This window comes from Mycobacterium simulans (assembly GCF_900232995.1).
GTDB lineage: Bacteria > Actinomycetota > Actinomycetes > Mycobacteriales > Mycobacteriaceae > Mycobacterium > Mycobacterium simulans.
The window spans coordinates 430,859-481,185 of the sequence record NZ_OCVX01000003.1 but is presented as its reverse complement, the minus strand read 5'-3'; the positions used below and the strand labels follow the sequence as shown (position 1 = coordinate 481,185).

Annotated in this window: 46 protein-coding genes and 1 pseudogene (1 of these 47 cut by a window edge); 18 read left to right on the top strand and 29 right to left on the bottom strand. The window is 64.9% G+C overall.

The window, feature by feature from the left end; all coding sequences use genetic code 11:
• Positions 1 to 541, bottom strand: a 541-nt coding sequence (locus MSIMFI_RS27720) for a PE family protein (protein ID WP_224770047.1), incomplete at its 3' end; no start/stop codon positions are given.
• Positions 542 to 731: 190 nt separating this feature from the next.
• Here MSIMFI_RS27720 and MSIMFI_RS02980 point away from each other — a divergent pair.
• The gene (locus MSIMFI_RS02980; RefSeq protein WP_224770224.1) at positions 732 to 1,388 is read left to right on the top strand and encodes a PAS and ANTAR domain-containing protein; all 657 of its coding nucleotides are present in this window, start codon (positions 732 to 734) and stop codon (positions 1,386 to 1,388) included.
• 13 nt (positions 1,389 to 1,401) lie between these two features.
• Here MSIMFI_RS02980 and MSIMFI_RS02975 read toward each other — a convergent pair whose 3' ends face one another.
• From MSIMFI_RS02975 to MSIMFI_RS02950, 6 genes are all read right to left on the bottom strand, one after another.
• On the bottom strand, positions 1,402 to 1,677 hold the full coding sequence (locus MSIMFI_RS02975) for a hypothetical protein (RefSeq protein ID WP_186245545.1): 276 nt from the start codon (positions 1,675 to 1,677) through the stop codon (positions 1,402 to 1,404).
• 49 nt (positions 1,678 to 1,726) lie between these two features.
• Entirely contained in the window at positions 1,727 to 6,316 is a 4,590-nt protein-coding gene (locus MSIMFI_RS29945) for a cation-translocating P-type ATPase (RefSeq protein WP_224770046.1), read from the bottom strand.
• 51 nt (positions 6,317 to 6,367) lie between these two features.
• Positions 6,368 to 6,817, bottom strand: a complete 450-nt coding sequence (locus MSIMFI_RS02965; protein WP_186241452.1) for a hypothetical protein — start codon at positions 6,815 to 6,817, stop codon at positions 6,368 to 6,370.
• A gap of 158 nt (positions 6,818 to 6,975) precedes the next feature.
• Positions 6,976 to 7,818 carry an exodeoxyribonuclease III gene (locus MSIMFI_RS02960; RefSeq protein ID WP_191496064.1) on the bottom strand — a complete coding sequence of 281 codons (843 nt, stop codon included), beginning with the start codon at positions 7,816 to 7,818 and terminating at the stop codon, positions 6,976 to 6,978.
• 9 nt (positions 7,819 to 7,827) lie between these two features.
• Positions 7,828 to 8,610, bottom strand: coding sequence for a GNAT family N-acetyltransferase, cg3035/Rv0428c family (locus MSIMFI_RS02955; protein ID WP_191496063.1), 783 nt, complete (start codon positions 8,608 to 8,610; stop codon positions 7,828 to 7,830).
• Positions 8,610 to 9,203 (bottom strand): peptide deformylase, encoded by a 594-nt coding sequence (locus MSIMFI_RS02950; protein WP_191496062.1) that lies wholly within the window; start codon positions 9,201 to 9,203, stop codon positions 8,610 to 8,612. The genes MSIMFI_RS02955 and MSIMFI_RS02950 overlap by 1 nt, the downstream gene beginning before the upstream one ends.
• Before the next feature lie 316 nt (positions 9,204 to 9,519).
• Between MSIMFI_RS02950 and MSIMFI_RS02945 the strand changes: the two genes are divergently transcribed.
• From MSIMFI_RS02945 to MSIMFI_RS02925, 5 genes are read left to right on the top strand one after another with little or no spacing between them, the layout of a single operon-like run.
• Positions 9,520 to 9,828 (top strand): DUF3263 domain-containing protein, encoded by a 309-nt coding sequence (locus MSIMFI_RS02945; RefSeq protein ID WP_085248213.1) that lies wholly within the window; start codon positions 9,520 to 9,522, stop codon positions 9,826 to 9,828.
• Between the two features lie 52 nt (positions 9,829 to 9,880).
• Positions 9,881 to 10,351, top strand: coding sequence for a LytR C-terminal domain-containing protein (locus MSIMFI_RS02940; protein WP_186241455.1), 471 nt, complete (start codon positions 9,881 to 9,883; stop codon positions 10,349 to 10,351).
• Positions 10,352 to 10,360: 9 nt separating this feature from the next.
• Positions 10,361 to 11,047 carry a superoxide dismutase[Cu-Zn] gene (gene sodC, locus MSIMFI_RS02935; protein WP_191496061.1) on the top strand — a complete coding sequence of 229 codons (687 nt, stop codon included), beginning with the start codon at positions 10,361 to 10,363 and terminating at the stop codon, positions 11,045 to 11,047.
• A complete protein-coding gene (locus MSIMFI_RS02930; protein ID WP_186245547.1) occupies positions 11,028 to 12,179 on the top strand; it encodes a glutamate--cysteine ligase in 1,152 nt (383 codons plus the stop codon). The genes sodC and MSIMFI_RS02930 overlap by 20 nt, the downstream gene beginning before the upstream one ends.
• 44 nt (positions 12,180 to 12,223) lie before the next feature.
• Positions 12,224 to 12,865 (top strand): LON peptidase substrate-binding domain-containing protein, encoded by a 642-nt coding sequence (locus MSIMFI_RS02925; protein WP_191496060.1) that lies wholly within the window; start codon positions 12,224 to 12,226, stop codon positions 12,863 to 12,865.
• Here the strand turns inward: MSIMFI_RS02925 and MSIMFI_RS02920 are convergent.
• Entirely contained in the window at positions 12,763 to 13,239 is a 477-nt protein-coding gene (locus MSIMFI_RS02920) for a DUF2867 domain-containing protein (protein WP_224770045.1), read from the bottom strand. The genes MSIMFI_RS02925 and MSIMFI_RS02920 overlap by 103 nt on opposite strands.
• Before the next feature lie 21 nt (positions 13,240 to 13,260).
• On the opposite strand from MSIMFI_RS02920, the gene MSIMFI_RS02915 reads away from it, so the two are divergent.
• Positions 13,261 to 13,845, top strand: a complete 585-nt coding sequence (locus MSIMFI_RS02915; RefSeq protein ID WP_191496059.1) for a TetR/AcrR family transcriptional regulator — start codon at positions 13,261 to 13,263, stop codon at positions 13,843 to 13,845.
• Here MSIMFI_RS02915 and MSIMFI_RS02910 read toward each other — a convergent pair.
• Genes MSIMFI_RS02910 through MSIMFI_RS02900 form a run of 3 tightly spaced genes read right to left on the bottom strand, consistent with a single transcriptional unit; the run spans position 13,842 to position 17,567 of the window.
• Positions 13,842 to 16,001 carry an AAA family ATPase gene (locus MSIMFI_RS02910; RefSeq protein ID WP_191496058.1) on the bottom strand — a complete coding sequence of 720 codons (2,160 nt, stop codon included), beginning with the start codon at positions 15,999 to 16,001 and terminating at the stop codon, positions 13,842 to 13,844. The two genes, MSIMFI_RS02915 and MSIMFI_RS02910, sit on opposite strands and share 4 nt — an antisense overlap.
• Before the next feature lies 1 nt (position 16,002).
• Positions 16,003 to 16,863, bottom strand: coding sequence for a CDP-diacylglycerol--serine O-phosphatidyltransferase (pssA, locus tag MSIMFI_RS02905; protein WP_191496057.1), 861 nt, complete (start codon positions 16,861 to 16,863; stop codon positions 16,003 to 16,005).
• Complete coding sequence (locus MSIMFI_RS02900; protein ID WP_191496056.1) at positions 16,860 to 17,567, bottom strand: phosphatidylserine decarboxylase; 708 nt, start codon at positions 17,565 to 17,567, stop codon at positions 16,860 to 16,862. Before MSIMFI_RS02900 ends, pssA begins: the two co-directional genes overlap by 4 nt.
• A 110-nt stretch (positions 17,568 to 17,677) precedes the next feature.
• Between MSIMFI_RS02900 and MSIMFI_RS02895 the strand changes: the two genes are divergently transcribed.
• The gene (locus MSIMFI_RS02895) at positions 17,678 to 18,877 is read left to right on the top strand and encodes an MFS transporter (RefSeq protein WP_191496055.1); all 1,200 of its coding nucleotides are present in this window, start codon (positions 17,678 to 17,680) and stop codon (positions 18,875 to 18,877) included.
• On the opposite strand, the gene moeA is transcribed toward MSIMFI_RS02895, so the two are convergent.
• A complete protein-coding gene (moeA, locus tag MSIMFI_RS02890; RefSeq protein ID WP_191496054.1) occupies positions 18,874 to 20,088 on the bottom strand; it encodes a molybdopterin molybdotransferase MoeA in 1,215 nt (404 codons plus the stop codon). The genes MSIMFI_RS02895 and moeA overlap by 4 nt on opposite strands.
• Before the next feature lie 2 nt (positions 20,089 to 20,090).
• The gene (locus tag MSIMFI_RS02885) at positions 20,091 to 21,041 is read right to left on the bottom strand and encodes an SDR family NAD(P)-dependent oxidoreductase (protein WP_191496053.1); all 951 of its coding nucleotides are present in this window, start codon (positions 21,039 to 21,041) and stop codon (positions 20,091 to 20,093) included.
• Positions 21,042 to 21,110: 69 nt separating this feature from the next.
• On the opposite strand from MSIMFI_RS02885, the gene MSIMFI_RS02880 reads away from it, so the two are divergent.
• The 3 genes from MSIMFI_RS02880 (at position 21,111) to groL (ending at position 24,956) form a co-directional block, all read left to right on the top strand.
• A complete protein-coding gene (locus MSIMFI_RS02880) occupies positions 21,111 to 21,584 on the top strand; it encodes a VOC family protein (RefSeq protein WP_191496052.1) in 474 nt (157 codons plus the stop codon).
• Positions 21,575 to 23,011: a flavin-containing monooxygenase gene (locus MSIMFI_RS02875; RefSeq protein ID WP_191496051.1), complete on the top strand. Its 1,437-nt coding sequence runs from the start codon at positions 21,575 to 21,577 to the stop codon at positions 23,009 to 23,011. The genes MSIMFI_RS02880 and MSIMFI_RS02875 overlap by 10 nt, the downstream gene beginning before the upstream one ends.
• Before the next feature lie 319 nt (positions 23,012 to 23,330).
• A complete protein-coding gene (groL, locus tag MSIMFI_RS02870) occupies positions 23,331 to 24,956 on the top strand; it encodes a chaperonin GroEL (RefSeq protein WP_186241463.1) in 1,626 nt (541 codons plus the stop codon).
• A gap of 48 nt (positions 24,957 to 25,004) precedes the next feature.
• On the opposite strand, the gene MSIMFI_RS02865 is transcribed toward groL, so the two are convergent.
• From MSIMFI_RS02865 to MSIMFI_RS02855, 3 genes are all read right to left on the bottom strand, one after another.
• Positions 25,005 to 25,406 carry a pyridoxamine 5'-phosphate oxidase family protein gene (locus MSIMFI_RS02865; protein ID WP_186241464.1) on the bottom strand — a complete coding sequence of 134 codons (402 nt, stop codon included), beginning with the start codon at positions 25,404 to 25,406 and terminating at the stop codon, positions 25,005 to 25,007.
• A 21-nt stretch (positions 25,407 to 25,427) separates the two neighbouring features.
• Positions 25,428 to 26,858 (bottom strand): PPE family protein, encoded by a 1,431-nt coding sequence (locus MSIMFI_RS02860; protein WP_191496050.1) that lies wholly within the window; start codon positions 26,856 to 26,858, stop codon positions 25,428 to 25,430.
• A gap of 85 nt (positions 26,859 to 26,943) precedes the next feature.
• The gene (locus MSIMFI_RS02855) at positions 26,944 to 28,683 is read right to left on the bottom strand and encodes an N-acyl-D-amino-acid deacylase family protein (RefSeq protein WP_191496049.1); all 1,740 of its coding nucleotides are present in this window, start codon (positions 28,681 to 28,683) and stop codon (positions 26,944 to 26,946) included.
• A gap of 17 nt (positions 28,684 to 28,700) precedes the next feature.
• On the opposite strand from MSIMFI_RS02855, the gene MSIMFI_RS02850 reads away from it, so the two are divergent.
• The 3 genes from MSIMFI_RS02850 to MSIMFI_RS02840 are packed head-to-tail and all read left to right on the top strand — an operon-like array spanning position 28,701 to position 30,456.
• A complete protein-coding gene (locus MSIMFI_RS02850; RefSeq protein WP_191496048.1) occupies positions 28,701 to 29,075 on the top strand; it encodes a VOC family protein in 375 nt (124 codons plus the stop codon).
• A gap of 10 nt (positions 29,076 to 29,085) precedes the next feature.
• Complete coding sequence (locus MSIMFI_RS02845) at positions 29,086 to 29,598, top strand: mycothiol transferase (RefSeq protein ID WP_191496047.1); 513 nt, start codon at positions 29,086 to 29,088, stop codon at positions 29,596 to 29,598.
• A 9-nt stretch (positions 29,599 to 29,607) separates the two neighbouring features.
• Entirely contained in the window at positions 29,608 to 30,456 is an 849-nt protein-coding gene (locus MSIMFI_RS02840) for a hypothetical protein (protein WP_191496046.1), read from the top strand.
• On the opposite strand, the gene MSIMFI_RS02835 is transcribed toward MSIMFI_RS02840, so the two are convergent.
• The 8 genes from MSIMFI_RS02835 to MSIMFI_RS02800 form a co-directional block, all read right to left on the bottom strand.
• Complete coding sequence (locus tag MSIMFI_RS02835; RefSeq protein WP_191496045.1) at positions 30,453 to 31,157, bottom strand: anti-sigma factor; 705 nt, start codon at positions 31,155 to 31,157, stop codon at positions 30,453 to 30,455. The two genes, MSIMFI_RS02840 and MSIMFI_RS02835, sit on opposite strands and share 4 nt — an antisense overlap.
• 48 nt (positions 31,158 to 31,205) lie before the next feature.
• A complete protein-coding gene (locus MSIMFI_RS02830; RefSeq protein WP_191496044.1) occupies positions 31,206 to 31,769 on the bottom strand; it encodes a sigma-70 family RNA polymerase sigma factor in 564 nt (187 codons plus the stop codon).
• Between the two features lie 48 nt (positions 31,770 to 31,817).
• Positions 31,818 to 32,531, bottom strand: a complete 714-nt coding sequence (locus MSIMFI_RS02825; RefSeq protein WP_396820127.1) for a DUF1295 domain-containing protein — start codon at positions 32,529 to 32,531, stop codon at positions 31,818 to 31,820.
• 74 nt (positions 32,532 to 32,605) lie between these two features.
• Positions 32,606 to 33,868, bottom strand: coding sequence for a class I SAM-dependent methyltransferase (locus tag MSIMFI_RS02820; RefSeq protein ID WP_191496043.1), 1,263 nt, complete (start codon positions 33,866 to 33,868; stop codon positions 32,606 to 32,608).
• Positions 33,865 to 34,575, bottom strand: coding sequence for a DUF1365 domain-containing protein (locus tag MSIMFI_RS02815; RefSeq protein ID WP_191496042.1), 711 nt, complete (start codon positions 34,573 to 34,575; stop codon positions 33,865 to 33,867). Before MSIMFI_RS02815 ends, MSIMFI_RS02820 begins: the two co-directional genes overlap by 4 nt.
• Positions 34,569 to 35,891, bottom strand: coding sequence for an NAD(P)/FAD-dependent oxidoreductase (locus MSIMFI_RS02810; RefSeq protein ID WP_191496041.1), 1,323 nt, complete (start codon positions 35,889 to 35,891; stop codon positions 34,569 to 34,571). Before MSIMFI_RS02810 ends, MSIMFI_RS02815 begins: the two co-directional genes overlap by 7 nt.
• 55 nt (positions 35,892 to 35,946) lie before the next feature.
• Positions 35,947 to 38,841 carry an MMPL/RND family transporter gene (locus tag MSIMFI_RS02805; RefSeq protein WP_191496040.1) on the bottom strand — a complete coding sequence of 965 codons (2,895 nt, stop codon included), beginning with the start codon at positions 38,839 to 38,841 and terminating at the stop codon, positions 35,947 to 35,949.
• Positions 38,838 to 39,260 carry an MmpS family protein gene (locus tag MSIMFI_RS02800; protein ID WP_191496039.1) on the bottom strand — a complete coding sequence of 141 codons (423 nt, stop codon included), beginning with the start codon at positions 39,258 to 39,260 and terminating at the stop codon, positions 38,838 to 38,840. Before MSIMFI_RS02800 ends, MSIMFI_RS02805 begins: the two co-directional genes overlap by 4 nt.
• 278 nt (positions 39,261 to 39,538) lie before the next feature.
• Between MSIMFI_RS02800 and MSIMFI_RS02795 the strand changes: the two genes are divergently transcribed.
• From MSIMFI_RS02795 to MSIMFI_RS02785, 3 genes are all read left to right on the top strand, one after another.
• Positions 39,539 to 40,225, top strand: a complete 687-nt coding sequence (locus tag MSIMFI_RS02795) for a TetR/AcrR family transcriptional regulator (protein ID WP_191496038.1) — start codon at positions 39,539 to 39,541, stop codon at positions 40,223 to 40,225.
• A gap of 186 nt (positions 40,226 to 40,411) precedes the next feature.
• Positions 40,412 to 40,858 carry an MmpS family transport accessory protein gene (locus MSIMFI_RS02790; protein WP_191496037.1) on the top strand — a complete coding sequence of 149 codons (447 nt, stop codon included), beginning with the start codon at positions 40,412 to 40,414 and terminating at the stop codon, positions 40,856 to 40,858.
• Positions 40,855 to 43,791 carry an MMPL/RND family transporter gene (locus MSIMFI_RS02785; RefSeq protein ID WP_191496036.1) on the top strand — a complete coding sequence of 979 codons (2,937 nt, stop codon included), beginning with the start codon at positions 40,855 to 40,857 and terminating at the stop codon, positions 43,789 to 43,791. The genes MSIMFI_RS02790 and MSIMFI_RS02785 overlap by 4 nt, the downstream gene beginning before the upstream one ends.
• Before the next feature lie 7 nt (positions 43,792 to 43,798).
• Here MSIMFI_RS02785 and MSIMFI_RS02780 read toward each other — a convergent pair whose 3' ends face one another.
• The 5 genes and pseudogenes from MSIMFI_RS02780 to MSIMFI_RS02760 form a co-directional block, all read right to left on the bottom strand.
• Positions 43,799 to 44,122 (bottom strand): hypothetical protein, encoded by a 324-nt coding sequence (locus MSIMFI_RS02780; protein ID WP_191496035.1) that lies wholly within the window; start codon positions 44,120 to 44,122, stop codon positions 43,799 to 43,801.
• A gap of 343 nt (positions 44,123 to 44,465) precedes the next feature.
• Positions 44,466 to 44,833 (bottom strand): annotated as a pseudogene (locus MSIMFI_RS02775) (DUF5078 domain-containing protein).
• Positions 44,834 to 44,898: 65 nt separating this feature from the next.
• Positions 44,899 to 45,813 carry a crotonase/enoyl-CoA hydratase family protein gene (locus MSIMFI_RS02770; RefSeq protein WP_191496034.1) on the bottom strand — a complete coding sequence of 305 codons (915 nt, stop codon included), beginning with the start codon at positions 45,811 to 45,813 and terminating at the stop codon, positions 44,899 to 44,901.
• 21 nt (positions 45,814 to 45,834) lie between these two features.
• Positions 45,835 to 46,863 (bottom strand): YncE family protein, encoded by a 1,029-nt coding sequence (locus tag MSIMFI_RS02765; RefSeq protein WP_191496033.1) that lies wholly within the window; start codon positions 46,861 to 46,863, stop codon positions 45,835 to 45,837.
• The gene (locus tag MSIMFI_RS02760) at positions 46,860 to 49,058 is read right to left on the bottom strand and encodes a prolyl oligopeptidase family serine peptidase (RefSeq protein WP_191496032.1); all 2,199 of its coding nucleotides are present in this window, start codon (positions 49,056 to 49,058) and stop codon (positions 46,860 to 46,862) included. The genes MSIMFI_RS02765 and MSIMFI_RS02760 overlap by 4 nt, the downstream gene beginning before the upstream one ends.
• A 65-nt stretch (positions 49,059 to 49,123) precedes the next feature.
• Here MSIMFI_RS02760 and exaC point away from each other — a divergent pair, with 65 nt between their 5' ends.
• A protein-coding gene (gene exaC / locus MSIMFI_RS02755) for an acetaldehyde dehydrogenase ExaC (RefSeq protein ID WP_191496031.1) crosses the window boundary here: on the top strand, positions 49,124 to 50,327 show its 5' portion. It continues 320 nt past the right edge of the window; only the first 1,204 of its 1,524 coding nucleotides appear in the window; the start codon lies at positions 49,124 to 49,126; its stop codon lies off the right edge, out of view.

The following is a 50,327-nucleotide window of genomic DNA, read 5'->3' as shown; positions in this document are numbered from 1 at the left end:
CACCTACCCCGGGCGTCTCGCGGGCCGCGTCAGTTGGGTATAAGACCCACCCGCCCTCCCCGATTATCCCGCCTCCCCCCCCCCCCCCGCCGGCCTGGCCCTCCGCCCCCGCTGCACCGTCACCGCCATTGCCCCACAGGATGCCGCCCGCGCCGCCGCTGCCGCCGGGCGTGGTCGCGTTGGCGCCGTCGCCGATCAGCGGGCGGCCCAACAGCGTCTGAGTGGGCGCGTTGATCGCGTCCAGCAGAGCCTGCTGGACGTTGGCGGCTTCGGCGCTGGCATACGATCCTGCACCTGCGTTCAAGGTCTGCACAAGCTGTTCATGAAACGCCGACGCCTGGGCGCTCAGCAGCTGATAGGACTGGGCATGGGCGTCGAACAGAGCCGCGACCGCCGCCGACACCTGATCGGCGCCCGCGGCGAGCACGCCCGTCGTCGGAGCCGCCACCGCCAGATTTGCCGCGCTGATCGTGGACCCAATATTGGCCAGATCCGTTGCCGCGGCGGCCACCGCCGCTGGCGACGTGATCACAAACGACATCCCCTACCTCCGACCAGCTCATAACGACCAGAGGTGGAGCCTATCGTCGTTGCCCAGCGAATTCGTCGGATTCACGCCGATCGCGGCAGAGTGCACAAAGTAGCAGTCGCAACTGTCGAGTGGGATGATGCAAAACGTGCACCAACCCATCCAGAAATGCACACCGACACCCGGTAGCCAAGACCAGTCGATGGGCGCCGCGGCCGGCAAGTACTTGAACGTGGGCAGTTTCCGCTTCTGGTTCGCCGGTCAACATTGGGAGTGGTCTGACGAGGTAGCGCGGATGCACGGATATGAACCCGGATCGGTGGTGCCAACGACGAAACTGCTGTTGTCCCACAAGCATCCGGACGACCGTGCGGCCGTCCAGGACATGCTTGATTACGCATTGCGGTCGGGAGAGTCGTTTTCGAGTCGGCACCGGTTCGTCGACACCACGGGCAAGGTGCACGACGCGATCGTTGTGGCTGATCGCATGCTCGACGAGGCGGGTGCGGTGGTAGGTACCGCCGGTCATTACATCGACCTCACCGACACCTTGGATGAAACCCGACACGAGACGAGGCAGGAGGTGCTCGACGACGCTCTTCCGGGCTTATTTGAGAATCGGGCGGCCATCGAGCAGGCCAAGGGCGTGCTGATGTTTGTGTATCGGGTCAGTGCCGATCAGGCATTCCGCGTCTTGCAGTGGCGGTCGCAAGAGACAAACACCAAGTTGCGCGCGCTGGCGACGCAACTGCTTGCCGAAGTCGCCATGCTGACAGCACCGTCGGCTACTGCCCAAAACCAGTTCGACCATCTATTGCTGACGGTGCACGAGCGCATCCCTGCCGACTCCGCCCGGTAGCCATTCGAGCCGGTCAGGCCTCTTCCAGCGCCTCGCCAAATTCTTCCAGCAGCCGGTTGTGGTGGTTACTGGCCAATACGTGTCCGGTAGCGATGACCAGAGCGACCGGCCAGTCGATAAGTTCGAAGGCGGCCAGGGCGGCCAGACCGCCGTAGTAGGCCAGCTGTTCGGGGCGTGGAATGGCCACTTGCCCCACCACCGGCAGGTTCACCGCAAAGGTCTCGGCTTCACGAATCTTCTTCACAGCGTCACGCTGGGAGGTTTCCCGGCGAGCCTTCTTTTCGGCCATCATTTGCCTTTCAGTAACTAAGGGTTTGCCGCTAGGCAGGACGGTGCGGTCACCGTCTGACGTATGACGAGGACCGACGCTCAGTCCGATCCGCTGGTTTCGTCGATTGCCGTGTTGCTGACCGTGCCGTTGCGGGAGCTTTACGCGGTGCTGTGGCGCGTTGGGGTTGTCGAGGTTCGCGAGACGGACCCCGCGAAGCGCCGCCCGGCGGGGAATCTTGCGGCGCCCGGGGGTTTTCAGGGTCGGATTTGTCCCGACCCGTCAGCACACGACTCAGGATGGCCACTGCGATGGTCGCAGCAGTCGCGGCTCCTAGGGCCTGTGCCCAGCCGAGCGGTCCGAGCGGGGTGCAGCCGAGCAGTTGGCTGACGCCCGGAATGCTGATCAGGATTCCCACCAGCGCGAGTGAGCCCAGCGCGGTCAGCATCACCATCGGGGCCTGCGACTCGAGCAACGTCTGGCCCAATTCGGCTGCCACCAGCGCGACCAGCGCCACGGTGGACGCGCGTTGCGGCAGCCCCGTGAACCCAGCCATCGCCCACGCGGCCGTCGCCGCCGCCGCCGTGGTGACGCCGCGGATGGCGACGGCGTTCCACAACGCGGCCTGATCTGCGCCGCGTAGGTTGGGGTCCACTTGGCTGCGGGGCTTGCTGACGGCAAGGGCCGCAGCCGGCAGCGCGTCGGTCAACGTGTTCACCAGCAGCAGTTGGCGGGTATTTAGGGGCGAAGTCCCGGTGATCGCACTGCCGATGATCGCGAAGATCACTTCACCGGCATTACCGCCGAGCAGCACTGCCACGGCGGCCTGCACCCGCCGCCACAGCTGGCGTCCTTCTTCGATGGCCTCCAACAGCGCATCGATTCGGCCGTCGACCAACACAACGTCGGCCACAGTGTGAGCCGGATCGCTGCCGCGCGCGACCACCCCGATACCGACCGTGGCCGCTCGGATAGCGGCGGCGTCGTTGGCTCCGTCACCGACCATCGCCGTGCGCACGCCGGCATTCTCGAGCGTCTGGACAACCTGGACTTTGTTCTCCGGTGTCATCCGGGCGAATATCACCCGCTCGGTGACGACGCGCTCTTGGTCCTTGCGTGACAACGAGTCCCATTCGGGACCGCTGATGACCTGATCCGCAGTCACCGGGAGGCCAAGTTCCTCGGCGATGGCCTTCGCGGTAATCGGATGATCGCCGGTGATCAGCAATATGCCCACCCCTTGCTGGCGCAGATTCGCGATCAGGCCAGCGGACTCGGCACGCGGAGTGTCGGACAATCCGAGGAATCCTGCCAGGGTCAACCCATCCGAGCAGAATTCGGCGATGTTATCGGGGCTTTCCTGGATCGCCCGAGCTTGTTGTGGGGTCAGCCGGCGCTGCGCCACGGCGATCACCCGCAACCCCTGTGCCGCCAGCGCGGCGACGGTGCTGTCCATCGACGTGACGTCCCCGCACGCGGCCAGCACCACCTCGGGTGCACCCTTGACGGTCAACTCGGTACCCGTCGCCGAGGCCGAAAATGACCGGCCGGAGCGAAACGGTAGGTGCGCGGTAGGAGTGGAGCCGCCATTGTGGAGGTCACCGACGGAGGCATCCGCTGCTGCGGCGGCCTCGACAATGGCAACGTCGGTCGCGTGCACCTGCGGACCGCCATTGGTCACCGGCGCGGCGTGCGCCGCGCAGCGCAGCACCTCCTCACCCGAATAGCCCGGTGCGGGTTGGACCCGCGAGACCCGCAGCCGGTTCTCGCTAAGCGTTCCGGTCTTGTCGAAGCAGACCACCTCGATGCGGCCGAGAGCCTCGACCGAACGCGGAACACGAACCAGCGCACCGAATTTCGTCAATCGTCGTGCCGACGCAGCTTGCGCCAGGGTTGCCACCAAGGGCATCCCTTCGGGAACCGCTGCGACCGCGATGGCTATGCCGCTGGCCACCGCGTGCCGCAACCCGGTGCGGCGCAACAACCCGAGCGCTCCAACCAGCGCACCGCCGGTCACGCTGACGGGGAGTGCCCGATTGGTGAGCTGGCCGAGCTGATGTTGCAGGCCGATTTCCGATGACAACTCGCCGGATACCAGATCGGCGGCGCGTCGCTGCTGGGTGTCGGCGCCCACCGCGGTCACCAGCGCGACCGCGGTGCCTGCGACCACGGTGGTGCCGGCGAACAGCATGCAGCGACGCTCAGCGAGGGGGACACCGGGTGTCGCCTCGACCTGCTTCTGCACCGACAACGACTCGCCGGTGAGCATTGACTCGTCGACCTCGACGTCGACCTCCTCGATGACCCGGGCGTCGGCCGGCACCACCTCGTGGGTGCGGACTTCGATGACGTCGCCGGGCCGCAGGAGCGCCGCGTCGACGTGGACGTATGCCCGCTCACCGTGCGCAGCGGCGACTACTGTGCGGGCCGGTGGAATTTGTTGAGCCAGTAAGTGATGCAACCGTTTCTCGGCTCGTAACCGCTGGGCCGCCGCCAGTATCGAGTTTCCCGTCAGTACCGTCCCAACCAGTACCGCATCGACTGGCGAACCGAGCACCGCACTGGCTGCCGAACCGAGCGCCATCACCGGGGTCAGCGGGTCGGATAATTCGGCGCGGACGGCCTTGATGAGCTGCCAGATGGCTTGCGCGGGTGTTTCGGCCAGCTGCGCGACTCGTTGGGCCGCTTCGAGGCCGCCGGCGAGCGCCCCGGTACGCCCCTCGTCGGATTCCGCGGGCGGCTCCGGCGGGGGCAATGTTTTACGGACTTGTTCGACCGACATTGCGTGCCATTCGTGGCTGGCGGCCGGGCGCGGGCGTTCTGCGCCGATGACGCCGCGCGCCATCAGATATCCCGAGAGCATACCGGCGGCGGCGCCGGCGGTGACTGGGCCGGTCCCAATGCCGCGGACACCGGGAATGAGAAATAGCGAGCCCATCGCTGTTGCGCCAGCGGATATTCCGACGCCTCGCTGGGTTGCCGACTTGGCTGCCGGCAGCGCGTGCAGGACTCGCCAGGCAGCTGCAAGGTCGGGCAACAAGAGGTCGGCATCCCAGGGCGGTGGACCCTGCCGTGGCATTACGCCCAGTGCCAAGTCGGCAGAAGAAATCGCTTGCGCGCCAGACGATGACAACACGGCTACCGTTCGGCCCGCCTTCTGCAGGTCAGTAACCGCGCGGGCTAGGGCCTTGTCGACGGCGTCGTCCGGGGATCCATTCGCGGCGCTCTTCGGGGGTCGGATGTCGTCGAACGCGGGCCGCAGCTCATCCAGCGAGTCGGTCTCCACAGTGACGAGTTCCGCCCCGGTGCGGTGTGCCTCGGCAACGACGGCGGAGGCCAGCGGGTCGTGCGTGGGAAGCAACAGCGCCTCGACTTTGGTATCCGGCTGATCGGCCGAAATGCCGGGCACCGGCCGCCAACCCGGGCGCAGACCGTTTCGCTCCAGCATGAGTTGGGCACGGTTCCAGGCCACCGACAGCTCGGCCTCGTCGGCGCCTCGGATCCGCGCGACCCGCATGCTGTCGGTACACAACACTCGCGGATCGATGACAATCGCGTCGACGCGGTCTAACCGGCGCAGACTCTTTGGCCGCAACGCCAATACCCCGTGTTGATTGGCCAATCCGTGTCCAAGCGCCGCAGCAAATGCCTCGGGTGTGGTCCGGTTGGCCTTGGGGGCGGTCACCAGGGCGGCGGTGGCGGCCACATTCACGTCGCGGGTGCCGGCGCCGATCAGCCCGGCGCTGAGCGCCTGCAGGAGCGCGAAACGTGCGGCGTTGCGCTCGCCGGGTCCGGAGGTCGGCGGTGGCCGCTTCGCGCTCGAGGCCGGTTGATCGGCGTGGCGCGCCAACTCGGGTTCATGCTGTTGCCACGCACGTGCCTGGGCACGGCACTCGGCGGTTTTAAGCGACTGCATCAGCAAACCCACCGACAATGACGCCGGTGATTGGGTGACGGTTTCCGCTGCCGCCGTCGCCAATGTCATCAGCGTGTCCGTCGCGGGTCTACCGATCCCGCCCTCAAGCAGACGGCGCAGCAGGGGCTGGTAGTCCACCGCCACCACGCCCGCGAGGACACCGATCGGCAATCGCGGCCAGCGCAGCAATCGGCCGGTGAGCGCTAAGCCCAGACCGGCCGCGTTGGCTGCCAGCGTCACCGCTCTGGTGGCCAGCACCAGGCCGTCGCCCGGCAGACTTGGTGGTGGTGCACCGGGCGGGTCTTGGATTGGGCGACAACGTGTTTCGACGTCATCGATGATGCGGCACAGGTCATCCAATGAGGTGTCCTTACCGTTGGTGCCGACGACGACACGCGATAAGGGGTAGTTGAGGCTGACCGACGTCACGCCGGGGTGGGCTCGGACCGCGTCGAGCACGAGACGCCCGAATTCACCGTCGCCCGTTTCGTCGAGGCCGCGCACCTCGATCCAGGCGCGGCTCTCGCCCCGCCAACAGTGCCGGCTAAGCGTCTCGCGGGAAAGCTCGCCAGAAAGCGCCTTGGCTCCCTCCCGCAACGGGATCGCGGCGATCTCGATTCCAGCCTTAGCGACCGATCCCGCCGTCTGCCCCAGCGTGCCCGCAAGAGCTGTCGCGGCGCTGATCGATGTGTTGGTGAGGACGGTGGTCGCCTGCAGGCCAATCGCGGCGGCGCGAAACGGCACAGACTTTCTTACCGATGTGGCAATGCTCAACGGCTGCTCAAGGGGTGCCGACTAGTTCGTGCTGCGCAACTCGGTGGCACCCGTGCGGCGGCCCGCCGACTTCTTGGCCGCCGATTTAGGGGCGGCCTTGTGTGGCTGGGCCTTCTCAGGCGACGGCTTGGTCGGCACCGGCGTCAGCTTCGCCTTCACCGGCGGTGCGGACACCTCTGGCTTGTTGTTGTTCATCTTCCGCAACAACAACGCCCCACCGCCGACGGCCAACAGGATTGGCCAATCGACGATTCCGGTGACGCCGATTGCACCTATGGCCAAAGCGGCTGCCGCGGTCGACTTGCTGCCACTGCTGAGTCCTTTTTGAATGCCCTTTGCGGCGCCGGTCACACCACCGGCAACTCCGTTGACCGCCGCGCCGCCTACTGCGCCCGCGGCCGCTGTGGTCGCCGTCGCTGCGCGACTCACCGTTCGACCCATCCCCCGAACTGCCCCGCCGACGACACCCATGATGACTCCTGGCCCAGATTGCTTTCGTTCCAAAACGTATAACTACCGTTTTACACCTGTTAACCCACAGTCTGCATTCACAGCACTTTGAGATTCTGTCAAGCACCTAAGACATGCAAGCCTGCCACGTCGCGAACACACAGACAACGCCAAGCTACTTACGTGTCGCGCAGATCGACCAGCACCGGCGCGTGATCACTGGGCGCCTTGCCTTTGCGCTCCTCGCGCACGATCTGCGCGTCGACCACGCGATCGGCCAACGCAGGCGAGGCCAGGATGAAGTCGATCCGCATGCCCTGCTTCTTCGGAAACCGTAGCTGGGTGTAGTCCCAGTAGGTGTAGACCCCGGGGCCCGGGTTGAAAGGCCTTACCACATCGGCGAATTGCGCGTCGACGATGGCATTGAACGCCTTGCGTTCCAGCTCGGAGACGTGGGTGCTGCCTCGATAGAACTCGGTACTCCACACGTCGTCGTCGGTAGGAGCGATGTTCCAATCGCCGACCAGTGCGATCGGAGCCATGGGATCGTCGCGTAGCCATCCCTCGGCCGTATCACGCAGCGCGGCAAGCCAATCCAATTTGTAGATGTAGTGGGGGTCGTCCAGGGTGCGGCCGTTGGGCACATACAGGCTCCACACGCGCACACCGCCGCAGGTGGCGCCCAGTGCGCGGGCCTCTGCCGTGGCCGCTACCTCCGGCTTGCTGCTCCAGGTGGGTTGACCATCGAAGCCGACCTGCACGTCGTCGAGACCGACGCGGGATGCGATCGCCACGCCGTTCCATTGGTTGAAGCCGACGTGTGCGACCTCGTAGCCGAGTTCGAACAATGGCAGGGCAGGGAATTGGCTATCCGAGCACTTAGTCTCCTGCATGGCCAGCACGTCGACGTCGGCGCGCGCAAGCCAATCGACGACGCGGTCCAGGCGGGTGCGAATCGAATTCACATTCCAGGTGGCCAGCCGTAGCAGCGGGTCGCCGCCATTATCTGTGCCGTCGGGCATGGGTCCCTCCTATCTCAAGCTGTCAGGTGGCACGACATACCGGCTGCGATGATGCAGTCGGAACCCCAGGGACTCTGCGAGCGCGGGCGTGTCGGTGTCGAGCACGCGCATATAGCTACGGGTCGCGCCGCGGTTGGCGCCCCCGGCCAAGAGTGCTTCACATACCCGGCTCTGTGCTCCCGGCATCGCCGACAGGCCGACCCACCGGGTGCCGTCGGGTGCGTCGGTGACTGCGGCGCGTGCGAGCGGCGGCTGCTCTAGCGTGGCGCTCGGGTCCGGCGGTGACGCTGGCGTGACGCTCGACACGTCGCGCACCAGGATTTGCTCGGTGTGCTCGCTCGCCAGGCCTGGCGGCAGCTTCAGCAAGCGGTCGGGGATGGCCAGCAGTGGTGTCAGGTTGCGTTGTGTGTACCAGTCAACGATCGCCGGAATGGCAGCTGTTCGAGCTGAAATATCCAGCGGTACAGCCGAATTGGTGACGGGTGTAGCTCCGGGGTCGGCCCGTAGCAGCCAGCCGTCCACCCAGGCTTGCTCAACGCCGGGCCAGGCCGCGGCGGCGGCGTGCTCGAGATTCCGGATCTCGGAGGTGCGCACCGGGGCGTCGGTGAGCACCCGCAGCGCCACGACGTCGGCGCGCGAGAACTCGACGACGGCGCCCCGCTTTGTCTGCACTCGCACCGCGGGGTCGACCGCCAGCAGGTGTCCTACCGCGTCGGTCAGCGGCGGGACCGAACCGGCGGGGCGGCGGTAGCGGACTGCCACCCGCGTCCCGAGGTTCGGCCAGGAGACCATTAGTGACCGAACGGGTCGGGACCCTCGCCCGGCAGCCACGACAATCCGGGCACGCCCCAGCCGTGTGACTTGACACTTCGTTTCGCGGCGCGGGCATGCCGGCCGATCAGGCGATCAAGGTAGAGAAATCCATCCAGGTGCCCGGTTTCGTGCTGCAGCATCCGCGCGAACAGGCCGGTGCCCTCGATGGCGACCGGACTGCCGTCGGCGTCGAGTCCGGTGACTCGTGCCCACTTGGCCCGTCCGGTGGGGAATGACTCACCGGGGACCGATAAGCAACCCTCGTCGTCGTTGGTCGGGTCGGGCATGGTCTCGGGGATCTCGGAGGTCTCCAGCACCGGATTGATGACGACACCGCGGCGGCGGCTGGTCAAGCCGCGGTCCTCGGCGCAGTCGTAGACGAAGACGCGCAGTCCGTACCCGATCTGGTTGGCGGCCAGGCCGACCCCATTGGCGGCGTCCATAGTGTCGTACATGGTGGCGATCAGTTCGGGCAGATCGGCCGGGAGCGATCCGTCTGTGGCGACCGGTATCGGCGTCGTCGGGGTGTGCAGGACCGGATCGCCCACAATCCGGATGGGTACGACTGCCATGGTCGGCTAGCTTATGCCTGGCGACAATCGCCGCCGCATAGCGGCGGGGTGAGGAGCCGGGCAATTGGGCTTCTGCCTGGCGACAATCGCCGCCGCATTGCGGCGGGGTGAGGAGCCGGGCAATTGGGCTTCTGCCTGGCGACAATCGCCGCCGCATAGCGGCGGGGTGAGGAGCCGGGCAATTGGGCTTCTGCAAGCAAGTGGGCCGACTCGCGGGTCGGGATTACCGCCCAACAGTTCCGGGCATGATTCAATATTCGCGCAAAACATGCCCCTCTGTCGGTCAAGTCATTCGGAAGGGTCCAGGGGAAGCGATATGGACAGCGCCATGGCGCGGGCAAATCGAGCGGGGGACGATTCTGAAGTCGCCGATGGGCTGACCCGTCGCGAGCACGACATCTTGGCATTCGAACGCCAGTGGTGGAAGTTCGCCGGTGTCAAGGAGGAAGCGATCAAAGAGCTGTTCTCCATGTCGGCGACGCGCTACTACCAAGTGCTCAATGCGCTGGTGGACCGGCCCGAAGCACTGGCTGCTGACCCGATGCTGGTGAAGCGGTTGCGACGGCTACGCGCCAGCCGGCAGAAGGCGCGGGCCGCGCGGCGGCTCGGCTTCGAGGTGACCTGACGCCTGAAGGGCTTTTGCAGGTTCTGGCCGTCTGCTGGCTACAGTGGGCTCGATGAATGAGCGCGTACCCGACTCTTCGGGGCTTCCACTGCGGGCCATGGTGATGGTGCTGTTGTTCCTCGGTGTCATCTTTCTGCTGCTGGGCTGGCAGGCATTGGGTTCCGGGAACTCCGACGATGACTCCGCGTCGCCGGTGCCCACTATGACCACCACGACGGCGCCGACCTCGACCAGCGCAAAACCCGCCGCCAACCAGGCTGAGGTTCGTGTCTACAACATCTCGGGCAAAGACGGCGTCGCCGGGCGCACCGCGGATGAGCTCAAGGCGGCCGGTTTCAAGGTGACCGAGGTCACCAACCTTTCGGTATCGGACGTCTCGGCCACCACGGTGTATTACAGCGATGCCGAGGGCGAGAGGGCTACCGCGGACGCGGTGGGCCAGAAGCTGGGAGCACCGGTCGAGCGGCGAATCTCGGCACTCGCAGACCAACCGCCCGGAGTCATCGTCTTGGTGACGGGCTAGGCTCTCGCTATGCCTAAGCCCGCCTTGTTTCTGGCCGTTTGCGTTGCCCTGTTGAGCGCGTGCTCATCGCCCCAACATGGGTCGTCAACCCCGGGCACCACCCCGTCGGTATGGACCGGATCGCCTGCGCCGTCGGGAACCTCGGGTCACGATCAGGAGGGGGCTCCGCCCGCCGCGGAGAGCCTGACCACCATCCTGCGGACACCCGATGGCACACAGGTCGCGACCGCTAAGTTCGAATTCAGCAACGGCTATGCCACTGTCACGATCGCGACGACCAGCGTCGGCGTGCTGTCGCCCGGTTTCCACGGGGTGCACATCCACAAAGTGGGCAAGTGCGAGGCAAACTCGGTTGCCCCAACCGGTGGTGCGCCCGGCGACTTCCTGTCTGCCGGTGGACACTTCCAGGTGCCGGGACATAGCGGACATTACATTTCCAGCGGTGACCTGACTTCGCTGCAGGTACGTAAGGACGGTTCGGCGATGTTGGTGACCACGACGGATGCCTTCACCATGGACGATCTGGTGAGCGGGGAAAAGACCGCGATCATCATTCATGCTGGCGCAGACAATTTCGCCAACATCCCGACGGATCGCTATACCCAGGTCAACGGGACGCCGGGGCCCGACGAGACGACGATGACCACCGGTGACGCCGGCAAGCGGGTGGCGTGCGGTGTCATCGGTTCCGGCTAGCTCGCCGGCCACTAGAGCGGCTAACCGCATCGATTTCGCCCGCTCACCGCGGCCGACCGTGGGCGTCGAATGGGAATTCGCACTCGTCGACGCGCAGACCCGCGATCTGAGCAACGAGGCCACCGCGGTCATTGCCGAGATCGGCGAAAACCCGCGCGTGCACAAGGAATTGCTTCGCAACACCGTGGAAATTGTCAGCGGCATCTGCGAATGTGCCGGGCAGGCGATGGAGGATCTACGCGACACGCTGGGTCCCGCACGCCAGATCGTCCGGGACCGCGGCATGGAGCTGTTCTGCGCAGGTACGCACCCGTTCGCCCGGTGGTCCACCCAGAAGCTCACCGATGCGCCGCGCTACGCCGAGCTGATCAAGCGCACCCAGTGGTGGGGCCGCCAGATGCTGATCTGGGGTGTGCATGTACATGTCGGGATCTCGTCGGCCAACAAGGTGATGCCGATCCTGACGTCGCTGCTCAACTACTACCCGCACCTGCTGGCGCTGTCGGCGTCCTCGCCCTGGTGGGGTGGCGAAGACACCGGGTACGCCAGCAACCGGGCGATGATGTTTCAGCAGTTGCCCACCGCTGGACTGCCGTTCCACTTTCAGACTTGGGCGGAGTTCGAAGGCTTCGTCTACGACCAGAAGAAGACCGGGATTATCGACCACATGGACGAAATCCGTTGGGACATAAGGCCGTCACCGCATCTGGGCACCCTTGAGGTACGGATTTGCGACGGGGTGTCCAACCTGCGTGAGCTGGGCGCGCTGGTGGCGCTGACGCATTGCCTGATCGTCGATCTCGATCGGCGACTGGACGCTGGCGAAAGCCTGCCGACCATGCCGCCGTGGCATGTCCAGGAAAACAAGTGGCGTGCCGCTCGCTACGGCCTGGATGCGGTGATCATCTTGGACGCCGACAGTAACGAGCGGCTGGTTACCGAGGATCTCGACGATGTGCTGACGCGGCTGGAGCCGGTCGCGAAATCATTGCACTGCGCCGACGAACTGGCCGCGGTCTCCGACATCTACCGCTATGGTGCCTCGTACCAGCGACAGCGGCGGGTGGCCGAGGAGCACGACGGAGACCTGCGCGCGGTTGTCGACGCGCTCGTTGCCGAACTCCAAATCTAGCCACCGGTCTCGACGGCTATCCCGGAACCTCTTAGGTTTAGTTCATGGCGGATTCTGCACCGGTCGAGTTGGCTATGTTTCCGCTCGAGTCGGCGCTGCTGCCCAACCAGGATCTCCCGCTGCGCATCTTCGAGCCCCGTTATAGCGTGCTGGTGCGCCACTGTGTCGACACCGGCGATCCGTTCGGGACCGTTCTCATCTCCCGTGGCAGCGAGGTTGGTGGCGGTGAATCGCGTTGTAACGTAGGTACTTTGGCGCGGATCGACGAATGCGTCGATCAGGGTGCCGGCCATTACGTGCTGCGCTGCCGGACGGGCGAGCGGCTCCGGGTGCGCGATTGGCTGCCCGACGATCCCTATCCGCGGGCGACCGTGCAGATCTGGCCGGACGAGCCGGGAGATCCGGTGACCGAAGACCAGTTGCTGGAGATCGAGGACCGGGTGCTAGCGCTATTCGAACGGATCGTGGCCGCCCGCGGCGCCGACATGCCCGACCGTGATGAGTTGCTGGGCCCCCGCGAAGGCGATCCCGGACAACGGCTCTATGCGTTAGCGTCTCACGTCCCGATCGGCACGGCCGATCGCTACTCGGTGCTGGCGGCGCCGTCGGCCGCGGCTCGGTTCGCCGCGCTGAGCGAGGCCGTCGATTCCGTCGCCGCCATCGTGGAGTTCCAGCTGTCCGAGTAGCGTGCCGCGTCGGCGATGCATTTCAGCATGCGGCGCACCACGATTCGATGTCCGCCGCTGCCGATGACCAGCGCACGGTAAACCCTGCCGCGAAGCCCTGGAAAGGCCGCAAAAGTCAGCGCACGCACCTGGATACCGTCGCGCTCGGACTCCAACTCGAACACCAGTCGGTAGCTGGCGAACAGATGCCGGCCCTTCAGCGAAAGCCGTTGCGGGGGTTTCGCTTCCTCGAGTCGGAAGCCGAGCGGAACCTTGGGAGCTAAAGTCGGGTCGCTGGGATCGCGACAAATTTTACGCAGCACGGCCGACCAGGCTTCCTCTGCAGATGCGCGGACCGAGATAGCATGCTCGTCGATATAGGATAATCGTTCCATATAGAAGGACCATACTAGATCGTGGCGCCTCCGCGTAAGCATGAGACCGATGTGATCCTGGACGCAACGCGTGCCCTGGTGCTTTCGCACGGACCGCGCGCGGCCAGCGTTGCGGCGATAGCCAAGGCCAGTGGCGCACCCGCCGGCACGCTGTATCACCGGTTCGGCAATCGAGATGGTGTGGTAAGCGCTGCCTGGCTTCGTGCACTGCAGCGATTCCAATCGCGCGCACTTGCCGCAACAGGCGATTCCGCCGTAGATACCGCCACCGCGATGGCAGTGGCGGCTATCACCTTCGCGCGTGAGGTCCCCGATGACGCCCGGCTGCTGTTGGCCGTCCGCCCGAGCGATCTAGTCGACGGCCAACCCGACGCGGAGTTCCGCAAGACCCTCGCCGCCATGAACGCCCCGCTCATCGAGCGGGTGCGCGAGCTGGCCGCACAGCTGTACGACACTGGCGATCCCCGTGCCGTCGACGCCGTAAGCAGGGCCGTTGTCGACCTGCCGTATGCCGTGGTGCGGCGCCATGCCTACGACGATCCCCTGCCCGACTGGCTGGAGTCCGATGTCGCGGCGGCGGCCCTGGCACTGTTGCAGAGCCACTAAAAGGCTTGCGCGAAGGCGCGTAACGCATCCACCTGCAGCGGATCCAGCGAGGGACGCACCCTTTCGCGGGCGGCCGCCAGATCGCCCGCGGTGACGTCGGCGGCGTCGATGGAACGGCGCATCGCCGTCAGCGCGGCCTCGCGGAGCAGCGCCACACAGTCGGCGGCGCTGTAGCCGTCGAGTCCGGCCGCCACGTCATCGAGGTCGACATCGTCACTCAACGGAATGGATTTGCCTGCGGTGCGCAGGATTTCGCGTCGGGCCTCGGCGTCGGGCGGCTCGACGAACACCAGCCGTTCCAACCGGCCGGGGCGCAGCAGTGCCGGGTCGATGAGATCGGGCCGGTTGGTCGCGCCCAGCACGACAACATCGCGCAGCGGGTCGATGCCGTCGAGCTCTGTCAGCAGCGCGGCCACCACCCGGTCAGTCACGCCCGAGTCGAAGCTCTGGCCGCGCCGTGGCGCCAGCGCATCCACCTCGTCGAGAAACAGCAACGATGGCGCGGAATCTCGGGCACGTCGGAATAACTCACGGACCGCCTTCTCCGAGGAGCCCACCCACTTGTCCAGCAGCTCAGAGCCTTTGACCGCGTGCACGCTCAGCTGCCCGGTGCTGGCCAGCGCGCGGACCACGAAGGTCTTCCCGCAGCCCGGTGGGCCGTACAGCAACACCCCGCGCGGCGGGTCGACGCCCAACCGAGAGAACGTGTCCGGGTGCTGCAGCGGCCACAGCACGGCTTCGGTGAGCGCCTGTTTGGCGTCGGCCATGTCGCCGACGTCGTCGAGCGTGACGTTTCCTACGGATATCTCTTCGCCGGCCGACCGCGACAACGGCCGGATAACCGTTAGCGCGCCGATCAAATCGTCTTGACTCAGCTTCGGTGGTTGGCCATCGGCGCTGGCCCGCGAGGCGGCCCGCAGCGCCGCTTCCCGCAGCAGCGCAGCCAGGTCGGCAACGACGAAACCCGGTGTGCGACTGGCAATCTCATCGAGATCGAGATCGCCGGTGGGCACCGGCTTGAGTAGCGCCTCCAGCAGCGCCTTGCGAGTGGCGGCGTCGGGCAGCGGCAAGCCCAACTCGCGGTCGCACAGGTCGGGTGCGCGCAGCCGGGCATCCAGCTGGTCCGGTCGTGCGGAGGTGGCGATCAATGCCACGCCGTCGGTGGCCACCGCGGTGCGCAGCTCACCCAGGATCAGCGCGGCCACCGGCTCCGGGGTGGCCGGCAGCAACGCGTCGACGTCGGTGATCAGCAGCACTCCGCCGCGGTCGCGGCCTGACCCGCGCACCGCCTCAACGGCAGCGGCCACGGCTTTGAGCCGGTCGTCGGCGACCAGCGCGCCAACCTCGGGGCCGTCCAGCTGCACCAGCCTGCGACCGGCGCACACCGCGCGCACCAGCGTCACTTTGCCCACGCCGGCCGGACCCGACACCAGCACGCCCAGGTTGCTGTCTGCGCCCAGGCTTTTCAGCAGGTGCGGCTCGTCGAGGGCGAGCTTGAGCCATTCGGTGAGCTTGGCGGCCTGCGGCTGGGCGCCCTTGAGTTCCTCGACCTGGATCTCCGGACTTGCGACGCTGACGGGTGTCGGGGCGCTGGACGCGACACCGGTGCCCCATGTCACCAGCGAGTTCGGTTGCACACTGACCGGCCCCTCGGGATCGACCCCGGTAACGGTCAACAGCTCCGATGTCCAGCTGATCCCAACCGCCGAGGCCAACGCGCGGCTGGCCGATGAGGTGGATGTGCCTGGCCCCAGATCGCGGGGCAGCAGCGACACCGCGTCGCCGACAGTCATCACCTTGCCGAGCAAGGCCTGCCGCAGGGTGACCGGTGACAGCGACTGGGTGGCCAACTTCGAGCCGCTCAGCGTCACCGATCGCGCGCCGTACACCGTGACCGCGCTGACTATCACCGCGGTGTCCCCCCGCAGGCCCGCGTTGGCCAGCGTCCCGTCGCCCAGCAACCCGGTGCCCCCCGGGATGCCCTGGCCTGCCAATCCCGCCACCGCCGCAGTCGTCCGGGAGCCGGTCAGCGATACCGCGTCCCACTCCCGGATGCCAAGGGCGGCAATGGCGCTGGGGTGCAGTCGGATGACGCCCCGACGTGAGTCGACGGCCGAGGTGTTCAGCCGCGCGGTGAGAGTGAGCTGTTGGGACAAGTCACAGCCGCCCGCCCGGCTTGCGCAATCCCAGCCGCGCCATCGACCGGCGCTGCGGCTGTGCCCGGCGGATCGCGCGTCGTGCGGCTCGTCGTTGCTTGGGTTTGTCTTCCCACACCTCGGGGTGTTTGGCCAGCCAGCGCTCGCTACGCACCGCGAACGGAATGTGGCACACGTAGGTGATGATGATCGCCCAGATCAAGAGGTAGGGGGCCAGTACCGCGGCCGCGGCGGCGATAGCCAGCACGGCCAGCAACACGACCGCCAGGTTCGGCGGCACCGAAACGGTGTGGATCTTCTTCATCGGGATGGTGCTGACCATCAGCAGCGAGGTCCCCGCGATCCAGAAGGCCAGGAATCCCACCGAGGTCCACCAGCCTTCGCCGAACTGCAGTTTGAGGCCGATAAGACCGATCATCGAGACCGCTCCCGCCGGTGCGGGCATTCCGACGAAGAACTCCTTCGCGTAGGCGGGCTGGGTCAAGTCGTCCTGTTGGGCGTTGTAGCGCGCCAGCCGCAATATGACGCACACCGCGTAGAGCAGCACCACCATCCAGCCGACCGGCCACTTCGACAACATCGTTACGTAGAGCACCAGCGCGGGTGTCACCCCAAAGTTCACCGCGTCGGCCAGCGAGTCGATTTCGGCGCCCATCTGGGACTGGGCGTCCAGGATGCGAGCCACCCGCCCGTCGAGCCCGTCGAGGATGGCGGCCGCGGCGATCAACGCCATCGCGGGTATCGGCTGGTGTTCGAGGGCAAACTTGATCGAGGTCAGTCCCGCGCAGATGGACAGCACGGTCATCGCACTGGGAAGGATCTGCAGGTTGACGGTTCGCCTGCCCCGCGGCTTGGTGTTCATGGCAGGTCAGCCAGCACAGTCTCGCCGCCGATCGCGCGCTGCCCGACCTTGACGATCGGTTCGACGCCCGGCGGCAGGTAGGTGTCCAGGCGGGAGCCGAACCGGATCATGCCGTAGGTGTCGCCGATCGACAGCTTGTCGCCCACGTGTGCGTCGCAAACGATGCGCCGCGCCACCAGCCCGGCGATCTGCACGGCGACGACCTCAGCGCCGCTGGGCGTGCGGATTCGCAGGCTGCTGCGCTCGTTGTCGGTACTCGCCGCGGCCAGATCGGCCGACCCGAAGCGGCCGGGCCGGTGCTGCACGGCGATCACCTCGCCGCTCACCGGTGCCCGCTGCACGTGGACGTCGAATACCGACAGGAAGATGCTCACCCGGGGCAGGGGAGCCTCACCCATGCTGAGTTCGGCGGGCGGGGCCGCGGAGTCGATCACGCAGATCACACCATCGGCCGGCGCGACTATGGCACCGGGACGGGTGGGTGGCACTCGCGTGGGGTGACGGAAAAATCCCGCGCACGCACCCGCCGCCAGCAGACCGGAGCGGCGCACCCACCGGTGGCGGTATCCCGCCGCGGCAACAGCCAGGCCGACGGAGATGAATGGCCGCCCGGCCGGGTGAATCGGCGGAATGGTTGACCGCACCAACTCGAGCAGATGTGCGGGGCCCTCCCTGAGGGGATGGGCGCGGGGGCGTCGTGCCACGCGGTCATCTTACGGAAGGAGCCGTGTCCGGCGGGGCCAAGTCGATCCGGGGATGGTGTAATCGGCAGGCATGCTGACGTCGAACCAGTCGCAGGGGTCGGAATCCGACTATGACTGAATGGATTTCGACACGACAGCTACGCAATGCGAAGGTCGGTGTCACTGCGGCCTTTGTCGCCCACGCGGTGATGTTCTCGTCCTGGGCTGCCCACATTCCCGCGGTGCAGGCCAAGCTGGATCTGTCCAACGCCGAGTTGGGATCGTCGTTGTTTGGAGCACCGCTGGGTTCGGTGGTGGCCATGGTCCTCAGCCACTGTGCGCTGCCCCGGTGGGGTAGCCATCGGTTGGTACCGATAGCGGTCGCGGGCTACTCCCTGGCGGGAATGACGATCGGGCTAGCGATCTCCGGACCGTGGCTGTTCGCCGCGTTGGCACTGTGGGGAATGTTCCAGGGCGGGTTGGACGTGGCGATGAACACCCAGGCCGCGGCGGTCGAGCGGCTCATCGGAACCGCCATCATGGCGCGGTTTCACGGCATCTGGAGCGCGGGCGCGTTCCTGGGCGCTCTGATCGGCGGGGCTGCCGTCAGCGCCGACGTCGGCCTGACCGCGCAATTGGCCGTCATGGGGGTAGTCGTCCTGGTCGTGGTGGGGGCGCTGAACCGACGTCTGATTCCCGACCATCACACCGAGCTCACTCGCGAGGATGCGCCGAAGCGCGCCTGGATGACGACCGCGGTGGCCATTCTTGGGGCGGTGTCGTTCGCCTCGTTGCTGTGCGAGGGCGCCGCGGCCGACTGGTCGGCCACATACCTACATAACGTCGTCGGCCACGGCCAGGGTGCAGCCGCGCTGGGCTATGCGGCATACACGCTGACGATGGTGATCACCCGATTCGGCGGGGTACGGCTCCAGTCATGCATCCCCAGCCGCCGGTTGCTCCCGGTGTTGGCGCTGCTGGCCGCCGTGGGAATGGGGGTGGCGCTGGTGAGCGCCAATCCGGTGCTGAGTGTGGTGGGATTCGCCATGCTTGGCGCCGGCGTGGCGCTGCTGGTGCCAACCGCTTTCAGCGCCGCCTACTCAGCGACTGCTACCGGAGGATCGGCGATCGCTATCGTGGCCGCAACCGGCTGGCTCGGCTATGTGATGGGGCCACCGCTCATCGGACACCTTGCCGCGTTGGTCGGGTTACAGGCGGCGCTGATCACCCTCCCGGTGATGATGTCGGTCGCCGGGATTGCGGTCTATTGCACCAGCGCGTTCGACGCAGTCGACCGATTTCACCGGGAGCCGGCCGTACCCACTGACTAGGTCAGATCCCAGACCTGCACCCGGGTTCCCGCGGACACCTGCTCGACATCCTCAGGGATGTCCAGCAGGCCGTTGGCCGAGGCCAACCAGCGCAGATGGTGTGACGCGGGTGGGCCGTAGCTGGTGACTTCGCCCGCGGCGACATCGAGCACCGCACGTCGGAACTGTCGCTTGCCGCGCGGCGACGTCACCGTGTCCGTGAGCACGGCGGTCCGCTGCGGTCGATGCGGATCCGGCAGGCCCATGGCCGTGCGCAGCGCGGGACGGAGGAACACCTCGAAGGACACCAGCGCGCTGACCGGATTGCCGGGCAGCGTGACGATCGGTGTATTTGCCACGCGTCCGACACCCTGGGGCATCCCCGGCTGCATCGCCACCTTGACGAATTGGACGCCCTCGTCCCCTTGCATGCCTTGGCGGCCGAAGGCATCTTTGACCACCTCGTAGGCACCGGCGCTAACACCACCCGTGGTGATGATCAGATCGGCCTCCGCGGCGTAGCGGTGCAGGGCGGCGGTGAACTGGTCGACGTCGTCGCCGGCGGTCGGGGTGGCGACAACGTCGGCGCCGGCTTCGCGGACCGCGCCGGCCAGCATGACCGCGTTGGACTCATAGATTTGTCCAGGCTGCAGCGGGACGCCCGGCGACACCAGCTCCGAACCGGTGGAGATCACCAGCACGCGCTGCCGTGGGATCACCGTCAGTTCGGCCAGTCCCAGCGCCGCGACCAGGCCGAGCGCCGCCGGTGTCACAACCTGGCCCTTGCGCAGCACGGTGGTGCCGGCGGCGACGTCTTCGCCGGCGCGCCGGATGTGTTTGCCAGGTAGGGCTTGCTGCCGGATCTGCACCGATTCCACGCCACCATCGGTGGCCTCGACCGGCACAATCGTCGTCGCCCCTGCCGGCACGGGGGCTCCGGTCATAATCCGGTGCGCCGTTGCCGGTTGCAGGGTCACCGGGTCGGTGCGGCCCGCTGGAATGTCTTCGGCGACCGGCAACACCACCGGATGTTCCGGCGTTGCGCCCGAGGTGTCTTCGGCGCGCACCGCGTATCCGTCCATCGCGGAGTTGTCGAACACCGGCAGCGACAGCGGTGCGATCACGTCGCCGGCCAGCGCCAGGCCTTGGGCGTCGGTGAGCGGAACCGGAACCGCGGCGCGGGCCCGGATCATCGCGGCTACGACACGCTGATGCTCGTCAACTGATCGCATCATCAAACTCCGAAGCTGACGCCGGTGAGTTCTTCGGACACCGTCCACAGCCGGCGCTGCAGGTCCTCGTCATGGGACTGGGCGCTGGACGTAACGAGCTTGGGGTGGCCCCGTTGTTCGGCGAAACCGTCTGGACCGTAGTACTGCCCGCCCATGACGGACGGATCGGTGGCGGCCCGCAGCGTTGGCAGCGCGCCCATCTCGGGGCTTTGGAAGAGCAACGGTCCCAGCATGTTGACGGCCGGCTGGAAAATTTTCGGCAGGTTCCGGGCCAGCTCGGTGTTGGAGCCACCCGGGTGGGCGGCGACGGCGATGGTGGCCGCCTTGGGATCCTGTTCTGCCTGAGCGGCCAACCGGCGCTGCAACTCATAGGTGAACAGCAGGTTGGCCAGCTTGGCTTGCCCGTAGGCGGCGACCCGGTCATAACGACGTTCCCACTGCAGATCGTCGAAGTGGATAGTGGCACGAATCCGATGGCCGAGACTGCTGACGGTCACCACGCGCGAACCGCGCACCGGCAGCAGGTGGTCGAGCAGCAGCCCGGTCAGTGCGAAATGACCGAGGTGGTTGGTGCCGAACTGCATCTCGAAGCCGTCTTTGGTGACCTGCTTGGGCGTCCACATCACCCCTGCGTTGTTGATCAGCAAGTCGATGCGCGGGTAGGCGTTGCGCAGTGCGTTAGCGGCCGCGCGCACCGAGTCCAGTGAGCTCAGATCCAGTTCCTGCAGGGTGACGTCGGCTTGTGGTTTGGCGGCGACGATACGTGCCAGGGCGGCGTTGCCCTTCTCTAGGTTGCGTATGGCCAGCACGACGTGCGCACCGTGAAAGGCCAGCGCGGCGGCGGTCTCGTAGCCGATGCCGGTGTTGGCGCCGGTGACGATGACGACACGGCCGCTTTGGTCCGGTATGTCGGACTCCGACCATTTGCGGGTGTTCTTGTCGTTCGATCCCATGGGGCAAAAGATACTCAACCCGTTGAGGACCGGCTGTTACCTGCAACTTCGACGAGTAACGTCGAGAACGTGATTACCGGGCTGGCCCACAGCGGTGTGTGCGTATCCGATTGTGAGGCCGCGGTGGCGTTCTATCGCGACGTCTTGGGCCTGCAAGTGCTCTCGCCGCCGTATGTCATGGCCGGTAACGCCATTCGCAACGACATGGGCGAGCTGGTGTCCGACCCCGCGATGAAGGCCGCCGTCGTGGGATTTGGGGACGACGGCGACCGCGTCATCGAAGTGATCGAGTACCTCAACGTCGACGGCGCCGACCAGCGGGCCGCCCTGACGGATCACGGGCTGTCGCACGTCGGGCTGATCTGTGAGGACATCGAGGCGACCCGGGCAGAGCTCGACAGCAAGGGGGTGCGCTTCCTAGTCAGCGGGATCGCGGAGGTAGCGCGAGTTCGCACGACATGGTTCGTCGATCCGTGGGGCGTGGTGTTCATCCTCGTGGAGAAAAGCCGCCCGCAGCGACCCTATTTCGCGCAATGGGGCTGAATGTCGGAGTGATCGGAGCCGGCGCCGGAGGCATCGCGATGGGTATCCAGCTCGCCGGCGGTGGCCACGACTTCACAATCTTCGACCGCGCCGACGGTTTCGGCGGAACTTGGCGGCACAACACCTTCCCGGGTGCGGCCTGCGATGTCCCCTCGCATCTGTACTCGTACTCGTTTGCGCCCAACCCGCGCTGGAGCAAGACGTACGCCAACCAGCCCGAGATCCTCGCCTACCTGGAGAAGGTTGCCGCCGACCACGGGTTGGGCGCTCACTTGCGGCCGAATACCGCCATCACCACGGTGCGGTGGTCCGACGCGCTAAAGCGCTGGACGCTGTGCACCGACGCTGGCCGGCAGCACGATTTCGACGTCGTGGTGAGTGCGGTCGGGATGCTTGACGTGCCCAACGTCCCGGACATCCCAGGTGTGCAACGGTTTCGGGGCCGGCAATTCCATTCGGCCCGGTGGGATCACAGCAGGTCGACGGCGGGGGAGCGGGTGGCGTCCATCGGTACGGGCGCCAGCGCGGTGCAGTACGTTCCCGCGATCGCGCCGCAGACCGCGCATCTCACGGTGTTTCAGCGGACGCCGATCTGGATCGCTCCTCGATTCGACTTCCCGTTTGCCGCCGAGCAGCACCAGCTGTTCGAGCGTGATCCGGCTGCCGCACAGAAACTGCGCGACGAGGCCTTCGACGCCTACGAGTCATCCAGCTTCGACACCGACGCCGCGCAGACGCGCGATGCGACCGAACTCGCGCGCGGCTACCTGCTACGCAAGGTCGCCGACCCCGAACTGCGTGCCAAGCTGACGCCGGACTATCCGGTCGGCTGCAAGCGACCGCTGATGTCGCGCGACTGGTACCCCACCTTCGCGTTGCCGCACGTCCGTCTGGAAACCGCGACGATCGCCGAGCTGACCGAGCACGGCGTGCGCACCGTCGACGGCGTCGAACACCGCGTCGACACCGTGATCTATGGCACCGGGTTCAAGGCCGCCGACTACCTGGCCAGCATCGACGTGTACGGAATCGGGGGGCGTCACCTTCGCGACGACTGGCGCGACGGCGCCGAGGCCTATCTGGGCACGCTGGTCACCGGATATCCGAACTTCTTCATGCTGTACGGCCCGAACACGAATGGCGTCAACTCGATCATCTATATCCACGAAGCGCAGACGACCTTCATCCGCTACCTTCTGGACCAGATGGTGAGCCACGCAGCGCGCACCATCGAGGTGACACCCGACGCGCAGCGGCGCTACAACGACGAGATCCAGGACTCCATGCAAGGCAAGGTCTGGCTGTCGAACTGCAACAGCTACTACCGGCATCCCAGCGGCAAAGTCGTTACCCAGCTGCCCTACAGCGGCCGGACCTTCTTCGAGCGCACCCGCGCGATGATTCCCGGCGACTACTGGATGAAGTAGTTGTCGTGGTTCGTGGCACCTTGTCCTGAGTGTGAACGTCGCGACGAGACACGCCGATGAAGCGTCGCGTGATTCACAGTCGGCGGCGACAGTTAGGGGCCCCCCTCGTGCTTGCACTCGGCATAGGCGAGTGCTAAGAATGACGTTGGCACTCGCGACTGGTGAGTGCTAGGTCGGGACGGTGAGACCGGGCTTGGGCGTGGTTCCACGACATCCTTGGTCGTCCGTCGCGGGCACTGCGCCCGGCCAGCGTAAGTAACGGGGTTGCCGCCACCCGGTGACCCCCGTTTCATTCCCGATCCGGAGGAATCACTTCGCAATGGCCAAGACAATTGCGTACGACGAAGAGGCCCGTCGCGGCCTCGAGCGGGGCCTGAACAGCCTCGCCGACGCGGTAAAGGTGACGTTGGGTCCCAAGGGCCGCAACGTCGTCCTGGAGAAGAAGTGGGGTGCCCCCACGATCACCAACGATGGTGTGTCCATCGCCAAGGAGATCGAGCTGGAGGACCCGTACGAGAAGATCGGCGCCGAGCTGGTCAAGGAAGTTGCCAAGAAGACCGACGATGTTGCCGGTGACGGCACGACGACGGCCACGGTGCTGGCCCAGGCGCTAGTCAAGGAGGGCCTGCGCAACGTCGCGGCCGGCGCCAACCCGCTGGGCCTCAAGCGTGGTATCGAGAAGGCCGTCGAGAAGATCACCGAGACGCTGCTGAAGTCGGCCAAGGAAGTCGAGACCAAGGAGCAGATCGCTGCCACCGCCGCGATCTCGGCCGGCGACCAGTCGATCGGTGACCTGATCGCCGAGGCGATGGACAAGGTTGGCAACGAGGGCGTCATCACCGTCGAGGAGTCCAACACCTTCGGCCTGCAGCTCGAGCTCACCGAGGGCATGCGGTTCGACAAGGGCTACATCTCGGGCTACTTCGTGACCGACGCCGAGCGTCAGGAAGCGGTCCTGGAGGACCCCTACATCCTGCTGGTCAGCTCGAAGGTCTCGACCGTCAAGGACCTGTTGCCGCTGCTGGAGAAGGTCATCCAGGCCGGCAAGCCGCTGCTGATCATTGCCGAGGACGTCGAGGGCGAGGCACTGTCCACCCTGGTCGTCAACAAGATCCGTGGCACCTTCAAGTCGGTGGCCGTCAAGGCGCCCGGCTTCGGTGACCGGCGCAAGGCGATGCTGCAGGACATGGCCATCCTCACCGGTGGTCAGGTCATCAGCGAAGAGGTCGGCCTGACGCTGGAGAACGCCGACCTGTCGCTGCTGGGCAAGGCCCGCAAGGTGGTCATCACCAAGGACGAGACCACCATCGTCGAGGGCGCCGGTGACTCCGACGCCATCGCCGGGCGGGTTGCCCAGATCCGCGCCGAGATCGAGAACAGCGACTCCGACTACGACCGCGAGAAGCTGCAGGAGCGCCTGGCCAAGCTGGCCGGCGGTGTTGCGGTGATCAAGGCCGGCGCCGCCACCGAGGTGGAGCTCAAGGAGCGCAAGCACCGCATCGAGGACGCGGTCCGCAATGCCAAGGCGGCCGTCGAGGAGGGCATCGTCGCCGGTGGCGGCGTGACCCTGCTGCAGGCCGCCCCGGCCCTGGAGGAGCTGAAGCTCTCCGGTGACGAGGCGACCGGTGCCAACATCGTCCGCGTGGCGCTGGAGGCTCCGCTGAAGCAGATCGCCTTCAACTCCGGGCTGGAGCCGGGCGTGGTGGCCGAGAAGGTGCGCAACCTGCCGGCGGGCCAGGGCCTCAACGCTGCCACCGGTGAGTACGAGGACCTGCTGAAGGCCGGCGTTGCCGACCCGGTGAAGGTGACCCGTTCGGCGCTGCAGAACGCGGCGTCCATCGCGGGGCTGTTCCTGACGACGGAGGCAGTCGTTGCCGACAAGCCGGAGAAGGCGGCCGCTCCCGCGGGCGACCCGACCGGCGGCATGGGCGGTATGGACTTCTAGTCCGAATTCGAGAAAAAGCCCGGTCCCCTTGGGGGCCGGGCTTTTTCGTTATGCCGGTACTGAGAACACCACGCAGTCGTGCAGGCAGCCCTTGGCCGCCGAGGGCGAGTCGGCGTCGCGGTGCAGTAGCGCGCGGGTGGGCACGACCCTCAGCCGCGCCGCCTCGGCGTCGGAATCGGTGACCAGGGCGCTGCCGTCGACGATCAGCGAGTAGCCGCCGGGCTCAGGCGGGGGCCATAGCAGGGTGACGTGGCTGCGCTGGGCCAGGTTTTTGCGGGTGCGCCCTCCGATGAGCCCGATATCGAGGAGCGCTTCGCGCAGTACCGGTTCGACCGTCACGGTGTGTACGCGATACCCGTCATCGACGGTGATCAGGTAGGCAAACGGGAAGTCGGGTAGAGCGGCCGCGAGTCGTTCGAGATCTACCTTTTTCGCACCCTTTTCGCTCATGGCTTCGAGGATAGGCCGCTGCTACTCGGGTGGGGTTGGCTCTGGCTCCTTGATAAGCCGTAGTGGCCCGCCGGTTTCGCGCTCGTCCGGGTAGAAGTTTGACCGGGGGATGGCTGGGCTTGCGGGGTTCCCCTCACGCATGGCCGTGCTCCGTAAACCCGGGTCGTTGCTGGCCGAATTGTAGAAGCCTGTGTAGCCGGTGCCGGCGCCAGTGCCGCGTAGGCCAGGGTTGGCCGCGGACCCGCTGGCGGCACCGGTGTTCGAGTTGGCCGATTCGAGGCCGCTGGCAGGAGCCGCGGCAGGGGCAGCGGCCGCGTTGGTCATGCCAGAGTTCAAAGCGCTGGCAACTCCCGGGTGGAGGCTGCCCGTATTCGCCAAGGCCGAGTTGAGCAGGCCCGAGCTCAGGGCAGCCGTGCCCAAGCCGCCCGTGGCGTAGCGCGCGGAGTTCGCTAAGCCGGCGTCCGCGCTGACACCGGCGTCCGCCATTCCCGAGTGCCAGGAGCCTGTGCCCATGCTGAGGCCCGCGTTGATCGACGAGTTCCCGAGGCCGTCGTTGAGGGAGCCCGAATTCCCGATGCCCGTGTTGTAGCTGCCGGAATTGAAAATGCCGGTGTTTCCGGTACCGGAGTTCCCGAAGCCGACGTTGCCGCTACCGGAGTTGAAGCCACCGAAGCCGACTTGGTGATTGCCGGTGAGTCCGAATCCGAAGGCCCAGCTGCCGGTATTGCCGAAGCCGACATTCCCGCTGCCCAGGTTTCCCCCGCCCAGGTTGTAATTGCCGGTGTTGCCAATACCCAGGTTGCGATTGCCGGTGTTTCCGCTACCCCAGTTGAAGTTGCCGACATTGTTATTGCCGATATTGCCGATGCCAGTGTTGTTGAAGCCCAGGTTGAAGCCGTTTTTGCTGATGTCGATGCCGAGGTTGCGCAGCACCTGTTGCCAGGGCGCGAGTTGTGACGCGGCCGCGGACGCATCGAAGTGGTAAGCGGCCATCGCCGCCACGTCCAGCGCCCACATCTGCTCGTACGCGGCCTCGATGTCCATGATCGCCGGGGTGTTGAACCCCAACCAGTTCGTGGCCGCCAACACCTGCATCAGGCCACGATTGGCCGCAACTACCGCGGGCTGAACCGTGGCCGCCAGCGCCGCTTCGAATGCGGACGCGATGGCGCCCGCCTGTGCGGCCGCCTGCTCTGCCTGTACCGCGGCAGCGCTGAGCCACGCCATGTACTGCGTCGCGACGGCCATCATCGCAGCCGATGACGGACCCAGCCAGGCGCCACTGGTCAGGTCCGCCGTCACAGACGCAAACGACTCCACTGATGACAGCAAATCCGCGGCGAGTCCGTTCCAGGCCGCGGACGCGGCAAGCAACGGTCCCGCCCCGGGACCGGCGAACATCAGTGCCGAATTAATCTCTGGCGGCAACCACGCGAAATGCGGGTTTGTCACCTACTCAAACTACCCGGCACCGTCAGTTGGTGTGGCCATATCGGGATAATGGTGACTATCCGCAAGGGTCTTACAGCAACCGTTGTCAGACGGTCTGAGGCGCTGATTGTCGTCCCCGGACCAGCTTGCCAGGGCGGGCATCGGTGGGAACACCGTTTTCGGCGATAACTTGGCCGGAGACCACGGTCGCGACGTATCCATCCGCTGTCTGGTCGAGGCGGCGCCCGCCGGCGGGCAGGTCGTAGCTGATCACCGGCCTGTGTAGGCGCAGTGCGGCGTGGTCGATGACGTTGAGATCGGCCTTGTAGCCGACAGCGATGCGTCCCCGGTCGCCCAGGCCGGCGACGCGCGCAGGTACCGAGGTGAGTTCGCGGACGGCTTCGGCCACTGTGAACCGTCCAGACCTCCGATCGCGTGCCCAGTGCGCCAAAAAGTACGTGGAATAGCTGGCGTCGCAGATCATTCCGTAGTGCGCGCCGCCGTCGCCGAGGCCGAGAACCACGTCGTCGCGGTGTAGCAGCTGACCCACGGTGTCCAGCGAGTTGTTCTCCAAGTTGCTCGTCGCGACCAGCAGCATGGCGTGCCCGTCGTCGTCGAGCAGCCGGTCGTAAGCCTCCTCCATCGGTGCCACCCCACGAGCCCGGGCACGGGCCCCGACGCTGTCCGACGGGTCGGGCTCGTAATTGGGGTTGTCACCAAGCGGGAAGATCCAATCCCAGGCCTGGGCCACGTACAGAATCGGATGACCCACGCCGGGCTTGTCGGCAAGGATGCGGGCACGAACCTCGGGCTTGCGCATCTCGGCGACGCGCTCGGCCAAGGGGAGATGCGCAATCTCGCGATAGCTCGGGTAGAGCACGAATGGGTTGGCGGACAGTTGCAGCCCGATGATCAGCCCGATCGGACGTGGCAGCAGCTGCGCCGTAAATTGTGCGCCACCCGAGCCCGCATTTTTATTCGCCTTCTCGACCATGGTGATGGCGTCCGGCCAGGTGGGGTCGCCGGCGTTGGCGACCACCAGGGTGAAGGTGACCGGCAGCCCGACATCCTCGGCAACGTCGAAAACGGTCTGCAGCACGGGCTGGTAGCCGCCAGCGGGAATGTCGGGCACGAATTGCAACAGGCCGCCGCCACCGTCGACGACGCCTCTGGCGATCTCCTCGATCTCCTCGCGGGCCGCGTCGTAGCTGGGAATCGGTGAACCGCTCTCGGTCTTGTGGATCGTCAGCCTCGAAGACGCGAAACCCAGTGCCCCGATTTCGATCGCCTCCTTGGCCAGCGATCGCATTTTCGCCAGGTCTTCAGGGGTGGCGGGCTCACGGTCGGCGCCGCGCCGACCCATTACGTAGACCCGCAACGGGGAGTGCGGCAGATAGGCGGCCACATCGATATCCCGTTTGCCCGCGTCCAGCGCATCCATGAATTCGGGGAACGTCTCCCAGGTCCACGGCAGTCCGTCGGTCATCACGACGCCGGGAATGTCCTCCACGCCGGCCATTACGTCGACGAGCACGTCGTGGTCTTCCTGGCGGCACGGCGCGAAGCCGACGCCGCAGTTGCCCATCACCACCGTGGTCACCCCGTGCGCCGACGACGGAGTCAGCCGGTCCGACCAGATGGCCTGGCCGTCGTAGTGCGTGTGCAGGTCGATAAAGCCGGGCGTGACCAGCAGCCCGGTCGCGTCGATCTCTCGCTTGGCGGTCTCGCCGTTGCTGGCGCCCACCGCTGTGATGACCCCGTCTCGTACCGCGACGTCGCCGATGTACGGCTCGCCTCCCAACCCGTCGACGATGATGCCATTGCGGACGAGAAGGTCGTAGCTCATCCAACTAATCTACGACCGTGATCGATCACCTAGGAATCAACTGCGGCGACTACCCGAAATCGCAGGAGTTCTACGACACCGTGTTGGGCGTGCTGGGCTATACCCGCCAAATGGATTTCGGCGTCGCGATTGGATACGGCCGTGACGGCAAGCCGGATTTCTGGATCGCCGACGGCTCAGGCATGGGCCCGAATCGAGAAAGCCACATCGCGTTCCAAGCGGCCGACGAAACTGCGGTGCGCGCGTTCTACGACGCCGCTATGGGCGTGGGTGCGGAGTCGTTGCACGCGCCGCGGCTCTGGCCGGAGTATCACCCGGGCTATTTCGGCGCTTTCGTGCGCGACCCCGATGGCAACAACGTCGAAGCGGTCTGGCACGGGGCACTCCCGTAATGTCGCTGGTATGGCCAGCACCGACGCGGCCGCTCGGGAGCTGCTGCGCGACGCGTTCACGCGGCTGATCGAACACGTCGACGAACTCGCCGAGGGCCTGACCGACGAAATCGCGAATTACCGGCCGTCCGAGAGTGCCAACAGCATCGCGTGGCTGATCTGGCACAGCGCCCGGGTGCAAGACATTCAGCTGGCCGATGTGGCCGGCGTCGAGCAGGTGTGGACACGCGACGGCTGGGTCGACCGGTTCGGCCTGGACTTGCCGCGCAACGACACCGGCTATGGGCACAACGCCGAGGATGTGGCCAAGGTCCGTGCCCCTGCCGACCTGCTGTCCGGCTATTACCACGCTGTGCACCAGCTCACCTTGGATTACGTCGCCAGTGTCACCGCCGACGAGCTGTCGCGCATCGTGGACACCAACTGGGATCCCCCGGTGACCGCCAGCGCACGTTTGGTCAGCATCATCGACGACTGCGCGCAGCACCTCGGCCAGGCCGCCTATCTGCGGGGTATTCAGTAAGTTCTAGGCGTGCGATTCGTGGCGACCATGCTGTTCTGGCTCTTCGCCACGGTTAGCCTGGCCGCGGCGATCCCGGCGGCATGGGTACAGACGAACATCGTCGACGAAGGCGGCTACGCCGCACTGGCGCAGAAGGCAGCCGGCGATCCGGCGCTGCAGTCGGCCATGGCGGCCGAACTCACCACCCGAGCTATGGCGCTCATCAACGATCGCGGCGGACGGCGCTACCCCGTCGACAGCTCGGTGGTGCACGACGCCGCTACCGCCTTCACCGCGAGCCCTTCGTTTCCGCCACTGTTCGCGCAGGTGAACCGGGCGGCGCACCGGTGGTTGTTCAACGATCCGGTCGCCGGCGGTGACCAGTGGGTGATCGATGTGGCCCCAATGCTCAAAGACCCTGCAATTCAACAGGTTTTGAGCACATACAACGTGAAGGCGCCGGAAACGTTGAAGGTCGCGTTGACGGTTTCGGCGGCGCAGCCGGTGCGTCCGGGACAGCTGCACCGGATCGCCGTTTGGGGTCCCTGGGTGACTATCGCCGTGATCGCACTCAGCGGTGCCTGCGCACTGCTTGCGTTGGTCGCCGCGCGCCGCCGTGGCAAGGCGCTGACCGGCCTCGGCGTCTCGGCGCTGTTGGTCGGTGCGACGGGTTGGGCCGCAATTGAGGTCGGCCGTCGCTATGTCAACGACGCGCTCAATCGGACCACTGGCGACATCCGCCGGATAGCCGATGTGATGGTCAGCAACGCCGAGGACAGCTTGCACCTATGGCTGAATCTGACGCTGCTGGCCGGCGTCGCGCTGGTCGCGTTCGGAGTGCTCGTCGCGGTGCTGGGAAGCCTGGTTAAGCGGACTTAACGCAGGGGCAGCTCGGACAGTATCGGACTGGTCGGCTGCGGCGATCCGGAGCCGGGTTCGACGGTGAACGCCAGGGCGGTCGAGCTTCCGAGGTCGGGAAGCATGGCTTTCGTCGAGGGCGTGACCGCGGCGGTGCCCATCGTCCCCGCCGATGTCGGACCGTTGGCGCCGATCAACCACATCTGATAGACGGTGCCCGGCGACGGCGGCGGCACGTTGTTCATCACCAGCACACCCGCATTGCGGTCGCGGGAGAACATCACCGTGGCCGTGCCCGTGCCGAGCGGGCGGGAGACCGTCTGCACATCCGGTGCCGCGAGAACTTGCTCGGCCATCGTGGGCGTTGGGGTCGGCCGCGTCAGCACCCCGACACCAAAGGCTGCCAGCCCCACCGCGATGGCCGCCGCAGATGCGAAAATAGTTGTACGCCAACGTGGCTGGCGCTTAAAGTCAGGTTTTGCCGGTTCGGTTGCGGCCAAGATCGCGGCCCGCAGGTGGGCCGGAGGTTCGGCGGCGGTCGCGGCCGAGGCCACAGCCATCGTCTCGCGGACGGCGCGAACTTCGTCGTTGAACGCCGCTGCGACCGGCGGGGACGCCGCTGCCACCCGCCGGCTTATCTCGGCTCGCTCGTCGTCAGACATCGCATGCAGGGCATACGGGGTTGCCAGCTCAAGCAGTTCGAAGTCCGTAGGCTGTGCCATCAGCGCCACTCCTCCTCATCGCTTCGCTCTGCATCGTCGCCGGCGCGGTCATGTCACGTCCAAGCAGTTGCGCAGGCCGCGCAGCGCGTCGCGCATGCGTGACTTGATCGTCGACAAATTGGTGACCAACCGCTGCGACACTTCAACATAGGTGAGGCCGCCATAGTAGGCCAGTTCGATGCATTGCCGCTGCGCATCGGTCAAGCCGTCCAGACACTCGGCCACCCGGCGCCGCTCGTCACCGGCGATCGCCGACTCGGCGACGACATCCGTCGCCGTATCGACATTGGCCGCACCGTAGCGCGATTCCCGCTGACTGCCCGCTTGCTCACTGCGGACCCGGTCGACGGCGCGCCGGTGCGCGATGGTCAACAGCCAGGCCAGTGCGGACCCCTTGACGGAGTCGAACTCTGATGCGTTGCGCCACACCTCGAGATAAATCTCCTGGGTGGTTTCTTCGCTGTAGCCGGGATCACGCAACACCCTGGTCACCAGCCCGTACACCCGGCTTTTGGTGTGGTCGTAGAACGCGGCGAACGCGGCGTTGTCGCCACGCGCGACCCGGCGCAGCAAGGCGTCCAGGTCGCTGCTCAGGCGCGGCGGACCGGTCATCGATCGGTAGCCTAACGCCCGCCGGCATCAAAACCGAGAAGTCGGTCCTCATCGATGTGCCGATCTGGGTGGGCGGGGCACGAAATATGCTGTCCGCTTTTGGTATTCGGCGAAGCCGGGACGGCCCTTCATGTAGCTCTCGGTCAGCCGGGCCCCGCTGACGTCTACCAGGAAGTACGTCATCAGCAGCGGCGAGACCACCGTGATCAACGGAACCCAGCCGTTGATGGTGATCAGCCATAGCCCCCACCAGACACAGGCGTCGCCGAAATAGTTGGGGTGGCGCGTCCAGGCCCAGAGCCCGCGGTCCATGACGACCCCGCGATTGGCCGGGTCGGATTTGAATACCCGTAACTGCCGATCACCCACCGCCTCGAAGATGACACCTGCCAGCCACACCGCTAAGCCCACGCCCGTCACAGCCAGCAACGGCCTCGGCGTCGGCCCAGTTACCGCCGATAGTTGCAGCGGGAAGGAGATGAACAGCGTCAAGAAGCCCTGCAGGAGGAAGACCTTGCGCACCACCTGACCCAGCCCCGCTCCACGCAGCAGGTCTGCATAGCGGGGATCCTCAGCCTTGCCGGCCGTCTTGCGGTACATGTGCCAGCTGAGCCGCACAGCCCAGATCGACACCAGCGTCAGCAGCAGCCACCGGCGAGTCGGATCGCCATGGCCGAGGACGGCGGCGACGGCGGCCACGGCGACGAAACCAATGCCCCATGCGACGTCCACGACGTTGTAGCGGCCGAGCCGGCGGCCCATCACGAACGCGACCGAATGCACGACGGCCAGCGCCAAGGCCGATGTGGCCGATATCACCAAGATTCCGGTCTCGTTCAAGGGACACTCCTGCGCTCAAGTATCCACTGATAGACGTCTAGATACCCGGACCGGAATCCGGCCTCCGAGTACGCCAGATATAGCTCCCACATCCGTCCGAACACCTCGTCGAAGCCCAAGTGCGCCAATCTATCTCGCCGCTGCAGGAATCGTTCCCGCCAAAGCCGCAGGGTCTCCGCGTAGTGCGGTTGCAGCGAGGTCGTGTCAACCGTGCGTAATCGCGTGTGACGCTCGGTAATCCCCGCGATGGCCTCGGTGGACGGCAGCAGCCCGCCGGGGAAAATGTACTTCTGGATCCAGGTATGCGTATTGCGGGTGGCCAACATCCGGTCGTGCGGCATCGTGATCGCCTGGATCGCTACCCGACCGGCCGGCCGCACCAGCTGTTCGAGCGCGGCGAAATACCTTGGCCACGAACGAAACCCCACCGCCTCGATCATCTCGACCGAGATGACACAGTCATAACGTCCCTCGACATCGCGGTAATCGCAAAGGTCGATCTCAACCAGATCGGACAGACCTGCCGCGGCCACCCGATGCTGCGCCAACCGCTGCTGCTCGCCCGACAAGGTTAGCGAGCGCACCCGCGCCCCGCGGGCAGCCGCACGGATGCACAGCTCGCCCCATCCGGTGCCGATCTCAAGAACCCGGCTGCCCCGTTGGACCCCGGCCATATCCAGCAGCCGGTCGATCTTGCGGCGTTGGGCTGTCGCCAAATCCGACCACGAGGCCGGCAGGCCGGTGAACAGCGCCGACGAGTACGTCATGGTCTCGTCGAGAAACTCGCCAAACAGCTCATTCGAGAGGTCATAATGCTCAGCGATGTTGCGGCGGGCCTGATCTCGGCTGGGGTCTCGCCAGGTCGGCGCAAAGCCCGGCGCAAGCGGTCGCAGCCAGTGCAGCGAGCGGGGCACCAGGTCGGTCACCGACTTGGCGAGTACCGTGAGCGCCCCGGTGAGATCCGTCGATGACCATTCACCGGCCATGTATGACTCACCGAACCCGATCAGGCCGTGACGTCCAATACGTCGGGCGAGTGCGTCCGGCTGATGGATCGACAGGGTAGGCAGGCTTGAGCCCGCGGCGCCCACCACCGCCCCGTCGGGGTAGGCCAGTCGCAATGGCGGCCGGCCCGCCGCGCGCCGCAGCAGCCGGTCGACAACGGCGGCCGATCCCGCGGCGACGGGGCCGGACGGGACCGTCGCCACCGCCGGCCACCGCCGGTAATCGATTGCCGCCGAGGGGGTTTGGATGCTCATCGCGGCACCACAGGAACTCGACGTAACCACAGTTTGATCCCCTGTATCCGGATGCGCGTGGCCACCATCAACGGTGCCAGCGGTGACGTAATCTGGATCAACACAACGTGTTTCAATGTCGCCGACTGTCGCTTCCCGCGTAGCGTCGCGGTGAATGCCAGCCGGCGGTCGCGGTGCAGTGAGACCATGATGTCCACATCGCGGTCGGGTCGTGGTGCCAGCACCAGGTAGTGACCGTCCACCGGATTGAACGGCGAGACATAGAACTTCTTGCTGACCAACACCGGCGCATCGGCCGGTGGCAATAGGTAGGCGTGGCGCCCTCCATAGGTGTTGTGCACCTCTGCTATCACGTGGCGCAGGCTGCCGTCACGGTCATGGCACCAATAGACGCTTATCGGATTGAAGACGTATCCGAAGATGCGTGCCTGCAGTAGCGCGGTGATGTGTCCGTCCGGCACGGCCACGCCATGATCGGCGAAGAACGCTTCCAGCCGATCTCTCAGCGAGCCCCGCGGCGGGCCGGAGGGAGGGTTGGCGAAGTGGTCGTCGGCGTGGAATCGCGCGAACGGCCGCAGCCACCAGGGCAGCCGGGGCAGGTCGTCGACGTCGACATACCAGCTATAGCTCCGGTATTCGAACGCGTGCTGCACCGGGACCTGCCGTGAGTGGGTGATGGTGGTGCGGTAAATCGCCGGAGTCAGCATGCGGCCACCGCCTCCCGCGCCGCGGTCGCCGGCCAGTCGGCGCCGAGCCGCCGGGCTGCGCGGAGTCCGGAGGCCGCGCCGTCTTCGTGGAATCCCCAGCCGTGGTAGGCGCCCGCGAAAGCTACCCGATCATCGTTGAGTGTCGGCAATAAGCGTTGAGCTGCAACCGATTCCGGTGTGTACAGCGGATGGCTGTAGGTCATCTCGGCGAGCACCGACTCCGGGTCAACGCGGTCATGGACCCCGAGGGTCACCAGAAACCGGCGGTTGCCGCCGATCCGCATCAGCCGACTGATGTCGTAACTGACCACCACCTGGTCGTTCCCGGGTGTCACCAGGTAGTTCCAGGAAGCCTTCGCCCGGCGGTGTCGGGGCAGCACCGATTCGTCGGTGTGCAGTCGGGCGACGTTGGTCGAGTACGGAATCGCTCCCAGGACTGCGCGCTCCCACGGGGTCGGCTGGTCGAGCAGCAGCAGCGCCTGATCGGGGTGAACGGCCACGACGGCGGCATCGAAGAGCCGCGGCGCGTTGTTGCCGGCTTGCACCAGCACCCCGTCGGGAACTCGCCGCAGCGAGCGCACTGGTGTCCGGGTCAATACCTCGCCGAGCCGGGATGCGATGGCCCGCACATAGCTGGCCGAGCCTCCAGTAACCGTGCGCCACGTGGGTGAGCCGAAGACCGTCAGCATGCCGTGATGCTCAAGGAAGACGAACAGGTACCGGGCCGGATAACGCAACGCGTCCGCGGCAGCGCACGACCAGACCGCCGCCACCAAGGGCGTGATGAAGTAATCGACGAAGTACGACGAGAAGCGGTGCAGGTTCAGGAAGTCTTCGAGTGTCACCAGCTCGTCCTCTGCGTTGGCGGCCGTGTCATGCAGCATCGCCGAGGCCGCACGGTGAAACCGGAGAATCTCGATGAGCATCAGCAGGTAGCGGGGCCGCAGCGATTGTCGGCAGGCGAACAGCCCCCGCGCTCCCAGGGCGCCGGCATACTCCAATCCGATGTCGTCGGCTCGCACCGACATCGACATATCGGACTCTTGGGTGGCCACACCGAGTTCGGTGAACAATCGGCACAGCGTGGGGTAGGTCCGGTCGTTGTGCACCAAAAACGCCGAGTCCACGGCGATAACGCCGCCGTCACCGCTCGCCACATAGTGGGTGTGGGCGTGACCGCCGAGTCGGTCGTCCGTCTCGTAGAGGGTGACTCGGTCCCGTCCCGACAGCAGGTAGGCGGCGGTAAGTCCAGAGACGCCGCTGCCGATGACCGCTACCGAGCGCCCCGAAGGAGCAGAAAGGTGTGAATGTTGCACACCAGCTATTCGGAGTCGCCGTCGCCTCGGTTGGCCGAACGGGCGGGTGTAGGGACTAGCGTTCGCCGCTCATCGCAAAGGATCGGTCCGTTGGCTGTTCGACCGGCGCAGCCGGAGTTCGGGCCGGTCGGGTACGCACTCTCATGGGCCACCAGAACCAGCGGCCCAGCAGTGCGGCGATCGATGGCGTCATGAAGGAGCGCACGATCAACGTGTCGAACAGCAAGCCCAGACCGATGGTGGTGCCCACCTGCCCGATAACCCGAAGGTCGCTGACGACCATGGAGGCCATGGTGACCGCGAATACCAGACCCGCGTTCGTCACCACTTTCCCGGTGCCGCCCATCGAACGGATGATGCCAGTCTTCAGGCCCGCGCTTATTTCCTGTTTGAACCGGGAGACCAGTAGCAGATTGTAGTCGGATCCCACGGCCAGCAAAACGATGACGGACATGGCGAGCACAAGCCAGTGCAATTTGGTCTCAAGAATGTGTTGCCACAACAGCACGGACAGGCCGAAGGACGCGCCCAGGGAAAGCGCTACCGTACCCACGATCACTGCGGCCGCGATAAAGGCCCGCGTAATGAGGAGCATGATGATGAAAATCAAGCAGAGGGACGAAATTCCCGCGATAAGAAGGTCCCATTGCGCGCCCTCGGAGATGTCGTGAAAGACGGCAGCGGTGCCGGCCAGATAGATCTTGGCGTCCTCCAACGGCGTTCCCTTGAGCGACTCCTCGGCGGCCGTGCGTATCGCGTTGATACTTTTTATGCCCTCGGGTGAAGCGGGATCTCCGCGGTGCAGAATAATGAACCGCGCCGCGTGCCCATCCGATGACAGGAACGAATTCATGGCGCGCTGGAAGTCCTTGTTCTTGAAGACCTCGGGCGGCAGGTAGAACGAATCGTCGTTTTTGGATGCATCGAACGCCTTCCCCATCGCGGTGGCGTTGTCGCTCATCTCGTCCATTTGGTTGTAGATGCCCATCATGGTGCTGTGCATGGTCAGCATCTGGATCCGCATGCTCTCCATGACTTCGATCTGCGGCGGGATTGTCGCAACCATCTGCGGCACGAGGCGATCCATCTCGCGTAGGTCGCCCAACAGCACGCCGATTTCTTCGCTGAGCTTATCGACGCCATCCAAGGCATCGAATATCGACCGCAACGACCAGCAGATCGGAATGTCGTAGCAGTGCTTTTCCCAATAGAAATAGCTGCGAATTGGGCGCCAGAAATCCTCAAAATCTGCGATGTGATCGCGTAGTTCGTCGGTGATTTCCTTCATCTGTTCGGTGTCGCCGACCATGCGGTGGGTAGTATCGGCCATCTGCTGCATCAGGTCTTGCATGTGCGTCAGAATCGCGATCGTCTGGGCCATTAGGTCGGCCTGTTTCAGCATGTCGTCCATGCGGTCGCGCTGATATTTCATGGTCTGCAGCTGCCCGGCATTTTGCATGCTTATTTGGAACGGTATCGACGTGTGGTCCATTGTCGTTCCGTCGGGCCTGGTTATTGCCTGCACCCGAGAGATTCCCGGAACCCGGAAAATCCCTTTGGCCAGCCGGTCCAGGACCAGGAAGTCCGCCGGATTGCGCATGTCATGATCCGACTCGATCATCAAAATCTCGGGCTTCATACGGGCCTGAGAGAAATGGCGGTCGGCTGCTGCGTATCCTTCGTTGGCGGGTATGAAGTTCGGTAGGTAGGCCCGGTCGTTGTAGCTGGTTTTGTATCCGGGTAGCGCGAGCAGGCCGACGAGGGCGACGGCGCACGTGGCGGCCAGAACGGGCAGGGGCCAGCGAACCACCACGGTGCCGACGCGGCGCCAACCACGGGTCTTGAGCAGCCGTTTAGGGTCGAACAAGCCGAAACGACTGCCGACATGCAAAACCGCGGGCCCCAGGGTCATCGCGACCGCGACGGCCACCAGCATCCCCACCGCACAGGGAACGCCGAGGGTTTCGAAGTAGGGCATCCGGGCAAATTTGAGGCAGAACGTGGCACCGGCGATCGTCAAACCCGAGCCGAGGATCACATGGGCGGTCCCGCGGTACATCGTGTAATAGGCCGCTTCCCTGTCCTCGCCGGCCTGGCGGGCTTCTTGGTAACGCCCAATGATGAAGATGCCGTAGTCCGTTCCCGCGGCAATCGCCAGCGACGTGAGCAGGCTGACCGCAAACGTGGACAGTCCGATCATCCCGGAATGCCCGAGAAACGCTACGACCCCCCGCGCCGCAGTCAATTCGACCCCGACCGTGAACAGCAGCAAAATCACGGTAATGGGCGACCGGTAAACAAGTAGCAACATGATGAAAATCACCGCAACCGTGACCGCGGTGATCCTGATCATGGATCGGTCGCCGGCATGGTGCATATCCGCGGCCAGTGCAGCCGGCCCGGTGACGTAGGTGGTAATCCCGGGCGGCGCCGGCGTACTGGCGACGATATTGCGGACCGCGTCGATTGATTCGTTGGCCAGGGGCTCGCCCTGATTACCGCCGAGATTCAATTGAACATAGGCGGCCTTGCCGTCATTGCTTTGCGCGCCCGCCGCCGTAAGCGGATCTCCCCAGAAATCCTGAACGCTTTGCACGTGCTTGCTATCGGCCCTCAATTTGCGAACTAGGCCGTCGTAATACTTGTGGGCTTGATCGCCGAGGGGCTGGTTATCCTCGATGACGATCATCGCGATGCTGTCGCTGTTGCCTTCCTTGAACACCTGGCCGATACGCTTCATCGCTGCGAACGATGGTGCTTCCTTGGGACTCAGTGACACCGAACGCTCTTGCCCTACCTCTTCCAAGGTTGGGACGAAGACGCTGACGGCGACGCAAACTGCCAACCAGCCAAGGATGATGGGTATCGAAAAGGCGTGGATTATCCGCGCGATGAGCGGCTTTTCGGTGTGGGTTTTGGTGTCGGGGTCGTTCGCGTATTTGGTAGTCACGCGGATTTCACCAGGCAGTAGGTATAGGCATTGACCTCGTTGGAAATTCTTTCAGCCTTGACGACGTCGTCCACGAGGATCCGGCAACCAATGCTGTTGGTATTGCCCTGCGCCACAAGGTTTCCCATCACCGCCGCCAAATTTGTTGTGATGTGTAACGACCAGGGTAACACCGCGTTGTCAACCCGTTGTGGGTCGGAATTGACGTCGAAATAGCTGATGTCCGCGACCGTTCCGGGTGGTCCGAAGACTTCGTAAGTCAGCCGTTTGGGATTGAAAGGCTTGGTGCTTTCCAGGTTGCTGTCGGCGTACGACTCACGTCTTTCAGAGGCGAAGAAACCGCGGACCCGGTACACGGTGAACCCACCGATGACCACAACCACCAGGATGACCAGTGGAATCCAAGTCCGCGACAGCACTCTGAAAATCTCGAGTCCCCTTTACCGTTCGGCGTTGTAACGAGGCGGACAATACCCGCCCTGTCGGGGCCCATCGGAACGTGTTCAACTTCAGAGCACCGCGCCGAGCCAGCGGCGTCTGCCGTTGGCGTAACCAAGCCTTGCCTAAGTAAATCACGGCCCCGCGCCAGGCTTGGGCGAGAGTTATCACTCCTTTCCGTTGTGCCACGAGTGTCTGTTGGGCCACGAGTGTAACGCATATCACGTGCGTAACGTCCAACTCTTACAAATCACATGATGTGCGTTATCCTCGGCCGGTGGCGCAAGTCAGTTTCCGGCGCGCCCGCACCGAGGAGAACAAGCGTCGGCGTGCGGCGGCGCTCGTGGAAGCGGCTCGCTCGTTGGCGCTGGAGACCGGTGTTGCGTCGGTGACGTTGACCGCAGTCGCCGGACGAGCCGGAATCCATTACTCAGCGGTGCGCCGCTACTTCACCTCACACAAAGAGGTCCTGTTGCACCTGGCCGCCGAAGGTTGGGTGCGATGGTCGAACACGGTGTGCGAGAGCCTGAACGAGCCGGGACCGATGTCGCAATCGCGGGTGGCCGAGGCGTTGGCGAACGGTTTGGCGGCCGATCCGTTGTTTTGTGACCTGCTTGCCAACCTTCATCTCCACCTCGAACACGAGGTGCATGTCGATCGGGTTGTCGAGGTAAAGCGGACGAGTACCGCGGCGGTCGTCGCGCTCGCGAACGCGATCGAGAATGCGTTGCCCGAGCTCGGTCGTTCGGGGGCTTTCGACATCCTGCTGGCTGCTTACTCCCTGGCTGCCACGCTGTGGCAATTCGCAAATCCTCCGGAGCAGCTCAATGATGCCTATGCCGACGAGCCGGAGGTTCTCCCGCCGGAGTGGAACCTCGACTTCGCATCGGCACTGACCCGCCTGCTCACCGCTACCTGCATCGGGCTCGTCTCCGAGTCGTCGTGAACCAAGGAGATGGATCTTGCCCTATGGGTCTAAGATACTTAGTGCAACGAAGCATCGGCTGGGATGGTTGCTGGGACCGCTTGGGAGACCAGCCTTTTCGAAACGTTTCGGATCGGACGCCGGATCGCATGGCGGTGGCGGCGCTCGAACGGCCCGACATGCCCTGGGCAAGCGGAAGGTGATTGAGTGGCGAAGTTGTCGGTTGCCAGCGCCCTGAGGCGGGTGTGGATCGTGCTGGTCATCGCAATCGTCGTGGCGGTGGCCGGGTTCTGCGTGTCTCGGCTGCGCACCTTCTTCGGTGCGCACGACAGGGGCCAGATCACCAGCGGCATTTCCGATGACATCAAGCCGTTCAACCCCAAGCACGTGGTGTATGAGGTATTCGGCCCCGCTGGGGCGATAGCCAACATCAACTACCTGGACATCAACGCCCAGCCTCAGCGAGTGAGCAATGCGCCGCTGCCGTGGACACTGTCGGTCACCACGACACTGCCCTCGGTGAGCGTCAACGTGATAGCGCAGGTCGACGCCGACCAGGTCGGCTGCCGGATCATCGTGAACGACGTAGTCAAGGACGAAAGGTCGGCGAGCGGAGTGAAAGCTCAAACCTTCTGCATAGTGAAGTCCGCATGACCGTTGACCCGACCGCACAGCTTCCGACGAGCCCGAAATTCGCGCGGTTCGTTCACACATTCGCCGTCCCGATCGTCTTGTTCTGGGTGGGCCTTGTCGTCGTCCTCACTGTGTTCGTCCCGTCGCTGGACCAGGTCGGAAAAGACCACACCGTGTCGATGAGTCCCAACGACGCGGAGTCGATGCAGGCGATGAAGCGCGTCGGCAAGGTGTTCAACGAATTCAATACCGACAGCGCGATCATGATCGTCCTCGAAGGCGACAAACCGCTCGGCGATGACGCCCACCACTTCTACGACGAGCTGATCAGGAAGCTCTCCCGCGACACCAAGCACGTGCAGCACATCCAGGACTTCTGGGGGGATCCACTCACGGCCGCCGGATCGCAAAGCTCCGACGGCAAGGCCGCCTATGTCCAGGTCTACCTCGCCGGTAACCAGGGCGAGACGTTGGCAAACGAGTCCGTCCAGTCGGTGCGCAAGATCGTGGACGGGACGCCGGCGCCGCCCGGCGTCAAGGCGTATGTCACCGGCGCGGCCGCGCTCAATGCCGACCAGTCGACAGCCGGTGAGAAGGGTGTTCAGAAGGTCACCGCGATCACCTTCCTGGTGATCATCGTGATGTTGCTGTTTGTCTATCGCTCCATTGTTACGGTGATTCTCACCCTGCTGATGGTCGCACTTGAGTTAATGGCGGCCCGCGGGGTTGTCGCTTTCCTGGGCCATAACAACATCATCGGATTGTCGACCTTCGCGGTGAATCTGTTGGTATTGATGGCCATCGCTGCCGGGACGGACTATGCGATTTTTGTCCTTGGCCGATATCAAGAGGCCCGCGGGCTCGGTGAGGACCGGGAAAAGGCCTTCTACACCATGTTCCACGGGACCGCGCACGTAGTGATCGGCTCGGGCCTGACCATTGCCGGTGCGATGTACTGCCTGAGCTTCACCCGGCTGCCCTATTTCCAGACGCTCGGTGTGCCGTGCGCCGTAGGAATGCTGGTAGCCGTGGCCGCGGCGATCACGCTGGGTCCGGCCGTGCTGACCATCGGCAGCCGCTTCAAATTGTTCGACCCCAAACGGAAGATGCGGACACGGGGATGGCGACGGGTGGGCACCGCGATCGTGCGCTGGCCGGGGCCGATTTTGGCAGTCTCGATCGCGATCGCGCTGATCGGGCTGCTCGCGCTGCCGGGCTATCGGACCAATTACGACAGCCGCAAATATCTGCCGCCGAGCACCCCGGCGAATATCGGATATGCCGCCGCCGACCGCCACTTTTCCCAAGCCCGGATGAATCCGGAATTGTTATTGGTGGAGACCGATCATGACCTGCGTAATCCGGCCGGCATGCTGGTATTGGACAGGATTGCCAGGGGCGTCTTTCACATCCCCGGTGTGTCGCGGGTGCAGGCCATAACAAGGCCGTTGGGAACGCCGATCGAGCACACCTCCATACCGTTCCAGATCAGCATGCAAAACACCACGCAGGTGGAGAACCAGCAGTACATGCACCAACGCATGGACGACATGCTCAAACAGGCCGACGCCATGCAGCAGTCGATCGACACCATGCAGCGGATGTACGACATCATGTCCCAAACCGTCGCCGTCACACACAACATGGACTTGCTGACGCGCGAGATGGTGGGAATTACGAGTGAACTACGCGATCATATCGCCGACTTCGACGATTTCTGGCGTCCGATTCGCAGCTACTTCTACTGGGAGAGGCACTGCTTCGACATCCCCATCTGCTGGTCGCTGCGATCCATATTCGACGCACTGGACGGTTTGGATCAGCTCACCGAAAAGATCACGGAACTCTCCGGTCAATTGGACAAGCTGGATGTTTTGATGCCGCAGATGCTTGCCCAGCTCCCGCCGCAGATCGACACGATGAAGACGATGAAGACGATGATGCTGTCCATGCACAGCTCGATGTCTTCGCTGTATGACCAGATGGACGTAATGAGCCAAAACTCGACCGCAATGGGTCAGGCATTCGATGCCGCTAAGAACGACGATTCTTTCTATATTCCGCCGGAAGTATTCGACAACGCCGATTTCAAGCGTGGCCTGAAAATGTTCGTGTCGCCGGACGGGCATGCCGCTCGCTTCATCATCTCCCACGAGGGTGACCCGGCAACCCCCGAAGGGATTTCGCACGTCGATCCGATCATGAGGGCCGCGAAGGAAGCCATCAAGGGAACCCCGGTGGAGGGCGCTCATATCTGGCTCGGCGGCACCGCTGCGGTGTATAAGGATATGCGCGACGGTTCCAAATATGACCTGATGATCGCGGGAATAGCCGCGGCCAGCTTGATTTTGATCATCATGCTGATCATCACGCGAAGCCTGGTCGCCGCCATCACCATTGTGGGCACGGTATTGCTTTCGCTTGGTGCATCATTCGGGCTTTCCGTATTGGTGTGGCAGCATATCTTGGGCTTCGAATTGCACTGGATGGTGCTGGCGATGTCCGTCATCCTGCTTTTAGCGGTGGGATCCGACTACAACCTGCTGCTGGTTTCCCGATTCAAAGAGGAAATTCATGCCGGATTGAAGACCGGGATAATCCGGTCGATGGCCGGCACCGGCGCCGTAGTGACGAACGCTGGCCTGGTCTTCGCTGCCACCATGGCCTCGTTCATCTTCAGCGACTTGAAGGTCATCGGGCAGGTCGGCACCACGATCGGCCTGGGCCTGTTGTTCGACACGCTGATCGTTCGCTCATTCATGATGCCGTCCATTGCCGCGCTGATGGGACGGTGGTTCTGGTGGCCGCAGCAAGTACGCACTCGGCCCGCCAGTCAGCTACTGCGGCCGTTCGGACCGCGTCCGTTGGTTCGTGCCTTGTTGCTTCCCAAGGACGACGGCGCGGGGGAGACGGCTAACACCCAGCGGGTACCGGTGGCGACTCCGCACTACTAAGGGCCACCTACAAGGCCACGACATCGCGCATGATGTCGCTGAGCTCGGTCACCGGCGCACCGCACGTTAGGCAGGTTGCGTTGGAGTGGCGCCGGAGGCGGCCCACCTGGAGCAGGGCTTCGGCCTCGGCGCGCCACAGGCAGGCGATGCACAGTATCTCGATGGTGTTCCCGAACGGGTCGAGCTGTGGATGGTTGCACGCGTCCACAGCGTGCAGATGAACGACGAAATTGGCTCGGTTGGTGCAGCCGGCTTCGGACTGGCAAGTGATCTCGCGCCAGTCGAGGGCCGCCAGCGTTTCCGGGATCTCGTTGCCAGTTGTTTGGCTCATGCCAGGACCTCCGACTTCCCGACCACAGTCGTACCCGACACGCGCGCGCCCACTCGATGCTCAGCTAGTCGGGGATTCATTATGGTTACCCGTGCCCGGCCGTGGCAAGGGTCCCCAGCGCGCAGCCTGCGGTTGTTTGGGAACCAACTGGTATGTCGTGCATGGCCTGCGTCCTGGTAGTAGCAGCGGGTCAAGAGAAACGCTGTGTATCGATAACTGTCACTATTCCGCGGCGGCGTAGCGGAATCAATACTGCCGAGTAGCTAACGATTGGCGAGAAACGATTTGTTCCCCGATCGGCGGACTAATCGCGACTGCTTCAATAAGTGGCTTACGAAGTGGCTTACGCCCAGTCCCACACCGACATGTCGCCGGCCGGGTAGTTGTTGCAGACGTCGGTGGACTTGGCGACGACGCCCTTGTTGTTGAAGAAGATCTTCATGTGGTTGGGCCAGGCGAACCACAGCGGATCGCCGTTGTAGTGTTGTAGTCGATCATGTAGCGCTGGTAGTAGACCGGGCTGGTGTCCCTGGTGGCCGCCAGGATCTGTTCGGCGTCGCAGGTGGTGGCGATCATCCTGCGCGGTATCGGAAAGTCCTCCGTGGAATCGGCGGCGGCGGTCTTCGGGAAGGTCACCGCGGCGACCGCGAAGGCGGCAAAAAATGCGAGGAAGGCGGCGCCTGCGCGCAGGCGGAGGTTCGGCCGAGACATATTCATTACCGTAACACTTTCAACCGTGGCGAAGATCTCCGGAGCGAGATTCCTAGCCCACCTTACTAGCCGTCTTCACCAGGAACAATCACGTGTGCGGGGTCAGGTCGAAGTTCTGGCGGAGCCTGGCTGTAGTCGCCGAACGGGCCGTCGCGGCGCTCGACGGCAGCCCGCACACCCTGGGTTTGTGCGGTCTGGATGAACTCGAGTGCGTCCGGCGTATTGCGCATCAGGCCGTCAAGAATGCCGCCCAGGACCTGAGTGGATGCCAGGCCCATATTCTCGTAGGCCTGATTCACGATCAGCTTCTGTGCCTGCAGCTGCGACAACGGGATCTGCGCCAGTTCGGCGGCGATTTCGGCGACGCGAGCCTCGAGTCGCTCGAACGGGACCGCCTCGTTGATCAGCTCGACCTCGGCGGCCTGGACCCCGGTCAGCGGGCGGCCCGTCAGTGAGTGCCATTTGACCTTGGCAAGGCTCAGTCGGTAGAGCCACATCCCGGTCAGGTAGGCACCCCACATGCGGCTATACGGGGTTCCGATCACGGCGTCGTTGCTGGCGATCACGATGTCGGCGCACAGCGCGTAGTCGCTGGCTCCGCCGACACACCAGCCGTGTACTTGCGCGATCACCGGTTTCGATGCCCGCCAGATGGCCATGAACTTCTGTGTCGGCCCGGTCTCGCGGGCAGACACCATGGCGAAATCCTTGCCCGGATCCCACTTCCCGTCGGTCAGCATGGATTCACCCCAGTGCTGAAAGCCGCCGCCGAAGTCGTAGCCGCCGGAGAAGGCGCGACCGGCGCCACGTAGCACGATGACCTTGATGTGTTGGTCCCGCTCGGCAAGCCCAACTGCGGCCTCGATCTCGTCGGGCATGGGCGGGACGATCGTGTTGAGGTGTTCGGGGCGGTTGAGCGTGATCGTGGCGACCGGACCGGCCGTCGTGTACAGCAGCGTCTCAAAGTCGGATGTCGGCATGTTCAGCGACGATATCCGCGCCTATTCACCCGTTGCGCCGGGGTCGATGACTTGGACCACGCCACCGGTGACGCCGGCGATGAAGAGCCGCCCGGTCACCGAATCCACACCCAGCGAGTAGGGGTTTTGCACGCTGGGAATCCGGGCGACTCGTTGGGGGGCCTGTTCGGCCAGGCTGTAGCCAATTACTTCGTTGGTCCCCGAGGAGGCGACCCACAGGCGCTCACGCGTCGCGTCGTACCCGATTCCGTACGGTCCGCCCGGCTGTGCTGCGCTGCCGATTTCGCGTGGTGTCGGTAGCGGATCGAACACCCTGACGGTGTCGCCGCGGGTATCGGTGACGATCATGCGGCCCCGTCGGTCGGCGACCACATGGGTGGGGCCGGCACCGGCCGGGCTCGAGCCGACGACGGTCAGCTTCTCTGCGTCGTAAACCGTCAAGGTGTTCTTCCGCGCATCGACCACGCCAACGGTGTTGCCGAATGCTGCCACCCCGGCAGGTTGGACGCCGTCTGGGAAGACCTTCACCGTCTTGTCGCCGCGTAGCACGCTCACCGTGCCGTCGTGTTCGTTGGTTACGAAGATGGTCCCGTTGGACGTCGCCGCAGCATCATGCGGGAAGGTACCGGTGGGGATCGGTGTCGACGCCTGTCCGCGTGGTCCCCGCGTTAACTCCACCCGCACCAGGGCGTTGGCGGTTTCCATCGGCACTAGGACCGGACCGCCAGGCGCGGCCAGCTTCAGGTGGCGAGCTGACGCGGGTAGCGAAACCCGGGCGGTTATCGCTCCGGAGTCGATGTTGATCAACACCAGCTCGTTCGGGTAGCGAGTGGCCACCGCGACGGTGCGGGTCGCCGCGTCGACGGCGACGCCTTCCGGGTAGGTGCCGACCGCGACCACGCGCCCGGACGGGGTGATGGTCGGCGCGGGCGCGAACTGCGGTTCGGCCGCCGGCGGCAATGCCTTTGTTCCGCCGTTGCGATGGCCGCAACCGACCAGTGCCGCCGCGGCGATTGCAACTGCAAGCTTCAGGTGATCCCGCCGGTTCATCGGTGCGGCGACAACATCCGGTGCAGGAACGAGTAAGTCAGCGCCGATTTGAACGCGAGTTGTTCGTTGTCCGCGGCGCCGCCATGCCCGCCTTCGATGTTCTCGTAGTACCAGACTCGGTGGCCCGCGGCTTCCAGGGCCGCCGTCATCTTGCGGGCGTGGCCCGGATGCACTCGATCGTCGCGGGTGGAGGTGGTCATGAGTATTGGCGGATACTTCCGGTCGGCCGAAATGTTTTGGTATGGCGAGTATTCGGAGATAAATGCCCAGTCGTCCGGGTTGTCGGGGTCACCGTATTCGGCCATCCAGGAGGCGCCGGCCAGGAGCAGGTGGTAGCGCTTCATGTCCAGCAGCGGGACACTGCAGACCAATGCACCGAATTTCTCCGGGTATTTGGTCAGCATGATCCCCATCAACAACCCCCCGTTGCTGCCGCCCTGCGCGCCGAGCTGCTGGACCGTCGTTATGCCCCGGTTCACCAGGTCGTCGGCCACCGCGACGAAGTCCTCGGCCACTTTGTCCCGGCCTTCGCGCATCGCCTGGGTGTGCCAGCCCGGTCCGTACTCGCCGCCACCGCGGATGTTGGCCAGCACGTAGGTGCCGCCGCGGGCCAGCCACAGCCTGCCCAACACACCGCTGTAACTCGGCGTATTGGAGGTCTCGAATCCGCCGTAGCCATACAGCAGGGTCGGGCCCGGCCCGTCAGCGCCCGGAGGCCGCACTACAAAGTACGGGATTGCCGTACCGTCCTGAGATGTCACGAAATGTTGTGTCACGCCGATATTTTCGGCGTCAAAGAAGGTTGGCGCGGATTTGATCTGTTCGAGTTGGTCACCGCCACCGCGCAGTAGCCGGGACGGCGCGGTGAATCCGCTGGAATCGAGGAAGAACTCGTCGCCCTTGTCGTCGGCGGCGACGACAACGGTGTTGGTTGCCGGCGGGATGCCGGTGAGCGGCTCGCGCTGCCAGGGGTCCGGTGACGATCGCAAGCGCGGCGAAGCCGGGCGCAGCGGGTCGTCACCCAACGGGTCCGGTGACGATCGCAAGCGCGGCGAAGCCGGGCGCAGCGGGTCGTCACCCAACGGGCCCGGTGAGGATCGCAAGCGCGGCGAAGCCGGGCGCAGCGGGTCGTCACCCAAGGTGCCGGGCGTGACGATCTCGACGCGGCTGGCGACATCGGCCAGCGTGACGAGCAGCATCCGCTCGCGGGTCCACGAGTACTGATACAGAGCGGTGTGTGCGTCAGGCTCGAACACCACTATTAATTCCGCTGTGCCGGCAACGAATTCGTTGTAGTCGCTGGCCAACAGCGAGCCCGCAGCGTATGTGGTGCTGCCGCGGGTCCAGTCGGTGCGCAGCTCGATCAGTAGCCAGTCGCGGTGAATCGACAAACTCGCGTCGGTGGGTGCGTCGATACGAATCAGGTCCGCGCCGCGCAGTTCGTAGACCTCGTCGTTCCAGAAGTCCAGAGCTCGCACCAACAGGGTGCGTTCGTAGCCGGGCGTCCGATCCACTGACGCGGCGACGCGGACGTCGGCGGGTGTGCCTTCGAAAACCGTCTCCGCCTCCGCCAGCGGCGTGCCGCGGCGCCAACGTTTGATTATCCGTGGATAACCGGACTCGGTGAGCGAGTCGGAACCGAAATCGGTGCCAACCAGCACCGTGTCCGCGTCCTCCCAGCTGACCTGAGATTTGGCTTCGGGCAACTGGAACCCGCCGGCGACGAATTGGCGTGTCAGCATGTCGAATTCGCGCACCACGCACGCGTCCGAGCCGCCCGGGGACAGCGCGACCAAGGCGCGGGTGTGATCGGGCTCGATCACGCCGGCACCGGCCCACACCCACTTCTGATCATCGGCGCGACCCAAGTCATCGACGTCGATCAGTATGTCCCAGTCGGGAGAATCGGTGCGGTAGCTGTCCAGCGTGGTGCGCCGCCACAGGCCGCGCGGGTTGGCAGCGTCGCGCCAAAAGTTGTAGAGGTACTCGCCGCGACGCACCACGTACGGGATTCGGGCATCGGTGTCGAGCACTTCGAGCGCCTGGGCGCGCATCCGCTCGAACTCGCCGCTGCAAAACTCCGCCATTGTCGGCTCGTTGCGCGCGCGTACCCAACCTAGCGCCGCCTCACCGGTGACGTCCTCAAGCCACAAGTACGGGTCGGTCGTGACTGCGGAGAGAGCCTCAGATGTCATGGAAGCCATTCTGGCCCCGGCGGTAGTGTGAGTTGTATTACAACATCGAGCGAGGAGCCGAAAAGATGCCTGTCTTTACACGTCCCGGTTCCGACGGGGCGCTGATGTCCTATGAATCCCGGTACGAGAACTTCATCGGCGGCGAGTGGGTCGCTCCCGCTCAGGGCCGCTACTTCGAGAACCCGACGCCGGTGACCGGGCAACCGTTCTGCGAGATAGCACGCTCCGACGAAGCCGATATCGACAAGGCGCTTGTTGCCGCACACGCGGCGGCGCCTGGGTGGGGCAAGACCGCACCGGCCGAGCGGGCCGCGATCCTGAACAAGATCGCCGACCGCATCGAGGAAAACACCGCAGCGCTGGCAGTCGCCGAGGTCTGGGACAACGGCAAACCGATCCGGGAGGCACTGGCGGCCGACATCCCGCTGGCGGCCGATCACTTCAGGTACTTCGCCGCGGCGATTCGCGCTCAGGAAAGTTCGCTGTCGCAAATCGACGAGGACACTGTCGCCTACCACTTCCACGAGCCGCTTGGGGTGGTGGGCCAGATCATCCCGTGGAACTTCCCCATCCTGATGGGTGCTTGGAAGCTGGCGCCGGCATTGGCGGCCGGCAACGCGGTTGTGCTCAAACCAGCCGAGCAGACCCCGGCCTCGATTCTCTACCTGATGTCGCTGATCGGTGACCTGTTGCCGGCAGGGGTGCTCAATGTCGTCAATGGATTCGGCGCCGAGGCCGGCAAGCCGCTGGCGTCCAGCGACCGCATTGCGAAGGTCGCGTTCACCGGGGAAACCACCACTGGGCGACTGATCATGCAGTACGCCTCGCAGAACCTGATCCCGGTCACCCTGGAACTTGGCGGCAAGAGCCCCAACATCTTCTTCTCCGACGTGATGGCGGCCAATGACGACTTCCAGGACAAGGCGTTGGAGGGGTTTACGATGTTCGCCCTCAATCAGGGTGAGGTGTGTACATGCCCGTCGCGCAGCCTGGTCCAATCCGACATCTGCGATGAGTTCCTGGAGCTGGCGGCCATTAGGACCAAGGCGATCCGGCAGGGCGATCCGCTGGATTCCGCGACGATGCTGGGTTCCCAGGCCTCCAACGACCAGCTGGAAAAGGTGTTGTCCTACATCGAGATTGGGAAGGCAGAAGGGGCCAAGATCATTACCGGCGGTGAGCGCGCCGAGTTGGGTGGTGACCTGTCCGGCGGCTATTACGTGCAGCCGACGATCTTTTCCGGGAACAACAAGATGCGGATCTTCCAGG

What these genes read in the sequence shown, in the direction of transcription:
- MSIMFI_RS02980 (WP_224770224.1), top strand. Translation starts at nt 732, where the DNA reads ATGGGCGCCGCGGCCGGCAAGTACTTGAACGTGGGCAGTTTCCGCTTC.
- MSIMFI_RS02975 (WP_186245545.1), bottom strand. Translation starts at nt 1,677, where the DNA reads ATGGCCGAAAAGAAGGCTCGCCGGGAAACCTCCCAGCGTGACGCTGTG.
- MSIMFI_RS02965 (WP_186241452.1), bottom strand. Translation starts at nt 6,817, where the DNA reads ATGGGTGTCGTCGGCGGGGCAGTTCGGGGGATGGGTCGAACGGTGAGT.
- MSIMFI_RS02960 (WP_191496064.1), bottom strand. Translation starts at nt 7,818, where the DNA reads ATGCCCGACGGCACAGATAATGGCGGCGACCCGCTGCTACGGCTGGCC.
- MSIMFI_RS02955 (WP_191496063.1), bottom strand. Translation starts at nt 8,610, where the DNA reads ATGGTCTCCTGGCCGAACCTCGGGACGCGGGTGGCAGTCCGCTACCGC.
- MSIMFI_RS02950 (WP_191496062.1), bottom strand. Translation starts at nt 9,203, where the DNA reads ATGGCAGTCGTACCCATCCGGATTGTGGGCGATCCGGTCCTGCACACC.
- MSIMFI_RS02945 (WP_085248213.1), top strand. Translation starts at nt 9,520, where the DNA reads ATGGACAGCGCCATGGCGCGGGCAAATCGAGCGGGGGACGATTCTGAA.
- MSIMFI_RS02940 (WP_186241455.1), top strand. Translation starts at nt 9,881, where the DNA reads ATGAATGAGCGCGTACCCGACTCTTCGGGGCTTCCACTGCGGGCCATG.
- sodC (WP_191496061.1), top strand. Translation starts at nt 10,361, where the DNA reads ATGCCTAAGCCCGCCTTGTTTCTGGCCGTTTGCGTTGCCCTGTTGAGC.
- MSIMFI_RS02925 (WP_191496060.1), top strand. Translation starts at nt 12,224, where the DNA reads ATGGCGGATTCTGCACCGGTCGAGTTGGCTATGTTTCCGCTCGAGTCG.
- MSIMFI_RS02920 (WP_224770045.1), bottom strand. Translation starts at nt 13,239, where the DNA reads ATGGAACGATTATCCTATATCGACGAGCATGCTATCTCGGTCCGCGCA.
- pssA (WP_191496057.1), bottom strand. Translation starts at nt 16,863, where the DNA reads ATGAACACCAAGCCGCGGGGCAGGCGAACCGTCAACCTGCAGATCCTT.
- MSIMFI_RS02895 (WP_191496055.1), top strand. Translation starts at nt 17,678, where the DNA reads ATGACTGAATGGATTTCGACACGACAGCTACGCAATGCGAAGGTCGGT.
- moeA (WP_191496054.1), bottom strand. Translation starts at nt 20,088, where the DNA reads ATGCGATCAGTTGACGAGCATCAGCGTGTCGTAGCCGCGATGATCCGG.
- MSIMFI_RS02885 (WP_191496053.1), bottom strand. Translation starts at nt 21,041, where the DNA reads ATGGGATCGAACGACAAGAACACCCGCAAATGGTCGGAGTCCGACATA.
- MSIMFI_RS02875 (WP_191496051.1), top strand. Translation starts at nt 21,575, where the DNA reads ATGGGGCTGAATGTCGGAGTGATCGGAGCCGGCGCCGGAGGCATCGCG.
- groL (WP_186241463.1), top strand. Translation starts at nt 23,331, where the DNA reads ATGGCCAAGACAATTGCGTACGACGAAGAGGCCCGTCGCGGCCTCGAG.
- MSIMFI_RS02865 (WP_186241464.1), bottom strand. Translation starts at nt 25,406, where the DNA reads ATGAGCGAAAAGGGTGCGAAAAAGGTAGATCTCGAACGACTCGCGGCC.
- MSIMFI_RS02855 (WP_191496049.1), bottom strand. Translation starts at nt 28,683, where the DNA reads ATGAGCTACGACCTTCTCGTCCGCAATGGCATCATCGTCGACGGGTTG.
- MSIMFI_RS02845 (WP_191496047.1), top strand. Translation starts at nt 29,086, where the DNA reads ATGGCCAGCACCGACGCGGCCGCTCGGGAGCTGCTGCGCGACGCGTTC.
- MSIMFI_RS02835 (WP_191496045.1), bottom strand. Translation starts at nt 31,157, where the DNA reads ATGGCACAGCCTACGGACTTCGAACTGCTTGAGCTGGCAACCCCGTAT.
- MSIMFI_RS02830 (WP_191496044.1), bottom strand. Translation starts at nt 31,769, where the DNA reads ATGACCGGTCCGCCGCGCCTGAGCAGCGACCTGGACGCCTTGCTGCGC.
- MSIMFI_RS02825 (WP_396820127.1), bottom strand. Translation starts at nt 32,531, where the DNA reads ATGGGCCGCCGGCTCGGCCGCTACAACGTCGTGGACGTCGCATGGGGC.
- MSIMFI_RS02820 (WP_191496043.1), bottom strand. Translation starts at nt 33,868, where the DNA reads ATGAGCATCCAAACCCCCTCGGCGGCAATCGATTACCGGCGGTGGCCG.
- MSIMFI_RS02815 (WP_191496042.1), bottom strand. Translation starts at nt 34,575, where the DNA reads ATGCTGACTCCGGCGATTTACCGCACCACCATCACCCACTCACGGCAG.
- MSIMFI_RS02785 (WP_191496036.1), top strand. Translation starts at nt 40,855, where the DNA reads ATGACCGTTGACCCGACCGCACAGCTTCCGACGAGCCCGAAATTCGCG.
- MSIMFI_RS02780 (WP_191496035.1), bottom strand. Translation starts at nt 44,122, where the DNA reads ATGAGCCAAACAACTGGCAACGAGATCCCGGAAACGCTGGCGGCCCTC.
- MSIMFI_RS02770 (WP_191496034.1), bottom strand. Translation starts at nt 45,813, where the DNA reads ATGCCGACATCCGACTTTGAGACGCTGCTGTACACGACGGCCGGTCCG.
- MSIMFI_RS02765 (WP_191496033.1), bottom strand. Translation starts at nt 46,863, where the DNA reads ATGAACCGGCGGGATCACCTGAAGCTTGCAGTTGCAATCGCCGCGGCG.
- MSIMFI_RS02760 (WP_191496032.1), bottom strand. Translation starts at nt 49,058, where the DNA reads ATGACATCTGAGGCTCTCTCCGCAGTCACGACCGACCCGTACTTGTGG.